At 63.7% G+C, this 55,293-nt stretch carries 57 protein-coding genes and 2 tRNA genes (2 of these 59 only partly in view); 27 read left to right on the forward strand and 32 right to left on the reverse strand.

Features of this window, described 5'->3' with window-relative positions; all coding sequences use genetic code 11:
• The 3 genes from P6U30_RS19635 to P6U30_RS19645 form a co-directional block, all read right to left on the reverse strand.
• Positions 1–1,113 carry the 5' portion of a carboxyl transferase domain-containing protein gene (locus P6U30_RS19635; protein ID WP_407164604.1) on the reverse strand. 492 nt of this gene lie to the left of the window's left edge, so 1,113 of the gene's 1,605 nt are visible here — the first part of the coding sequence; its start codon is at positions 1,111–1,113; the stop codon falls past the left edge of the window.
• Between the two features lie 248 nt (positions 1,114–1,361).
• On the reverse strand, positions 1,362–2,534 hold the full coding sequence (locus P6U30_RS19640; RefSeq protein WP_407164605.1) for an isovaleryl-CoA dehydrogenase: 1,173 nt from the start codon (positions 2,532–2,534) through the stop codon (positions 1,362–1,364).
• Positions 2,535–2,553: 19 nt separating this feature from the next.
• The gene (locus tag P6U30_RS19645) at positions 2,554–2,718 is read right to left on the reverse strand and encodes a hypothetical protein (protein WP_407164606.1); all 165 of its coding nucleotides are present in this window, start codon (positions 2,716–2,718) and stop codon (positions 2,554–2,556) included.
• A gap of 12 nt (positions 2,719–2,730) precedes the next feature.
• On the opposite strand from P6U30_RS19645, the gene P6U30_RS19650 reads away from it, so the two are divergent.
• The gene (locus tag P6U30_RS19650; protein ID WP_407164607.1) at positions 2,731–3,393 is read left to right on the forward strand and encodes a TetR/AcrR family transcriptional regulator; all 663 of its coding nucleotides are present in this window, start codon (positions 2,731–2,733) and stop codon (positions 3,391–3,393) included.
• On the forward strand, positions 3,393–3,887 hold the full coding sequence (locus P6U30_RS19655; RefSeq protein WP_407164608.1) for an Lrp/AsnC family transcriptional regulator: 495 nt from the start codon (positions 3,393–3,395) through the stop codon (positions 3,885–3,887). The genes P6U30_RS19650 and P6U30_RS19655 overlap by 1 nt, the downstream gene beginning before the upstream one ends.
• 6 nt (positions 3,888–3,893) lie before the next feature.
• Here P6U30_RS19655 and P6U30_RS19660 read toward each other — a convergent pair whose 3' ends face one another.
• Positions 3,894–4,199 carry an ETC complex I subunit gene (locus tag P6U30_RS19660; protein ID WP_407146380.1) on the reverse strand — a complete coding sequence of 102 codons (306 nt, stop codon included), beginning with the start codon at positions 4,197–4,199 and terminating at the stop codon, positions 3,894–3,896.
• A 225-nt stretch (positions 4,200–4,424) separates the two neighbouring features.
• On the opposite strand from P6U30_RS19660, the gene P6U30_RS19665 reads away from it, so the two are divergent.
• Positions 4,425–5,591 carry an OpgC domain-containing protein gene (locus tag P6U30_RS19665; protein WP_407164609.1) on the forward strand — a complete coding sequence of 389 codons (1,167 nt, stop codon included), beginning with the start codon at positions 4,425–4,427 and terminating at the stop codon, positions 5,589–5,591.
• An 8-nt stretch (positions 5,592–5,599) separates the two neighbouring features.
• Here the strand turns inward: P6U30_RS19665 and P6U30_RS19670 are convergent, their stop codons facing one another.
• Entirely contained in the window at positions 5,600–6,493 is an 894-nt protein-coding gene (locus P6U30_RS19670) for a VOC family protein (RefSeq protein WP_407164610.1), read from the reverse strand.
• Positions 6,494–7,330: 837 nt separating this feature from the next.
• Here P6U30_RS19670 and P6U30_RS19675 point away from each other — a divergent pair.
• Together P6U30_RS19675 and P6U30_RS19680 are read left to right on the forward strand one after the other, a co-directional pair.
• Positions 7,331–9,583 carry a TOMM precursor leader peptide-binding protein gene (locus P6U30_RS19675; RefSeq protein ID WP_407164611.1) on the forward strand — a complete coding sequence of 751 codons (2,253 nt, stop codon included), beginning with the start codon at positions 7,331–7,333 and terminating at the stop codon, positions 9,581–9,583.
• 12 nt (positions 9,584–9,595) lie between these two features.
• Positions 9,596–11,062, forward strand: coding sequence for a SagB family peptide dehydrogenase (locus P6U30_RS19680; protein ID WP_407164612.1), 1,467 nt, complete (start codon positions 9,596–9,598; stop codon positions 11,060–11,062).
• 38 nt (positions 11,063–11,100) lie between these two features.
• Here P6U30_RS19680 and P6U30_RS19685 read toward each other — a convergent pair whose 3' ends face one another.
• A complete protein-coding gene (locus P6U30_RS19685) occupies positions 11,101–12,924 on the reverse strand; it encodes a carbamoyltransferase (protein WP_407164613.1) in 1,824 nt (607 codons plus the stop codon).
• Between the two features lie 361 nt (positions 12,925–13,285).
• Here P6U30_RS19685 and P6U30_RS19690 point away from each other — a divergent pair, with 361 nt between their 5' ends.
• Positions 13,286–13,555 carry a hypothetical protein gene (locus P6U30_RS19690; RefSeq protein WP_407146386.1) on the forward strand — a complete coding sequence of 90 codons (270 nt, stop codon included), beginning with the start codon at positions 13,286–13,288 and terminating at the stop codon, positions 13,553–13,555.
• 315 nt (positions 13,556–13,870) lie between these two features.
• Here the strand turns inward: P6U30_RS19690 and P6U30_RS19695 are convergent, their stop codons facing one another.
• From P6U30_RS19695 to P6U30_RS19715, 5 genes are all read right to left on the reverse strand, one after another.
• Positions 13,871–14,647: a cyclase family protein gene (locus P6U30_RS19695; RefSeq protein ID WP_407164614.1), complete on the reverse strand. Its 777-nt coding sequence runs from the start codon at positions 14,645–14,647 to the stop codon at positions 13,871–13,873.
• Between the two features lie 185 nt (positions 14,648–14,832).
• A tRNA-Pro gene (locus P6U30_RS19700) sits at positions 14,833–14,909 on the reverse strand.
• Positions 14,910–14,974: 65 nt separating this feature from the next.
• Positions 14,975–15,454 carry a DUF192 domain-containing protein gene (locus P6U30_RS19705; RefSeq protein WP_407164615.1) on the reverse strand — a complete coding sequence of 160 codons (480 nt, stop codon included), beginning with the start codon at positions 15,452–15,454 and terminating at the stop codon, positions 14,975–14,977.
• Positions 15,455–15,581: 127 nt separating this feature from the next.
• Positions 15,582–16,247: a cold-shock protein gene (locus P6U30_RS19710; protein WP_407146389.1), complete on the reverse strand. Its 666-nt coding sequence runs from the start codon at positions 16,245–16,247 to the stop codon at positions 15,582–15,584.
• A 198-nt stretch (positions 16,248–16,445) separates the two neighbouring features.
• A complete protein-coding gene (locus P6U30_RS19715) occupies positions 16,446–17,207 on the reverse strand; it encodes an SIR2 family NAD-dependent protein deacylase (protein ID WP_407164616.1) in 762 nt (253 codons plus the stop codon).
• Between the two features lie 267 nt (positions 17,208–17,474).
• Here P6U30_RS19715 and P6U30_RS19720 point away from each other — a divergent pair, with 267 nt between their 5' ends.
• Entirely contained in the window at positions 17,475–17,636 is a 162-nt protein-coding gene (locus P6U30_RS19720; protein WP_407164617.1) for a hypothetical protein, read from the forward strand.
• A gap of 179 nt (positions 17,637–17,815) precedes the next feature.
• On the opposite strand, the gene P6U30_RS19725 is transcribed toward P6U30_RS19720, so the two are convergent.
• Positions 17,816–18,118 (reverse strand): hypothetical protein, encoded by a 303-nt coding sequence (locus tag P6U30_RS19725; protein WP_407164618.1) that lies wholly within the window; start codon positions 18,116–18,118, stop codon positions 17,816–17,818.
• Between the two features lie 499 nt (positions 18,119–18,617).
• Positions 18,618–18,965 carry a GrlR family regulatory protein gene (locus P6U30_RS19730; RefSeq protein ID WP_407146393.1) on the reverse strand — a complete coding sequence of 116 codons (348 nt, stop codon included), beginning with the start codon at positions 18,963–18,965 and terminating at the stop codon, positions 18,618–18,620.
• Positions 18,966–19,139: 174 nt separating this feature from the next.
• Here P6U30_RS19730 and P6U30_RS19735 point away from each other — a divergent pair, with 174 nt between their 5' ends.
• The 4 genes from P6U30_RS19735 (at position 19,140) to P6U30_RS19750 (ending at position 20,952) form a co-directional block, all read left to right on the forward strand.
• Positions 19,140–19,313 carry a hypothetical protein gene (locus P6U30_RS19735; protein WP_407164619.1) on the forward strand — a complete coding sequence of 58 codons (174 nt, stop codon included), beginning with the start codon at positions 19,140–19,142 and terminating at the stop codon, positions 19,311–19,313.
• A 177-nt stretch (positions 19,314–19,490) separates the two neighbouring features.
• A complete protein-coding gene (locus P6U30_RS19740; protein WP_407146395.1) occupies positions 19,491–19,943 on the forward strand; it encodes a VOC family protein in 453 nt (150 codons plus the stop codon).
• 3 nt (positions 19,944–19,946) lie between these two features.
• Positions 19,947–20,159 (forward strand): hypothetical protein, encoded by a 213-nt coding sequence (locus tag P6U30_RS19745; RefSeq protein ID WP_407164620.1) that lies wholly within the window; start codon positions 19,947–19,949, stop codon positions 20,157–20,159.
• Between the two features lie 148 nt (positions 20,160–20,307).
• Positions 20,308–20,952 (forward strand): glutathione S-transferase family protein, encoded by a 645-nt coding sequence (locus tag P6U30_RS19750; RefSeq protein WP_407164621.1) that lies wholly within the window; start codon positions 20,308–20,310, stop codon positions 20,950–20,952.
• A 14-nt stretch (positions 20,953–20,966) separates the two neighbouring features.
• On the opposite strand, the gene P6U30_RS19755 is transcribed toward P6U30_RS19750, so the two are convergent.
• Both P6U30_RS19755 and P6U30_RS19760 read right to left on the reverse strand, forming a co-directional pair.
• Positions 20,967–21,212: a hypothetical protein gene (locus P6U30_RS19755; protein WP_407164622.1), complete on the reverse strand. Its 246-nt coding sequence runs from the start codon at positions 21,210–21,212 to the stop codon at positions 20,967–20,969.
• A 31-nt stretch (positions 21,213–21,243) separates the two neighbouring features.
• On the reverse strand, positions 21,244–21,498 hold the full coding sequence (locus P6U30_RS19760; protein WP_407164623.1) for a PilZ domain-containing protein: 255 nt from the start codon (positions 21,496–21,498) through the stop codon (positions 21,244–21,246).
• 215 nt (positions 21,499–21,713) lie between these two features.
• Here P6U30_RS19760 and P6U30_RS19765 point away from each other — a divergent pair, with 215 nt between their 5' ends.
• The 7 genes from P6U30_RS19765 to P6U30_RS19795 all read left to right on the forward strand — a co-directional run bounded on the left by P6U30_RS19765 (position 21,714) and on the right by P6U30_RS19795 (position 28,578).
• A complete protein-coding gene (locus P6U30_RS19765) occupies positions 21,714–23,168 on the forward strand; it encodes a sensor histidine kinase (RefSeq protein WP_407164624.1) in 1,455 nt (484 codons plus the stop codon).
• Positions 23,153–24,517, forward strand: coding sequence for a sigma-54-dependent transcriptional regulator (locus P6U30_RS19770; RefSeq protein ID WP_407164625.1), 1,365 nt, complete (start codon positions 23,153–23,155; stop codon positions 24,515–24,517). Before P6U30_RS19765 ends, P6U30_RS19770 begins: the two co-directional genes overlap by 16 nt.
• Positions 24,518–24,541: 24 nt before the next feature.
• Complete coding sequence (locus tag P6U30_RS19775; protein WP_407164626.1) at positions 24,542–24,688, forward strand: hypothetical protein; 147 nt, start codon at positions 24,542–24,544, stop codon at positions 24,686–24,688.
• Positions 24,689–24,731: 43 nt separating this feature from the next.
• Positions 24,732–25,352, forward strand: coding sequence for a hypothetical protein (locus P6U30_RS19780; protein ID WP_407164627.1), 621 nt, complete (start codon positions 24,732–24,734; stop codon positions 25,350–25,352).
• Positions 25,353–25,403: 51 nt separating this feature from the next.
• Positions 25,404–26,690: an MFS transporter gene (locus tag P6U30_RS19785; protein WP_407164628.1), complete on the forward strand. Its 1,287-nt coding sequence runs from the start codon at positions 25,404–25,406 to the stop codon at positions 26,688–26,690.
• A gap of 29 nt (positions 26,691–26,719) precedes the next feature.
• Positions 26,720–27,973: an arsenic transporter gene (locus P6U30_RS19790; RefSeq protein ID WP_407164629.1), complete on the forward strand. Its 1,254-nt coding sequence runs from the start codon at positions 26,720–26,722 to the stop codon at positions 27,971–27,973.
• 278 nt (positions 27,974–28,251) lie between these two features.
• Positions 28,252–28,578 carry a hypothetical protein gene (locus P6U30_RS19795; protein WP_407164630.1) on the forward strand — a complete coding sequence of 109 codons (327 nt, stop codon included), beginning with the start codon at positions 28,252–28,254 and terminating at the stop codon, positions 28,576–28,578.
• Positions 28,579–28,601: 23 nt separating this feature from the next.
• On the opposite strand, the gene P6U30_RS19800 is transcribed toward P6U30_RS19795, so the two are convergent.
• From P6U30_RS19800 to P6U30_RS19810, 3 genes are all read right to left on the reverse strand, one after another.
• Positions 28,602–28,676: transfer RNA gene (locus P6U30_RS19800), tRNA-Glu, on the reverse strand.
• Positions 28,677–28,874: 198 nt separating this feature from the next.
• Positions 28,875–29,021 (reverse strand): hypothetical protein, encoded by a 147-nt coding sequence (locus P6U30_RS19805; RefSeq protein ID WP_407146409.1) that lies wholly within the window; start codon positions 29,019–29,021, stop codon positions 28,875–28,877.
• Between the two features lie 83 nt (positions 29,022–29,104).
• Positions 29,105–29,455, reverse strand: coding sequence for a hypothetical protein (locus P6U30_RS19810; RefSeq protein ID WP_407164631.1), 351 nt, complete (start codon positions 29,453–29,455; stop codon positions 29,105–29,107).
• Positions 29,456–29,583: 128 nt separating this feature from the next.
• Here P6U30_RS19810 and P6U30_RS19815 point away from each other — a divergent pair, with 128 nt between their 5' ends.
• On the forward strand, positions 29,584–30,816 hold the full coding sequence (locus P6U30_RS19815) for a Zn-dependent hydrolase (protein WP_407164632.1): 1,233 nt from the start codon (positions 29,584–29,586) through the stop codon (positions 30,814–30,816).
• 12 nt (positions 30,817–30,828) lie between these two features.
• Here P6U30_RS19815 and P6U30_RS19820 read toward each other — a convergent pair whose 3' ends face one another.
• The gene (locus P6U30_RS19820) at positions 30,829–31,737 is read right to left on the reverse strand and encodes a sulfite exporter TauE/SafE family protein (protein ID WP_407164633.1); all 909 of its coding nucleotides are present in this window, start codon (positions 31,735–31,737) and stop codon (positions 30,829–30,831) included.
• A 646-nt stretch (positions 31,738–32,383) separates the two neighbouring features.
• Here P6U30_RS19820 and P6U30_RS19825 point away from each other — a divergent pair.
• The 3 genes from P6U30_RS19825 (at position 32,384) to P6U30_RS19835 (ending at position 35,341) form a co-directional block, all read left to right on the forward strand.
• Positions 32,384–33,421: a PrsW family glutamic-type intramembrane protease gene (locus P6U30_RS19825; RefSeq protein ID WP_407164634.1), complete on the forward strand. Its 1,038-nt coding sequence runs from the start codon at positions 32,384–32,386 to the stop codon at positions 33,419–33,421.
• Between the two features lie 35 nt (positions 33,422–33,456).
• Complete coding sequence (locus P6U30_RS19830; protein WP_407146414.1) at positions 33,457–34,032, forward strand: HdeD family acid-resistance protein; 576 nt, start codon at positions 33,457–33,459, stop codon at positions 34,030–34,032.
• A 223-nt stretch (positions 34,033–34,255) separates the two neighbouring features.
• Positions 34,256–35,341 carry a 3-deoxy-7-phosphoheptulonate synthase gene (locus P6U30_RS19835; RefSeq protein WP_407164635.1) on the forward strand — a complete coding sequence of 362 codons (1,086 nt, stop codon included), beginning with the start codon at positions 34,256–34,258 and terminating at the stop codon, positions 35,339–35,341.
• A 67-nt stretch (positions 35,342–35,408) separates the two neighbouring features.
• Here P6U30_RS19835 and P6U30_RS19840 read toward each other — a convergent pair whose 3' ends face one another.
• The 3 genes from P6U30_RS19840 to epmA all read right to left on the reverse strand — a co-directional run bounded on the left by P6U30_RS19840 (position 35,409) and on the right by epmA (position 38,010).
• Positions 35,409–35,660, reverse strand: coding sequence for a hypothetical protein (locus tag P6U30_RS19840; protein WP_407164636.1), 252 nt, complete (start codon positions 35,658–35,660; stop codon positions 35,409–35,411).
• A gap of 209 nt (positions 35,661–35,869) precedes the next feature.
• The gene (locus P6U30_RS19845; RefSeq protein WP_407164637.1) at positions 35,870–36,961 is read right to left on the reverse strand and encodes a lysine-2,3-aminomutase-like protein; all 1,092 of its coding nucleotides are present in this window, start codon (positions 36,959–36,961) and stop codon (positions 35,870–35,872) included.
• Positions 36,958–38,010, reverse strand: coding sequence for an EF-P lysine aminoacylase EpmA (gene epmA / locus P6U30_RS19850; RefSeq protein WP_407164638.1), 1,053 nt, complete (start codon positions 38,008–38,010; stop codon positions 36,958–36,960). The genes P6U30_RS19845 and epmA overlap by 4 nt, the downstream gene beginning before the upstream one ends.
• Before the next feature lie 315 nt (positions 38,011–38,325).
• Here epmA and efp point away from each other — a divergent pair, with 315 nt between their 5' ends.
• Both efp and P6U30_RS19860 read left to right on the forward strand, forming a co-directional pair.
• Positions 38,326–38,892 carry an elongation factor P gene (gene efp, locus P6U30_RS19855; RefSeq protein ID WP_407146419.1) on the forward strand — a complete coding sequence of 189 codons (567 nt, stop codon included), beginning with the start codon at positions 38,326–38,328 and terminating at the stop codon, positions 38,890–38,892.
• A 143-nt stretch (positions 38,893–39,035) separates the two neighbouring features.
• On the forward strand, positions 39,036–40,610 hold the full coding sequence (locus tag P6U30_RS19860; RefSeq protein WP_407164639.1) for a M23 family peptidase: 1,575 nt from the start codon (positions 39,036–39,038) through the stop codon (positions 40,608–40,610).
• A gap of 544 nt (positions 40,611–41,154) precedes the next feature.
• On the opposite strand, the gene P6U30_RS19865 is transcribed toward P6U30_RS19860, so the two are convergent.
• The 3 genes from P6U30_RS19865 to P6U30_RS19875 all read right to left on the reverse strand — a co-directional run bounded on the left by P6U30_RS19865 (position 41,155) and on the right by P6U30_RS19875 (position 43,241).
• Positions 41,155–42,054 (reverse strand): dihydrodipicolinate synthase family protein, encoded by a 900-nt coding sequence (locus tag P6U30_RS19865; RefSeq protein WP_407164640.1) that lies wholly within the window; start codon positions 42,052–42,054, stop codon positions 41,155–41,157.
• A 154-nt stretch (positions 42,055–42,208) separates the two neighbouring features.
• Complete coding sequence (locus P6U30_RS19870) at positions 42,209–42,715, reverse strand: cupin domain-containing protein (RefSeq protein WP_407164641.1); 507 nt, start codon at positions 42,713–42,715, stop codon at positions 42,209–42,211.
• Between the two features lie 46 nt (positions 42,716–42,761).
• Positions 42,762–43,241 carry a carboxymuconolactone decarboxylase family protein gene (locus P6U30_RS19875; protein ID WP_407164642.1) on the reverse strand — a complete coding sequence of 160 codons (480 nt, stop codon included), beginning with the start codon at positions 43,239–43,241 and terminating at the stop codon, positions 42,762–42,764.
• A gap of 50 nt (positions 43,242–43,291) precedes the next feature.
• Between P6U30_RS19875 and P6U30_RS19880 the strand changes: the two genes are divergently transcribed.
• Entirely contained in the window at positions 43,292–43,915 is a 624-nt protein-coding gene (locus tag P6U30_RS19880; RefSeq protein ID WP_407164643.1) for a MarR family winged helix-turn-helix transcriptional regulator, read from the forward strand.
• A 56-nt stretch (positions 43,916–43,971) separates the two neighbouring features.
• Positions 43,972–45,207: a lytic murein transglycosylase gene (locus tag P6U30_RS19885; protein ID WP_407164644.1), complete on the forward strand. Its 1,236-nt coding sequence runs from the start codon at positions 43,972–43,974 to the stop codon at positions 45,205–45,207.
• Between the two features lie 322 nt (positions 45,208–45,529).
• Here P6U30_RS19885 and P6U30_RS19890 read toward each other — a convergent pair whose 3' ends face one another.
• The 7 genes from P6U30_RS19890 to P6U30_RS19920 form a co-directional block, all read right to left on the reverse strand.
• Positions 45,530–46,339: a glucose 1-dehydrogenase gene (locus P6U30_RS19890; protein WP_407164645.1), complete on the reverse strand. Its 810-nt coding sequence runs from the start codon at positions 46,337–46,339 to the stop codon at positions 45,530–45,532.
• Between the two features lie 18 nt (positions 46,340–46,357).
• Positions 46,358–48,199 carry a single-stranded-DNA-specific exonuclease RecJ gene (gene recJ / locus P6U30_RS19895; protein ID WP_407164646.1) on the reverse strand — a complete coding sequence of 614 codons (1,842 nt, stop codon included), beginning with the start codon at positions 48,197–48,199 and terminating at the stop codon, positions 46,358–46,360.
• Positions 48,200–48,254: 55 nt separating this feature from the next.
• A complete protein-coding gene (locus P6U30_RS19900; RefSeq protein ID WP_407164647.1) occupies positions 48,255–48,974 on the reverse strand; it encodes a haloacid dehalogenase type II in 720 nt (239 codons plus the stop codon).
• A gap of 141 nt (positions 48,975–49,115) precedes the next feature.
• A complete protein-coding gene (glpX, locus tag P6U30_RS19905) occupies positions 49,116–50,114 on the reverse strand; it encodes a class II fructose-bisphosphatase (RefSeq protein WP_407146429.1) in 999 nt (332 codons plus the stop codon).
• A gap of 75 nt (positions 50,115–50,189) precedes the next feature.
• Positions 50,190–51,509, reverse strand: a complete 1,320-nt coding sequence (locus P6U30_RS19910) for a homoserine dehydrogenase (RefSeq protein WP_407164648.1) — start codon at positions 51,507–51,509, stop codon at positions 50,190–50,192.
• A 22-nt stretch (positions 51,510–51,531) separates the two neighbouring features.
• A complete protein-coding gene (locus tag P6U30_RS19915) occupies positions 51,532–52,752 on the reverse strand; it encodes an LL-diaminopimelate aminotransferase (RefSeq protein WP_407164649.1) in 1,221 nt (406 codons plus the stop codon).
• 214 nt (positions 52,753–52,966) lie between these two features.
• Positions 52,967–53,293, reverse strand: coding sequence for a hypothetical protein (locus P6U30_RS19920; RefSeq protein WP_407164650.1), 327 nt, complete (start codon positions 53,291–53,293; stop codon positions 52,967–52,969).
• 292 nt (positions 53,294–53,585) lie between these two features.
• Here P6U30_RS19920 and P6U30_RS19925 point away from each other — a divergent pair, with 292 nt between their 5' ends.
• A protein-coding gene (locus P6U30_RS19925) for a PHA/PHB synthase family protein (protein ID WP_407164651.1) crosses the window boundary here: on the forward strand, positions 53,586–55,293 show its 5' portion. Its footprint extends 101 nt past the window's final position; only the first 1,708 of its 1,809 coding nucleotides appear in the window; the start codon lies at positions 53,586–53,588; the stop codon falls past the right edge of the window.

Consider the following 55,293-nt stretch of genomic DNA (forward strand, 5'->3'; position numbering starts at 1 on the left):
GAACACCAGCGGAATGCCGCGCTGGCAGCACAGCTCGATGAAGTGCGCACCCTTCAGTGAGCTTTCACTGAACAGGATGCCGTTGTTGGCGATGATGCCGACCGGATAGCCCCAGATATGGGCGAAGCCGCAGATCAGCGTGGTGCCGTAGAGCCGCTTGAACTCGTCGAACTCCGAGCCGTCCACGATCCGCGCGATGATGTCGTGGACATCGAACGGCTTGCGGCCGTCGGCAGACACCACGCCGTAGATTTCCTCGGCCGGAAACAGCGGTTCCTGGGAAGCGCGCATGTTGAGCGGCGCCTTCGTGGGCTGCTTCAGCGTACCCACGATACGCCGGGCGATCCCGATCGCATGGGCATCGTTCTGCGCGTAGTGATCGGTCACGCCGGAGTGCCGCGAATGAACGTCGGCGCCACCGAGTTCCTCGGCCGTGACGACCTCGCCGGTCGCGGCCTTCACCAGCGGCGGACCGCCGAGGAAGATCGTGCCCTGGTTGCGCACGATGATGCTCTCGTCCGACATCGCCGGCACGTAAGCGCCGCCCGCGGTGCAGGAGCCCATCACGATTGCGATCTGCGGAATGCCCGCGGCCGACATCTGGGCCTGATTGTAGAAGATGCGCCCGAAATGCCGCTCGTCGGGGAAAATCTCGTCCTGCAGCGGCAGGAACGCGCCGCCGGAATCGACCATGTAGACGCAGGGCAGATTGTTCTGCCGGGCGATGTCCTGGGCGCGGAGATGCTTCTTCACCGTCATCGGGTAGTAGGTGCCGCCCTTGATGGTGGCGTCGTTGGCGACGATGATGCATTCGCGCCCCGAAATGCGGCCGATGCCGGTGACGATGCTCGCCGAGTGCACATCGCCGCCATAAAGGCCGTTGGCGGCGAGCGGAGATAGCTCCAGGAACGCGGTGCCGGGGTCGATCAGAAGATCGACCCGATCGCGCGCCAGCATCTTGCCGCGCGAGGTGTGGCGCCTGCGCGAGGTCTCGCCCCCGCCGCCGGCGACTTGAGCGAGCTTGTCGCGGAGCTCCGCGACCAGGCCACGCATCACCTCGGCGTTACGGGCAAATTCTTGGGATGTCGGATCGATCGTCGAATGAAGCAGCATAAGCGTTGCACGTCTCGTTGGTGACACCGTCAGGACTTGCGCAAAATAGATCATCGCGCCGGGCGGCTCGATAGGTGGTCCCGCGGAAGCCTCGCGTTACCTCGCCCCGCTTGCGGGAGAGGTCGGATCGCATCGACCGATGCGATCCGGGTGAAGGGGAGCCTCCGCGAACTCATCTGTCACCGCCGACGCGGTTACAGCCCCTCACCTCTCCCTCTCCCCGCGACGAGCGGGAAAGGAAGAGAAAGCTACGCCGTCTTGGTGAACAGCTCGCGGCCGATCAGCATGCGACGGATCTCGCTGGTCCCGGCGCCGATCTCGTAGAGCTTGGCGTCGCGCAACAGGCGGCCCGTCGGATAGTCGTTGATGTAGCCATTGCCGCCCAGGAGCTGGATCGCGTCCAGCGCGCACTGGGTGGCTTTCTCCGCGGCGTAGAGGATCGCGCCGGCGGCATCCTCGCGCGTGGTCTCGCCGCGATCGCAGGCCTTGGCCACCGCATAGACATAGGCGCGGGAGGCATTCATCGTGGTGTACATGTCGGCGACCTTGCCCTGCACCAATTGGAACGCGCCGATCGGTTCACCGAACTGCTTGCGTTCGTGAACATAAGGCAGCACCACATCTATGCAGGCCTGCATGATGCCGATCGGACCCGCCGCCAGCACGGCCCGCTCGTAGTCGAGGCCGGACATCAACACATTGACGCCGCGGCCGACCTCGCTGAGCACGTTCTCCTCCGGCACCTCGCAATCCTCGAACACCAGCTCGCAGGTGTCGGAGCCGCGCATGCCGAGCTTGTCGAGCTTCTGCGCGGTGGAAAAGCCCTTCATGCCCTTCTCGATAATGAAGGCAGTGATGCCGCGCGGCCCGGCATTCGGGTCAGTCTTGGCATAGACCACGAGCGTATCGGCGACCGGGCCGTTGGTGATCCACATCTTGTTGCCGTTCAGCACGAAGCGGTCGGCCTTTTTGTCGGCGCGGGTCTTCATCGAGACCACATCCGAGCCGGCCGAGGGCTCCGACATCGCCAGTGATCCGACGTGCTCGCCCGAGATCAGCTTCGGCAGATATTTGCGCTTCTGCGTCTCGGTGCCGTTGCGGCGGATCTGGTTGACGCAAAGATTGGAATGCGCGCCGTAGGACAAGCCGACCGACGCGGATGCCCGCGAGATCTCCTCCAGCGCGACGCAATGCTCGAGATAGCCAAGGCCCGAGCCGCCGTACTCCTCCTCCACGGTGATGCCGTGCAGGCCGAGCGCGCCGAGCTTGGGCCAGAGGTCGCGCGGAAACTGGTTGGAGCGATCGATCTCAGCCGCCCGCGGCGCGATCTCGTTGGTGGCGAAATCATGCACCGTCTCGCGGATCGCATCCGCGGTCTCGCCAAGGTCGAAATTGAACACTGCCGCCTGGTTCGAGGCCATGATCCCTCCCTTTAGAGATTCATCCTGCAATTAAACGATCATACGTTTTTTTCTTGGCATCGCAAGCTGCTGTGTTATGCTCCGCGAACGACATCCGCAGCCCATTGAATTTGCTCGGATTTCGTGTGATAAACATACGGTCGTTCGCTTGTTTCCAGCCTCTTCGCAGCAAGCCAGCACCCATCCGAGACTCCTGATGGCACGCACGATCGGCTCACACGGCCCCAAGACGCTGGAGGCGATCCGCAAGGCCGGCGTGCGCCTGATCTATGAGCACGGCTATGAGGCGATGAGCCTGCGCCAGCTCGCCGGCGAGGTCGGCATCCAGGCCGGCTCGCTCTATAATCATATCAGCACCAAGCAGGATCTGCTGTTCAACCTGGTGCAGGACCACATCAACGATCTGCTGCGCCAGCTCGATCACGCGCTCGCCGGAAAGGCCGATCCGGTCGAAAAGCTGCGCGCCTTCGTCGCGTTCCACGTTACCTATCACATGACCCGGAAGCGCGAGACCTTCATCGCCAATTCCGAGCTGCGCAGTCTGGAGCCGAAGAACTATGAGGCCATTGTGGCGCTGCGCGGCGCCTACGAGCAGCGCTTGGCTCAGATCCTCACTGACGGGGTGTCCGAGGGCATCTTCGAGGTCGTCGACGTCCAGGTTGCGACCTTTGCGATCCTGGCGCTGCTCACCGGGCCTTGCACCTGGTATCGCCCCGGAGGCCGGCTGACGAAGGAGGCGATTGTCGCGGCCCACGAGAAGCTGGTGCTGACAGGTGTCGGCGCAGCATTGACGAAGGCCGACGAAGCGCGGCAGAGCAGCGCGGCTCTCCGCAGCGCCGTGGCGGGTGAGCGCCGGTGATGGAGCGCCAACCGTTTGACGGCATCGACCTCAGGATCCTATCCGAACTGCAGAATGACGGCCGGATCAGGATCAACGAACTCGCGGCCCGGGTCGGCATCACCGCCCCGCCCTGCCTGCGCCGGGTCAGGGCGCTGCGCAGCAGCGGCGTGATCCGGGCCGTCCGCGCCACTCTCAATGAGCGGATGCTGGGCTATGAGGTGACGACCTTCGTCCTGATCCAGCTCGAGAGCCAGACCCTGTCGGCGATCGAGGCGTTTGAGGGCGCCGTGGCAGCGGTGCCGCGTTTTCTGCAGTGCTGGCGGATTTCGGGCGACGCCGATTTCATGCTCAAATGCGTCGCACCTGATGTCGACGACATGCGCCAGCAGCTCCTGCAGTTCGCCAGCCTGCCGAACGTGCGCAAGATCAGGAGCTTTCCGGTGCTCGGCGTCTCGAAGGACGCGCCGCTGCCGATCCCCGGCAGCCCGGCCGCTCCAGGCTCGGCGACCTAATCGCCCCTAGTGGGTCCAGGGCTCCCAGCGGCGGAACGCAAAATTGTCGGCATAGGCAATCTGGCGAGGCGCCGACGCCTGCGGCTCGATCACCTGGTAGGCGATGCCCTTGCGCTCGCAGTAGGCGATAGCTTCTTCCTTGGTCTCGAACCGGAGCGAGAGCTGCTGCTTCATGTCGGTCGACGAGGTCCAGCCCATCAGCGGCTCCACGGTGCGCGGCTGCTCGGGCTCGTAGTCAAGTTGCCAATCCTTGGTCTTGGCACGTCCCGATTGCATCGCGTTTTTGGCGGGCTTAAAAATGCGTGCGGTCATAGATGGTCGGGCCTCGTGGGATATGCGACATCAAGCGATTGGAGGAAACCGCCGGGATAGTATACTGACACCGTTCAACGATGTGATCGGTGATTCCTCATCCCGGGTGTTACCTTCGCTGGACCGGTATAGTCATTCTACCGCGCTGTGACAATCTGGGCCTCGGAGCTTTCCGCGGCCAGCAGCGCGGCCTTCTCGAAAGCATCACCTCGAAGAAGCGGCCCCATGGAAATCCACGCGACCCTGCCCGAAAAAGGACGTGACCTCCGGCTCGACCTGTTCCGCGGAATCGCGAACTGGGCGATCTACCTCGACCACATCCCGGACAACGTCGTGAACTGGATCACCACGCGGAACTACGGGTTCAGCGACGCCGCCGACCTGTTCGTTTTCATCTCCGGCTATACCGCTTCCTTCGTCTACGCCCGCATGATGCTGGAACGCGGGTTCATCGTCGGCGCCACGCGGCTGACCAAGCGCGTCTGGCAACTCTATGTCGCTCACATCATCCTGTTCGTGATCTACATCGCCTCGATCAGCTACCTCGCGCTGCGCTTCGGCGATTCCGAGATGATCAACGAATTCAACGTCGCCGGTCTCGTCGACAACGCGACCGAGACGCTGCGGCAGGGCCTGTTCCTCAAGTTCAAGCCCGTCAACCTCGACGTCCTGCCGCTTTATATCGTGCTGATGGGACTATTCCCGCCGGTGCTGTGGTTCATGCTGCGGCAGCCGAACTGGACCATGCTGGCCTCGCTGGTGCTGTGGCTGGTGTCGCGGCACATGGGCTGGAACCTGCCGGCCTACCCGGCCGGCACCTGGTACTTCAATCCGTTCTGCTGGCAGGTGCTGTTCGTGTTCGGATCGTGGTGCGCGCTCGGTGGCGCGCGGCGCAACATGCACATCATCAATTCGCGCTACACGCTTTGGTTCTGCGTCGCCTATCTGATCTTTGCGTTGATCATGACCATGGCCGGACGCTTCCCGGAATTCGGCGCGATGTTCCCGGACTGGCTCTATTCGGCCTTCAATCCGAACGACAAGACCAACCTCGCGCCCTACCGCTTCCTGCACTTCGCCGTGATCGTGGTGCTGGTGATCCGCTTCGTGCCGAAGGACTGGGCGGCGCTGGAGTGGAAGGTGTTCGATCCGCTGATCGTGTGCGGCCAGCAATCGCTCGCCGTCTTTTGTGTCGGCGTGTTTCTGTCCTTCGTCGGCCATTTCGAGCTGTCGATGAGCTCGGGCTCGCTGTTCGCCCAGATCTTCGTCAGCATTTCCGGCATCGCGATCATGACGATCGTGGCCTACTACATCTCCTGGTCGAAGCGGCAGGACAAACCGGTCAAACCTCCGGCGCCCGCCAAGCCGCCCGCGCCAGCCAAGGCGGGCTGATTGTTCCCTTACCCGCCCGGCGGCCGTCGCCGCTTGCCGCCCGGCGGGCCGCTTCGCCATCTGCCTTTTGATGAGAACGCGTCCCAGCTTGCCGTCCAGCGATATTCGGCGGCCTGCGCCTCAGCCAAGCTGTCGGGGCTTCGCGATCCCTCCAGGGCAAATGTGGCTCCCTGCGGATCGATACAACGCACGATCCAGCTCCCGTCCGGCAGTTCGAGCGGTCCCTCATAAACGCGCCCGCCGGCAGCCTTGACCCGCGCGATGGCGGCGTCGACGTCGTCGACATTGAAATAGTAAAGCCAGAACGCGATCGGCTCGAGCGGTCGCTTGTTGAAGATTCCGCCGATGGTCGGCCCACCAGCCGAGAACAGCAGATAGGGCTCGGCGGCAGGGACGCCGCTTTCGACTCGCTGCCAACCAAAGACCTCGCTGTAGAAGCCGAATGCCTTACGCCAGTCGGCAGCGAGCAACTCGTGCCAGCCGACACGTCCGGGCGCATCGAGCCCTTCGACCGAGAGGGAAGCGACCGTCGATCCACTGACCAATCCAAACGTCGCGCGTTGCGGATCGGCGACGATCGAGACGCGGCCGATATTGGTGTTGGTCGGCGGCACATAGATCGCCCCGCCGAGATCCTGAATGCGACGGACGGTCAGCTCGATGTCATCAACCTCGACATACCCGACCCAGCGTGGTGTCGCGCCCTGCCGCCTGCCCTCCTCAGGCAGCGCCATCAGCCCGCCCCGAGGAAGCTCGCCAGTTAGAAACAATTTGTAAGGAAGCCCAGGTGTGGACGCGTCTTTCGCCTCCCAGCCGAGGACGCTGGCATAGAAGCGACTGGCCCCAGCGACGTCGGTGGTCAGCAGCTCATACCAAGCGAAGCCTGCATCATCATCCGCCATGCCAACTCCTTGCGTCGCGATCAGGATAATTGCAACGCAGCATGCAACTTCTCGTGTCCTCGATGATTGTGGCTGGGTGATAGCAGCACTTGATGATCTCGTTCATCAAGATGAACCACTTTGCGAAGATGAACGACAAGACGCGACGCGATGAAGCTCGCGAGTGTGTGTGCGCTGCGCGCCTTGCACGGTGCGACACTGGATTGTAAAACTACACCAGGGTCGAATTCGATAACACGTCAAGAATGGAGGATGCGACTATGCCACGCGCGAAGCAAGTCCCCAAGAGTAAGCGTGTGACCAAGACTGCTGTGCCTGCCTTGGGTGCAGCCGGATTGACCTTCTCACTGGTGGGAGGTGCATCCGCATCGGCCGTGCCGGCAGCAGACGCGCCACAAACCCCTAACTACGCGCCACCGCACGCCATCACGCTCGGTGAAGAAGAGATCGCAGACGTCAGCCTCGCGACATTCCACCTGTTCGACAAAGAAGACACCAGCGCCGGCGTTCAGGTCGCGTGGCGCGGATGCGGTGGTTGCCGTGGCTGTCGATGCGGCGGCTGCAGGTGCGGTGGTTGCCGTGGCTGCCGATGCGGCGGTTGCTGGGGATGCGGTGGCGGTTGCTGCCTATCATGGGGCGCGTGCCGCCTTTGCTAGTTTAGACAGCGTTGCGTTGACACATATCGCTCGCCATGGCCGGGTTAGACACACGTCAACCCGGCCAATTCATGTTGTCCCCGCATCGTTGAACCGTGGGGTTCGGGTCATCCCGCTCAACTGTTGAGGTCGGCGGCCTCGCATCCGCAAGATGGCTCGCACGTTGCACAGGAACGCTTCTTTGCCCAGAAAAACCGCTCAGCAGGCGAATAAGGACGTCCTGCAATTCGCACCGAACTTCACAGCCTACGTGCTGCCACCCGACGTCGTCTGCCTCTACTCGGAAGACCGCAAATTCTTTCTTCATGGCGAGCTTTATTGCGCCCTCGTAGCGGCAATCGGCAAGAACGGATGCAGCGTTGCCAAGCTCGCCGACAAGCTTGGGCGGGCATTTCCGCCTGACAAGATCGACGAAGCCATCAAGCGGCTGATTGAGCGCCGCTATGCCATCATCAGGCCGCCGGCCGTCGTCAACGCCGTCGACGGGCTTTGGGCGAGCCTCGGCCTGCCGGGTGCGGTTGCTGGGCAAAACCTTCAGAATTGCCGGGTGCGGATCGAGACGATCGACGTCAAGGGCGCGGCCGAATTGAGCCAGGCGCTGCAGCACCTGGGCGTTCGCATCGTCAAGACATCACCCGACCTGACCGTAACGCTGGTAAACGACTATCTCGATCGGCGCCTTGCTGAGCGCAACCTCGAGCGCGTGTCCGGAAAGTCGGCGTGGTTGCTGGTGCAGCCTTCCGGCGTGTTTCCGCTTGTCGGCCCGATATTCAAGCCGGGCGAGACCGCATGTTGGACCTGCCTGTTCGATCGAATGATCCGTAACCGCGAGATCAAGGGATTCCTCGATCGCGGCGCCGTGCCGCCCGTTGCGGTCTCTCCGCTTGCGCAGCACATGGTCGGGCAGAGCGGCATCCAGTTCGCGGCGATCGAGATCGCCAAGGCGATCGCCAGCGGCTTTCGCACTGACCTGCACAATCACATCATAAGCCTCGACCTGCTGGGCTCGACCATCGCCAGGCACTATGTGGCGGCGCGCCCGCAATGTCCGACGTGCGGCAGCAAGCAACTGCAGAACCCGCGGCGCGCGGCCCGGCCGATCGAACTGGGACCGGGCGCCAGGCTTGTCATGACCAGCGGCGGCTACCGCACGGTGTCGTCGCGGGCCACGGTGGCGCGGTTCAGAAAGCATGTCAGCCCTCTCACCGGCGTGGTGAAACGGCTGGAGCGGATCGACGTCGATCTGCCGATGAATACCAATTTCTACGCCCAGCATAATTTCTCCGCGCCGGCGCAAAGTCTCGACGAGCTTCGGGCGGGCCTAAGCGGCGGCAGCTTCGGCAAGGGCAGCACGGCCGAACAAGGCGAAGCCAGCGCGCTGATGGAAGCGATCGAGCGCTACTCGGGAATCTTTCAAGGCGACGAGATCCGGATCCGGAAGCGCTTCACGGACTTTCCATCGGGCGATGCGATCCGACCCAACGACATTCTGCTCTTCAGCGACGAGCAATACCGCACCCGATTGCGGCCGAACGACCACGATTCTCATCACACCCAACCGGCTCCCGAGCCGTTTGATCCGTCGGCGCGGATCGAGTGGTCGCCGGTCTGGTCGCTGCGCGACAAGCACTTCAGACATGTTCCGACAAGCTTGTTATATTTCTTCTACGACGGTCCAGCACCCTTCGCCGCCGACTCCAACGGCTGCGCGGCCGGCAATACGCGCGAGGAAGCAATCGTGCAGGGCTTCCTCGAATTGATGGAGCGCGATGCCTACGCGATCTGGTGGTACAACCGATCGCAACGGGCGGAGGTCGATCTCAACAAGTTCGACGACTCCTATGTCCACGATCTCAAGACCCAGCTCGAGGACTCCGGTCGCCGGCTCTGGGTGCTCGATATCACGAGCGATCTCGGCGTGCCTGCCTATGTCGCGATCGTGCACTGGATGCAGAACGGACAGGAGAACATCGAGTTCGGATCCGGCGCCCACTTCGATCCGCGCATCGCGTTGCTGCGGTCGTTGACGGAGCTGAATCAGTTCCTGTCGATCGGATTGATGGGCGGCGGCAGCGGCGAGAAGCCGAGCCTCGATGGCATCAATCCGCTGCGGCTCGAACAGTATCCGTTCCTGCTTCCTAGCCCGAACCCGATCGCGCCGCCGGCGGCCGCATCAAACCTGCCGCTCGACAATACGCGGGCGCAGGTAGATGCCTGCGTCAACATCGCCGCGCGCGCGGGTATGGACTTCCTCGTTCTCGACCAGACCCGTCCGGACGTCGAGGTCCCCGTGGTGAGGGTCATCGTTCCCGGCATGCGTCATTTCTATCGCCGCTTCGCGCCGGGACGGCTCTATGATGTGCCCGTCAAGCTCGGCTTACGCCATCGACCAACGCCGGAAAGCGAATTGACGCCATTCCTCCCGCACACCTGAGGTGATACCGGCGTGCCCGCGGCCACAGCAAAGAGATCGCAAGGCACCGCGCCGTCGTTGCTGCTCGTTCGGCTCAATCCACGCGTCGCGTTGGAGGCTCAGGCCGACGGCAGCACGGCCGCAAATGTCGACGGCTATCCGGAGCCGCTCGGCAAGTTCAGCGCCGCGGCAGCGAAGCGCGCAAAGGGATTGCGGGAAGGCTTGCAGCTCTCCTCCCTGTCGCCCGAAGGCGACGAGATCGAGCGCGACGTCGCGCGCCTGGTCCGGCAACTGGCGCGCCGCGGCCTCGTGGAATACTGCCTGCGGAGCACACAAGACACCAAAGACCTGGCGGTGATCGAGCCGCAAACGCCCGACTATTGGCCGCAGGTGCAAAAGCTGAGCGATGCGACGATGATTGCCCTGTCACGCTTCGCCTATTTGCGCCGGCGCGGGACCGAGATGGTGCTGGAATCGCCGCGGGCTGCTGCCGTGTTCAGGATATGCGATCCACGGATCGCGAGCCTGCTCACGATGCTCGTCACACCACAACCGATCGGCCGCATCCGGCGGCGGAACGATTATCCGGGGCCGGCGCTGCTCGCGCTGCTGCTGGATTGCCAGATTCTCTTCACGGTCGAGGCGGCCAAGCGCGACACGCTTCGGCAGGTCGAGGGAGACGACGCCCTGGTCCTCTGGGATTTTCACGACCTTCTGTTCCATGCCCGCAGCACCGAGGGCCGGCAGGCAAATCCACTCGGCGGCCTCTACCCGTACGCCGGTGTGATCTCGCCACTGCCCGCAATCCGGCCTGCCTGGCCTGGCACGACCGTCAGGCTGCCGCCGCCGGACCGGATCGCCTCGCCATTCGAAAGGCTGCTGCACGAAAGGCATTCCACGCGTGATTTCGACGACCGGAAACCGATCGCGCTGAGTGAGCTTTCAATCCTCCTCAACGGTGTCGCACGCGCCCGATCGAAATGGCGCGGCCAGCTTGAAATCACGGACCACGCTCCCGACGTCGAGTATGAATATACGGCGAGGCCATATCCCGCGGCCGGCAGCGCTTACGAGCTTGAGCTCTATCTGACCATTGCCAATTGCGATGGGCTGGCGCGGGGATTCTATCACTATGATGCCGATGCCCACGCGCTGACGGCCATCGACGTTCACCCGCAACAGTTCGAGGCCATGCTGCAAAGCGCGGCATTTGCCATGGACGCGCCGTCTCCACCGCAGATCCTGATCACGATCGCGGCGCGCTTTGGCCGGATCTCCTGGAAGTACAGCGCCATCGCCTATGCGCTGATCCTGAAGGACGTCGGCGTCCTGACGCAAACATTGTACATGATGGTGACCGATCTGGGCCTCGGCGGCTGTGCGATCGGCACCACCAATATCGACTTGTTCGCGAAAATGACCGGCCTCGAGTTTCACGTCGAGGGCCCGGTCGGCCAGTTCGCATTGGGGCGCGGTATCGAGCCGCCCGCTTCCTCATAGTCCCCGTCCCGCACCTCGTGGCGCGCGCGCCGAGCGTCTCAGCCGGCGCGGCCACCCTCTGGCGGAGCCGTCGCCGCGACGATCGTCGTGACGTCGCCGAATGTCTTCATGACCGGCGCAACGATCTTGTGCGTCTTATTCTTCGACACCAGCGTGTCGTGCATCACGAGGTTGTCGATCCCGGTGGTAAGGAAGCAGCTTACGGCGTCCTCAGGCGTCTCGATGATCGGCTCGCCCTTGACATTAAAGGAGGTGTTGATCAGCACCGGCACGCCGGTGAGCGCCTCGAACTCCTTCAAGAGGCGATAAAGCATCGGGTTGGTCGCCTCCCGCACGCTCTGCACGCGCGCTGAGCCGTCGACGTGCACGATCCCCGGAATCCTGTCGCGCCATTCCGGCCGGACCGGCTTGGCGATCAGCATGAAGGGCGAGTCCTCCTCCCCTTCGAAAACCTCCTTCATGCGCTCCGCGAGCACGATCGGCGCGAACGGACGAAACGCCTGCCGGTGCTTGACCCGGCTGTTGAGGATGTCCTTCATCTCGGCCCGGCGCGGATCGGCGATCAGGCTGCGGTTGCCGAGCGCGCGTGGGCCGAATTCCGACCGCCCCTGAAACCAGCCGATCACGCGCTGATCGGCGAGCAGTCTGGCAGTGTCGCGGCAGATGTTGTCGCTGCGCCTGGCGTCGATCTGGATGCGGACCAGAAAATTCCGCAACGCTGCCGCCACCTCGTTGTCGCTATAGGGCCTGCCGACATAGGCGTGATCCATCACGAAGCAACGAGGCTGCTTGAGCACCTCCAGCCAGCCGTAGTAGGCGCAGCCGATCGCGATGCCGTCGTCGCCGGCGGCCGGCTGAATCCAGATATTCTCGAAGCCTGATTCGCGCGCGATGCGTCCGTTGGCCACGCAGTTCAACGCGACGCCGCCGGCGATGCAAAGGTTCTTCGCTCCCGTGGTCTCACGCAGCCAGCGCGCCCGCGCCAGCAGCACGTTTTCCGTATCGTCCTGCACCCGCCAGGCAATATCCTCCCAGTGCCGCATGGCCGGGCTCTTCTCCCAACTGCCACTGTCGAGCACATAAGGCTGCTGGTTCTCGGCGGTCCAGAACGGCACCTTCAACTTGCCGTCGGTCATCTCGAGCAGATGACCCACCTGCTCACGGCGCCCGTAGGGCGCGAGCCCCATCAGCTCGCCGCACTTGTTCCAGTCACCAAACACATAGGTCGAGACACGACTGTACAGCGCGCCAAGGCCCGGCATGTTGTAGAATTCGTCGCTCAGCAGTCCGCGGGCCGGCTCCATGAAGACCTTCTTCAGGCATTCAAGCCAGACGTCGTCGAACCTGTAGTAGCTCTCGGATTCGCGCGCCAGCGGGCTGTCGCCATCGTCGGACGGATAGGGCTCCATCGCATCGGACCTATAGTTGCCGACGCCATCGACGATCATCACCACCCCGTCCCGGAACGGCGATACCGCGAACGCGCTGTAGGCGTGCGCGAGATGATGCGAGATCGACACCACCTTGTCGGACTTGGAGCGAAACAGCGGATGATTCATCGCCTCGTCCCGCTCGGCGATCGGCAGGAATCCCGGCATATCCTGATGGACAAGCCGCTCTTCCAACTCCGGCACCGGCAGGATGTAGCTGTTGCGCACGACGAGATCGACGTCGTCGAGCGTGATGCCCTCGGCCGCGAGGCAATAGTCGATCACCTCCTTGTAGAAGCCGGACGCATGCTTCTCCCGGGTGATCCGTTCCTTGGAGATCGCAAACGCAATCGCGCCGTCGCGCAGCAGACAGGCGCTCACATCATGGTCGTAGCTGTTGAGACCAAGGACGTAGGTGTGTTGTTTGGGCATGGACACTCTTCGGAGGGGCGGCTCGTAATGTTGACAAATCGTGTCGACTTCAAGTTCTCGTGGCAGATTCCTTGATGCTTCAAATTTCGGCTTCCGCGATGCACAAATCAAATCGACCGCAGATCAAGATGAACAGAATGAACGGCAGATGAACGACAAGAGAGCACAGCAACACGATCATCCATCGCAACCGCTCCAGTAACTTGACCCGATCTGATCGTCTCAATAGACTCGTGAAAACTCGCAAGAACCTTAGTGAAGATATTGTCTTAGCGCATCGGAACCGAGTGTCGGTGTCGCGCGTCTAAGCAAGACAGCCAGCATCGCTGCTGCTGTTTGGAAGTGATCTGGAGATTCTGGAATGACGAAACGCTACAATGTCCTGACGCGCTGCCTGGCGGCGATCGCTTTGCTGTTCGTCTATGTCGCGAGTTCGTCCGCCATTCTGTTGGGCGCGACGACGACGCCGGCACAGGCGCAATGGCGCGGACGCGGCTGGGGCTATCGCGGCGGTTGGGGCTACCGCGGCGGCTGGGGATACCGCGGCCGTGGCTACTATCCCCGCGGCTACTACGCGCCCGGCCCCCGTTGCTGGTGGACCCCGCGCGGCGTTCGCGTTTGCCGGTGGTAACAGCGTCCGGCCCCGCGTAACCGAAATCCACAACACGACGTCAGGTACGCCGGTCCCGGCGCACCTGATTTTTTTATGCCAAGGGATTTCCGCTTGCCGGGCAAGAAAGAGCCCCGGATGACGCCGGGGCTCCAGTCCACGGGAGAGAACTGCGGAAGCCATGAGATCGACGGCGAGCCGCCTGCCCGGTCGTCGATCACGCTTACGACCACTGCGTGTATGAGAGCAGATTTGAGAGCCTAAGGCTGTAGCCGCGAGGCAACAATCCACCAGTAATGATCGGCACGCCGATGTTCCCGCAATGCGATGGCGAGGCTAGCCATCGATGATTGCGACCGCCCTCGTCCATCCCGCCGACGCGCGCTCGATCTTCACCGGGAAGCACGACACCATGAAGCCGGTGGACGGAAGCTGCTCGAGATTGTGCAGCTTTTCGATATGGCAGTAGCCGATGTGCCGCCCGGCCTTGTGACCTTCCCAGATCAGGCTGGCGTCCTTCGTCTCGGCGTACTTCTTCGCGGTGTAAACAAACGGCGCATCCCAGCTCCAGCCGTCAATGCCGGTCAGCCGCACACCCCGCTCGAGCAGATACATCGTCGCCTCGTAGCCCATGCCGCAGCCGGAATTGACGTAGTCGGGGCGGCCGTATTTGGCGCCGGCGCTGGTGTTGACGACGACGATCTCCAGCGGTGACAGCGTGTGGCCGATGCGCTTGAGCTCGGCCTCAACATCCTTCGCGGTCGCGACGTAACCATCCGGCAGGTGCCGGAAGTCGAGCTTCACGCCCGGCTGGAAACACCACTCCAGCGGCACCTCGTCGATGGTCCAGGACCGCTCGCCGCGGTTCATGGTCGGATGGAAATGCCAGGGCGCATCGAGGTGCGTGCCATTGTGGGTGGAGAGCGAGACCTGCTCGACGGCCCAGCCCTGCCCATCCGGCAGATCCTCGGCCTTCAATCCCTCGAAGAACTGCAACATGCGGGGCAGGCCTTGCTGGTGGTCGATATACTGGATGGTCGGGTGATTGCCGGGCGGATCGGCCGGAACGTCATTCTGCAGTGGAACGGAGATGTCGATCAGTCTGCGCGCCATGGCGGTCCTCACGGATTGTTCTTGTCGGGGCAGCCTTACCCTGCCAGCCCGCTCGCTCGATCGGCAAGCCACATCCGCTCGACCCGGCGTGCGTGCGACCGCCTGGCCGGCCGCGACCGTCCTTGGTACGGACACGCCTAGCCGCTCAAACAGCGTCCAGATGACCTGAGATGGGATGAGGTGAATGGTCGGGGCAGCTGGATTCGAACCAACGACCTGCAGTACCCAAAACTGCCGCGCTACCAGGCTGCGCTATACCCCGACATTTCCGAGAAGCCTGTCGATACACGCATAAATCGGCGCCAGCAAGGCACCCTGTCGGGTCTTTCAGCGGCCCTTGAACAGGGGATGCGCCACCCGGTCGCCCGGCTGGATGCCGTATTTCTGCGCGGTCCCCGCGATCACCTCCAGGACGCCCTTCGCGAGCCCGCGCGAGGGAATGATCTTCGTCGACATCGGCTCGGTGTTCTCGGCGATGCGCAGGATGCGGCCATCGGCACGAATGAAGATCATGTCGAGGGAGATATAGGTGTTTTTCATCCACATCGACACCTCCTGCTCCGGCGAGAAGTCGAACAGCATGCCTTTGCCGTCGGCGAGCTCCTTGCGGTACATCAGGCCGGTTTCCTTCTCCTGCTCGGTGGTCGCGAGCTCGACCGAGAAGACGTGAACGCCTGATTTGGTGACGATCTCGAGCGGCTCGAAAGTCGCGGCCTGTGCCCGCGGCCCGGCCAGCGCGCCGAACAGGATGACGAGCGCGGCTACCAGCCAGCGACGGAGCCGCTCACCAACACGATCAAACTTCATCGATAAATACTCACGCCGGGGAGATTTTGTCCGGGCGGACCCTAACCCGACGATTGCGGCAAATGCCAGAGCCTCGGGGACCGCCTGACGGCTCACGTTTCCGTCAGGACGCTCTCCTCACCCATGGCTAGTGCGACGACAGTGCCGACGGGCCGCTCTCGGGATGGATCTCGGCAGCCATCATGCCCTTGGAGCCGGGCCCGAACCGCACCAGCACATACTGACCGGGGCGGAGTTCGGTCATGCCGAACCGACGCAGCGTTTCCATGTGGACGAAGATATCCGGCGTGCCTTCCCCGCAGGTCAGGAAGCCGAAGCCGCGCAGCCGGTTGAACCACTTGACCTGCGCGCGCTCGAGCCCGCTGGTCGGCGTCACGGTCACGTGCGTTCGCGGCGGCAACATCTGCGCCGGATGGATCGCCGTCGACTCGTCCATGGAGACGATGCGGAAAGCCTGATACCCCTTCGCGCGCTGCACGCATTCCACCACAAGGCGCGCGCCTTCATAGGCGGTCTGATAGCCGTCGCGCCGCAGCACCGTCACGTGCAGCAGCACGTCGGGCCAGCCATTGTCGGGAACGATGAAGCCGTAACCCTTCGACGCGTCGAACCACTTGATGACGCCGGAAATCTCGACGAGGTTGGCAGCGGCGTCGCCAAGTCCGGAGAACGCGTCGATCGCAGGATCGCGCGGCGCGCCGCTTGCATACTCGCCCGATCCAAATCTGTTCTGCCCGCTTCCGCTCGCCGGCGGTCCGCCGAGCTTCTTGGACTCAAATCCGTCCGACCCCATGACCCCGGACCCCACACTTCAATTGCAATTTGCCGTCGTTACGGCGACGCCTGAACACGCTGCTACCCATCACCAACTCACGAGAACGCTGCGCGAATCTCGAATCAAAAGATAACACTCCCGCCTGCCGCGCATAGCTAAAAAACCGATCTGCCGGGAACTATGAACAGGCTTGCACAGCCGCGAATCAAGCGAGCATCAATTGCCCACGAATGGACCGAGCGTCTCGCCGATGTCGTGGCGGATCACGAGATCGGCAATGTCGTCCTGATCGGTCGGCTCATTATTGATGATCACGAGCCGCGCGCCGCAGTTCTTCGCCATCATCGGAAAGCCCGCGGCCGGCCACACCACAAGTGAAGATCCGATTGCGAGAAACAGATCACAATGCTGAGAGAGTTCCGTCGCGCGCATCATGGCGTCCTCGGGCATTGCCTGCCCGAACGAGATCGTTGCAGTCTTGACCGGATCGCCGCAGTCCGCGCAATCAGGTGCGCTGCCCGTCGCGTCGAATTGCTGCCTCACCCACGGCAGATCGTAGGACTTGCTGCAGCCAATGCAGCGCGCGTAGGTTGTATTGCCGTGCAGCTCGACAACATCGCCCGCCTTGAAGCCGGACGCCTGATGCAGATTGTCGATGTTCTGCGTGATGACGCCAGGAACCTTTCCGGCCCGATAGAGCGATGCAAGCGCGCGGTGGCCTCGGCCTGGACTGGCTGCCGCAAAGGTCGGTTCCATCGCAAAGCGGCGGCGCCACGATTCATCGCGCGCGTCCCGGCTGGCGACGAACTCGTCGAACGGGATCGGCCGGTTGCGGCTCCAGATCCCGCCGGGCGAGCGGAAATCGGGAATGCCGCACTCGGTGGAGATGCCGGCGCCAGTGAACGGAACGATAGTCGATGCCTCGGCTATCATGTTGCCGAGTTCTTCGACGCCGCTCCGCAGGTCTTTTGCAATCACGTGAAATGATCCGGTTGGTCGCTCCGACTATAGCACGGTCCGATCGGTTGCCAGATCGGTACGCAATGAAGACACAGCGCCGCCGGGCAAGTCGCCCTGGCGGACGGATCGCAAGCTTGCGAGTTCTTCGCTGCCCCGGTGCGTCCAGACTTGGCTGACGAGAAGCCCGCCACTGGTTGACCACATTCCCGCAACGCGAGCTCCGCACTCACGCCAAGATCACCCCTGCCTATGCGCCGCGGGGCAGCGCCACCAAGAGGATGGGCAATGACTGACAAGGAAGAGGCGGTCGCGCGTGAACGCGACGAGATCGCCGCACGCGTCGCCAGTTTCCGGGCAACACAACAAAAGTTCGAGCGCGATCGTCAGGAATATTACGCCAACACGCTCGGCAACGCCTGGAGCGGATTTCAACGCAAAACGGTGTGACATCGTACGACGTCGGCAAGGTCCATGACGTGAGCTGGTGCGTTCCCTCACGACAGTGACGCAGCCTGCGTGCGCAGATCACGCCGACAAGAGACTACGCCGCGCGATCGGCATCCCGACCGATCGCCACCGATGCGGAATCGAAAAGCCCGAAGCGATGTGCTTCGGGCTTTTGGCTATCACCAATAATGGTGCCAATAATAGCGCCGGTAGTACGGGCCGCCGTAGTACCCACCATAATAGGCGTAGGGTCCCGGACCATAATAGCGCGGCCCGTAGTAGCGCGGCCCATAGTAGTATCTGGGATAGTAACCCGGCCCGTAGTAGTAGGGGCCGTAGGCGCCCGCGACACCTGCAGCGATCGCGCCGGCGGCCAGGCCGAATGCCAAGCCTGGCCAGATACCGCGCGCCTGCGCTGGCGCGCTGACCATGGTCGCGCCAACCGTCGCGACCGTCGCCAGAACTGCCAATCCCTTTTTCATGCGCAACCTCCTCACATGATCTGACGAATTGACGACTGACGAATAACGCAAATCGCACAGCGGCGGTTTCAGATCGGACCTCGAACGGAACCGCCGAGTTCCATAGCCATGCGATTGCGCAGAGCTACCATCGGTTAGTGTATGAACAAAAAAACAACCTTGGGGTTAAAAGCTAGAGCCAAGAGAGGGTTGGCAGCATGCCAGCGTGGATGGAACTTCTGCTGAACGTATTGGGCTTTGCCGGCTTCATCGGCATTGCGATGTACCACAAGCATCCGAACGGGAAGCTGCCCGACTAGCGACCGAAGGTTGCTATGCTAACCCGGCTTGTGTCGGTCACCTGCGGACTGGCCAGCGTGGCAGGTCGGCCGATGCGAAAATCGTCCACTGCTTGTTCAGCAATTATCCGCAGCAAATCCACAGCGGCGAGAACGGAATTCACCAAGCAAATACAATATCCTTGCTGCGCACATATCCACAGCGTTCGCGTCGTGAGCTCTCATGCGTCCGCCAGCCATTTCAGAGTGGCCCGGAAACTCAGGCTGCGCGTTCCCACCAGCACCGTGCCAAACGCATCCGCGCCATCTTCTCCAAACGTTCCGGAGAAGCCGCTGTGGACCTCCTGCCCGCCCGCCAGGGGGCGAACGAATGGATCTGGTAGCGGCGTGTGCTGGCTGGTGCTGAGATGGCCCTTCCAGGTCCCGTCGCCGACGGTGTAGGCGCCGATCGACCAGAAATAAGGACCGCCGCCGATCAGGACGCCATCGCGCAGGATCAGGATGCCGCTGTCGCGTCCCTTCACGCCGTCGGTCATGTGCATATGAACTGAGTAAAGCCCGTTCTTCATCGCTCGTGTCGTCTGCCTCCGTGCGGCATTATTGCGCGAACCGGGACGATCTGCGAGCGGCGGCATGCCGCGGTTCGTTCACCCGGCAGAGCCGGTGGGAGGCCCGGGTTCCCCGCCAGCATTTATTCACAAATCGTTAAGAGCGCGCTGGCAAGGTCGGGCCGGAGGAAAGTCATGCTCATCTATCCGGTGCCTGCCGAAGTGACACGAGCCAGAGTGCAGCTCGTCGCCGACCAGACCGCGAAGGCCGAGCCCCGCATTGTCAGCGAGGACGTGCTGGACGTGTTCGCCGCCAAGAACAAGGCCGACCGCGACGCCGTGGAGACCATCCTCGACATCAAGGCGTAATCTGCCGCAGCCTCGGCACCTGTCGGCCCGTGTCGAGGCGTGGCGGCCTTTCCAAATCGTGACCGCGCGCATGCCGGACCGGCTGGATAGCGCCCTGCCGCAGCAAGCGTTTTGCTGCTATTGAGGGCGCGAACCATCCAACCAGAACCGTCTCCGGAAATCCAGGGAGCCCCAACCATGCGCTATCTTCACACCATGCTGCGCGTCCGCAACCTCGATACGGCGCTCAAGTTCTATCAGGACGCCTTGGGGCTGACGGAAGTCCGCCGCATCGACAACGACAAGGGGCGTTTCACACTGGTGTTCCTTTGCGCGCCCGAGGACGTGCATTTGCTCAAGGCGCTGCCCCAGACTCGCGGCGCGCCATTGGTCGAACTCACCTACAATTGGGATGAGGAGAAATATGGCGAGGACCGTTATTTCGGTCACCTCGCCTACGAGGTCGACGACATCTATGCGACCTGCGAGAGGCTGATGAAGATGGGCGTCACCATCAACCGTCCGCCGCGCGACGGCAACATGGCGTTCGTGCGCTCGCCCGACCTGCACTCGATCGAGCTCCTGCAAAAGGGCGATCCGAAGCCGCCGGCGGAGCCCTGGACGTCGATGCCGAACACCGGCCACTGGTAAGCCTTGTACAAATTCCACGTGCACGTCCGCCATCCCGCCTACCGCCTGGCGGTGAAGGCGGACGCGTCCTTTCCGTCCGCGACAAGTGAAGGCGAGTGGCTGACGCGCACGCGACGCGCTGACGACGTCAATCCCGAGGTGCGCGAAGCCGTCGATCGCGACGGCTACTCATTATTCAGGATCGGGCTCTCACTTTCCGAGCTTCCACCATCCTGAAAACACACGCGCGACCGCGCCTTGTACATGAGACCCTGCCTCTGCGCAGCGAGGTGTCGATTTATTGCTCCTAATACAATTCATCGAGCGCTTTTCGTAGACGACTGCGCTAAGAACACGGGCCGAGCACAACCGCGGGAGAGAACGCGTGACCGACAGCAAGCCGCAACTGACGATCTGGGGCCGGGCCAATTCGGTCAACGTGCAGAAAGTCCTGTGGTGCCTCGCCGAGCTCGACCTGCTCTATCAGCGCATCGACGCCGGCATGCAGTTCGGCAAGAACGATCAGCCCGAATACCTCGCGATGAACCCGAATGGTCGTATCCCGACGCTGGTCGACGGCGACTATGTGCTGTGGGAATCCAATTCGGTGATGCGCTATCTCTGCATGGCCCACGGTCAGGGCTCGCCAATTTATCCGCACGCGCCAAAGGCGCGCGCCTCAGTCGACCGTTGGCTCGACTGGACGTTGTCGACGGTGCAGCCGGTCGACCGGCCGGTGTTCTGGGCGCTGGTGCGCACGCCGCCGGAAAAGCGCGACATGGTGCAGATCCAAAAAGACGTCGATGCCGAGGGCGTGGTGTGGCAGGTCGTCGAGGCCCAGCTCGCGAGCCGCCGCTTCATCGAGGGCGACCAGTTCACGATCGCCGACATCGCGATCGGCACTTTTGCGCGGCGCTGGCTCGGCGTCGAAGGCGTCGTCAAGCCGAGGCTGCCCAACCTCGAGCGCTGGTTCGGCGAACTCGGGCAACGGCCGGGCTTCCTCCGTTTCGTCGCACCGCCGATGTCTTAGCAGACGAAAGTCACTCAACGCCCGGTCGACATTCCGCCGCCCACGCTGATGCCGCCACCGAGCTTCACGCAGGTGTCGCTGCCTTCCAGCTTGACGAAGCCCGGCCCGAACGATGCGCAGGGATTGCTTCGCGCCGAGCGTTTCGACGGCAGCGTCTTCCAGGCATCAGGCGGCGTTTGAAACTTCTGCCCGCTGCCCTGCTGCGCGAGCGCGGCCGCCGGAAGCAGCACAGCGGTGATGACGAGGCATGTTTTCAGCATTCGGCCTTTTATCGCGTGCAGCCGGTCCAGGCTAGCTGACGAATTTGACGCCGAACGTCTTGCCGTCCTGCCAGACCACTTCGCAGGCCCGCCCGGTGCGGGCGTCGCGCGAGAACGCCAGCCGCAGCCTCGTCGGCAGCGTGTTGCTGTCTTGGACCGTGATCTTTGCACCCGACGACGACATATCCTCGACGAGACAGGGCCGCGCGGCAAACCCACCTTCAAGGGTGACCCAACCGGGCCGGCGCAGCGATTTGCGCGCGTCGCGCTTTTTGGTCCCGAACATTATCGCATCATCCCCGAAGCCCAGCCCTAATCCCGGTTGCTTGACAATCGATTGCGAAATCGCCGCGGATTGCAGCGATCGAAGTACCGGTGGCCCGCGGCAGCGCTCCCGCCGATCAATGGCGGTGACAATCCCATGAATTTGCAGGGATTTTCGATTGCGCCGAATCCGTTCACGTATAAGCTGAAGAGCAATTTCATTTCGCGAGAACCTCGATGCGATCTCTTTGGTCGCGACTGCTGGCGCTCTGGATCATGCTGGTCATATCGGGAGCGGCAACGGCCTACCTCCTGTTCGAGTCCTTCCAGCAGACGGCGAACGCACGCGTTGCGCGCTCAGAGGAGCTGGTGGCGCGAGCCTGCCGGGACATCGCCGACCGTTACCAATTCCTCGTCTCCGGTTGGACCGGCGGGCCGATTGACGACCGGCTGAAGCAGGAACTTACGAGCCTGGTTCAGGTCGCGCTCTCCAGCGCCATCGGCGTCGAGGGAGGCATCTGGCAGGCCGGTTCGGGCTCTCTGGCCTACGCCTTCCCTTCCTATGAGGGTACCGGTCCGAAGACGGATCTTCCCGCCGCAGAGCTGAACACGATCCGTGACGTCAATGCCGAAGCGGTACGTTCCGGCCAGCCGGCGGGCCGGCAGCAGCCGGCGCGCTCGCAAGTCCTGCTCGTGCACGCCTGCCCGCTCCGCGGTCCCCTGCAGGGCGCCACCGCCTGGACGATGACACGCGCCTTCACTGCGGAGGGGCCGGCCTACACGCAATTGCTGAGCGGGCTGCTTGTGCTTGCACTTACCATCTTCGGCTCGGCGATCTGGCTCGCGCGGGTGCTGCTGTCATGGTCGCGGAAGATTGCGGTGCTGGAGAAAGCACTGGGTAAGAGCGAATTCGGGTCGGTCGACCTTCCAAAACTTCCGCGTACCGGCGAGCAGGAGCTCGACCGGCTGGTTGACGCGTTGAACCAGACAGGCGAACGGCTTGCGCTGGAGCGGCATCGCGCAAGTACAGCCGAGCGCCTTGCCGCCGTCGGGCGGCTGTCGGCGGGACTTGCACACGAGATACGCAATCCGATCGCGGCTATGCGGCTCAAGGCGGAAAACGCGCTCGCCGCGAGCGACGAGGCGCGCAAGACCACCGCGCTGCAGGCGATCCTTCAGCAGGTCGCGCGGCTCGATACGTTGCTCCGCAATTTGCTGCAAATGACCCAGGCCGGCGAACTCAAGTCAACGGAGGTCGAGCTTGCGTCATTTCTGGACAGCACGATCGAACCGCACCGGGAATTGGCAGCGGCCAACGGCCTGTCGCTTGAGACGGGAACCACCGCGCCGAACGATCCGTTGCCTCGCTTTGATCCCTCCCAGATGCAGCGCGCTCTCGACAACCTGATCCTCAATGCCATCCAGAACACGCCGGCGGGGGGGCGCGTTGTGGTGGACGCCCTGCGGCAACACGACAACTTGTTGCTTTCGGTAACCGACACCGGCGCAGGGGTGAGCGAGGAGATGCGCGAGCGGCTGTTCGAGCCGTTCGCCACCGCGCGCGCCGAGGGAACGGGACTCGGCCTTGCCATCGTGCGTGAGATCGCGCGTGCTCACCACGGAGAAGCTCGTCTTGCGCACACTGAGCACGGCGCGAGGTTTGAGATCGAGGTGCCATGGCAAACGTCCTGATTGTCGATGATGACCCGGCGCTTCGCGAAGGTCTCGCGGAGGCATTGAGCGACCTCGGCCACACACCGCAAACGGCCTCATCGGGGCGCGAAGGTCTCGCCGCACTATCCGACGAGGTGGACGCAGTGCTGCTCGATCTCAAGATGCCGGGGATGGATGGCATCGAGGTGCTGCGCCGTATGCGATCGCAGGAGAGCCCGCCCGCCGTGGTGGTGCTCACCGCCTTTGCAAGCGCAGAGAATACCATCGAGGCCATGCGGCTCGGCGCCTTCGATCACCTTACGAAACCCATCGGACGCGAGGAACTGAGAACCCTGATGGAGCGCCTGCCGTCGCGGCGGCGGCCGATCAACACTACGGGCAAGGGCAGCCTCGATACCCTGATCGGATCGAGCGAAGGCATGCGGCGTGTGCAGAAAGCGATCGGCCTTGCCGGTGACAGCCAGTCGACGGTTCTCATTCTCGGCGAAACCGGCACGGGCAAAGAGCTGGTGGCGCGCGCGCTGCATGTGCATAGCCAGCGCAAGGACGACCCATTCATCGCGGTCAACTGCGCCGCAATCCCGCCGGACCTGCTCGAGAGCGAACTCTTCGGCCATGTGAAGGGATCGTTCACGGGTGCGACCAGCGACCGCACTGGCGCCTTTCGCGATGCCGACCGCGGCACGCTATTTCTCGACGAGATCGGTGACATGCCGCTTGCGATGCAGGCAAAGATCCTGCGCGTGTTGCAGGAGCGGATGATCACGCCGGTCGGCGGCAAGCCGATCCTCACCACGGCGCGGGTCGTGACCGCAACTCACCGCGACCTGCCAAAGCTCGTGGCGGTCGGCGAATTCCGCGAAGACCTCTACTACCGTCTCAACGTAGTTCCGATCGCGATCCCGCCGCTGCGCGAGCGGCCGTCCGATATCGTGCCGCTCGCCGAGCATTTCCTTTCGTGGGCTGCGTCTGGACCCCACATCAAGCAGCTCGGTCGCGGCGCGATCGACAAGCTCACGCATTACAACTGGCCCGGCAATGTCAGGCAATTGCGCAACGTCATCGAGCGGGCCTGTGTCCTGACCCGAAGCCACACCATTGAGGCCGACGATATCGACACCGCCGCCGGGGAAAATCGTCCAATTCCGAGCGCGCCTCCGGAGCGCGATCTGCCCGCGGCTGTGGCGCAGCTCGAGGAAGCGATGATCCGCAAAGCGCTCGACGCCTGCGGCGGGAACCGCACCGAGGCGGCGCGGCGCCTCAACATCAACCGGCAGCTCCTCTACACCAAGATGCAGCGTTACGGCCTGATCGGCGGTGATTCGTCAGAAATCCCGACACCTCGCGTCGGAAAAGACGACGATTGAACGACGTTTCCTCCCGCCAACTCCTTGACAAACAAGCACTTCGGCTTTGGCACGCTCGTTGCTGAAGCTTTCGCAGCGGCGGTCACGTCGCCGTTCGATCGACGCCGCGTCGTCACCAACGTCGCAACCGGCAGCAGTATCGCCGACAACGCGCTGCCGCCGCGCGGCTGAGGCCGAGAGCGAATGTCACAACCAAGACGAAGAGGAGACTACGATGCACTGGATTGATCCGAACTGTTTGCCCGAAGCAAAAGGCACCGTCGAACGCTTCGTTCTCAACCCGCACGGAGAGGTCGACGGCTTTGTCATGAACGGGGCGATGCAGGCGCCCGTCCTCGTCCACACGCCACCGCACATGGAGCCTGAGCTCGTCCGCCACGTGAGGGCTGGCGAAGCGGTCTCGGTCCGCGGCGTCCGGCCGCGCAAGGCCGATCTCATCGCAGCGGTCGCAATCACCGCGGCGAACGGAGCGGGCATCATCGATCAGGGGCCCCAGCACGAGCGCGAACATCCCAAGCTCGAAAAGAAGAAGATGCCGGCCGAGGGAACGGTGCGACTGTCGCTGTTCGGTCCGAAAGGCGAACTTCGCGGCGCGCTGCTCGCTGACGGCACTGTGATCCGTATCGGGCCCAAGGAGGCCGAACAGGTTGCCGCGCTGCTTGCGCCGAACGCCAAGATCGCCGTGACCGGCGACGGCCTCGACACCGAACATGGCCGCGTCGTGCACGCCAAGGAGATCGGAGCCAGCAGCCATGATCTCCGTCCGATCAAGCAGGCAAAGCCGAAACTCAAGCACGAGGCAGAGGCCAAGCACGATCGCTCCGCGCACGCCTGAAATCGCGTTCAAAAGGAATTGGCGGAATCACGTCAAGGGTCGAGGCCGAACATGTCCAGCGATTCAAGATCGAGGCGACGTGCCAACCTCGCCCTCGATGCCGCCAATTTCTTCCTCGCCGATGTGCGGGACGGGCTCGGGCCCTATCTCGCCGTCTATCTCCTGACCGAGCAGAAATGGGACGGAGCCAGCATCGGCGTCGCCATGTCGATTGCCGGCTTTGCCGGCATTATTGCACAGACACCGGCTGGCGCGCTGGTCGATGCGACCAGGGCAAAGCGGCTGGTCATGGTCTGCGCAGCGCTGGTCGTCACCTGCGCCTCGCTGATTTTGCCTCTCTGCACAGGCTTCTGGCCGGTTGCAGTGTCGCAAAGCATTGGGCACGCGGCGGGCGTGATCTTTCCGCCGACCATCGCCGCTGTTTCGCTCGGCGTTACGGGTCATCGCGCGTTTGCCGCCCGCGTCGGCCGCAACGAGAGCTTCAACCACGCCGGGAACGCCTCCGCTGCAGCAATAGCGGGCGGCGCGGCCTACTTCTTCGGCCCCCAGGCCGTGTTCTATGTGCTTGGCGTCATGACGATCGCGAGCCTCATCAGCGTGCTGGCGATCCCTGAAGATGCGATCGACCATGACCTAGCGCGTGGGCTGCACGAGCATCGGAGAAACCCGGACGGTGTCCGCGAGCAGCCGTCAGGCCTCGGCATTGTCCTGACGTGCCGCCCGCTCCTGCTCTTTTCGGTCTGCGTAACGCTGTTTCATCTCTCGAATGCGGCGATGCTGCCGCTCGTTGGACAAAAGCTTGCGCAGCAGGATAAGAACCTCGGCACCAGCATGATGGCCGCCTGCATCGTTGCGGCCCAAATCGTGATGGTGCCAATGGCGATGCTGGTTGGGGCGCGGGCCGATCGCTGGGGGCACAAACGCTTCTTCCTTGCCGCGCTGCTCATCCTGCCTGTTCGCGGTGCGCTCTATACGCTGTCGGACAACCAGGCCTGGCTCGTCGGCGTGCAGCTTCTCGATGGCGTCGGTGCCGGCATCTTTGGCGCGATCCTACCAGTGATCGTTGCCGACCTCATGCGCAACACCGGGCGCTTCAACGTCGCGCAAGGCGCGGTCATCACGGCGCAAAGCATAGGCGCGGCGCTCTCCACGACGCTCGCGGGCCTCGTCGTCGTGAACGCGGGCTATAGCGCAGCCTTCCTCGCGCTCGGCGCGATCGCGGCTGTTGGTCTTGCCGTTTGCTGGCTTGCGCTCCCGGAGACGCGTGCGCATTCCGGTTCGGAGACGGAACGAATGACTAGGACGAGCCCATCGACCGCCGGTATCGCCGCGGAATGATTTTCGGCTTTCTCTTGGAGACGACGACGATGCCATCGCACGAAGCGCTTCTGACCTGGAGCATCATTGTCCCGGCCACCGCCGGAGTCATCGTCCGGCCGTTTCGCTTGCCCGAAGCCGTCTGGGCAGTCGCGGGCGCCGTCGCGCTGGTGGTCTGCAATTTCCTGTCCGTGAGCGAAGCACTGCATGGTGTCGCCAAGGGTCTCGATGTCTACTTCTTCCTGACCGGTATGATGCTTGCCGCCGAGCTTGCGAGATACGCGGGCCTGTTTGACTACATGGCCGCATTTGCGGTCGAACATGCCCGCGGCTCGCCGCAGCGTTTATTTCTGCTCGTCTATGCCGTCGGCATTCTCGTGACAGTCTTCCTCTCCAATGACGCGACCGCCATCGTGCTGACGCCTGCGGTCTACGCGGCAACCCGCGCCGCCGGCGCAAGTCCCCTGCCCTATCTGCTTGTTTGCGCGTTCATCGCCAATGCCGCGAGTTTCGTGCTCCCGATCTCCAATCCCGCCAATCTCGTGGTGTTCGGCGAGCGCATGCCGCATCTGTTCGAATGGCTGCGCCAGTTCGCGGTGCCTTCGGTCGCCGCGATTGTGGTGACCTATTTCGTGCTTCGCCTGACCCAGCGCCGCGCACTCGCTGAAGAAAGCCTCGCAAGGTTCGTGCCGCATCCCAAGCTCGGCCGCGACGGCCGGCTCGCCGCAATCGGCATCACCACGCTTGGCTTGGTGCTGCTGACCGCGTCGGCACTCGATGTGCAACTGGGATTGCCGACGTTTGTTTGCGCACTTGTCATGGCTACGGCCGTATTTGGGCTCGGCCGCCAGTCGCCGTGGCCGGTGCTTGGAGGCATTTCCTGGAGCGTGTTGCCATTGGTCGCGGGATTGTTCGTGATGGTGGAAGCGCTGGTGAAGACCGGCGCAGTCGGCCAGCTCGCCGCGTTTCTGCAAGCAGGACTCGAGAAATCACCGACACAAGCCGCCTGGGGCGCTGGAATTGTCACGGCGATCGCCGACAACGTCGCCAACAACCTTCCGGTGGGCCTCGTGGCAGGCGCAGTCGCGGCCAACGATCACCTCCCCGCGCGGGTCCTGAGCGCGATCCTGATCGGCGTCGATCTAGGACCGAACCTTTCCGTGACCGGATCGCTTGCAACGATCCTGTGGCTGGTGGCGCTGCGCCGGGAAAACATCGACGTCACCGCCTGGCGTTTCCTGAAAATTGGTGTGCTGGTGACGCCGCCAGCGCTACTGGCGGCGCTCGCTGCAGCGATCTATTGAGCGGGAATCGCGCGCAGACCATCTATTCGCGTGATGTGCCAGCGTTTTTGGCTGCTAGCCGGCGAATGAAATCGCAGGAAATCGCGGATTCGTGTGGAAAAGCGCGACGTGGCGCGCCACTCAGAGTGAACTCCTACATGATTGAATTCGTCTCATGCAAGCGTGCGACGAAGTCGGCCTTGCGATCGATGATATCGTCTCGACCGTCGGCGAAGACCTGTTCATGACCACCGTGTGGACCTGCGCTTTCGAAGACTTCCTGACTCGTGAGTTCGAGGATGGCGAAAAACGCAATCGACGACTATCTGAAGCGGCGCGGCTGGAAGGAATCTGCGTCGGTGCGCACCTACATGGCCGGGCTGCGACATTCGGTGATGAGCCCTTATGAAGTCAGCGACATTGTCCGCGGCACCTCGTTTCTGGCGCGTGACCTCATCCGCGGCGGCGAGCCGGTCCTGATCAGCGAGCGCAGCGCAACCCAAAGCTTGAGGCCCTGGGCCCCCATTGCCGCCCGTGTCGTCCCGGTGGGATCGCGAATGCAGATCGGTGGCGGTGTCCTGGCATTCGATCACGAGACATCGGGCCTGAGCGAACTGAGGGAGTAAAAAAGGCGCACAGCCCAAGGAAGTGGCGCTCCCTAGCGGAATCGAACCGCTCTCTCCACCGTGAAAGGGTGGCGTCCTGACCGATAGACGAAGGGAGCAAAACTCCCGGCGAATCAATACGTTATACGTCAGAAGCGCCGGACCGGTCGCTACCGGTCACCGGCTGCGACGGGCGAACGTATAGTGGCGATTGGCCGGACGGGCAAGCACCTAGAGGATCTTTTCCCGGGAGCCTGACATGGCCGACAGCCTGCGGGCTTCGCGCAGACCGCCCGCCGGGCGCAGGCCGATCCACCTCACCTGCAGGACAATCCGGCCTCGATCGAGGTCCAGAAGCCGCAATGCGGCGGCGCGTGCGCGTGCGCCCGCGTGCCGGCATGAATCAGAACGGCCACGGCAAGCGCGACAACGATTGCGGGAATGATGGCTCTTCCATACGTCATGGGCCTGCGCATCGAACGACATCGTGGCCTAACTAAGGCCTGCAGGGCATGGCCGGCATTGCGGTCAGGCAGCGCATCTCGCGCTATCGCTGATTAGCGATGCTGGCCACGTCCTGACGGTCGCTCGGCTGTGGCGCTGCCGGCTTGATGCAAGTGCTGCAGATCACGAGCTTGCGTGCGAGCCGATCGTCATCATCCGCAGCCGCGGTCTGTTGGTCGTCCCTCGATTGTGCAACGGTGGCCGACGCATTCCGTGCCTGCCGCTGTGGCGGCGGCAGGTTCGGATCCCGTCCGGCACCGTCCCAGGCCAGCGGCCCCGTCCCTGACGGTGCCGTGGTCGTCATGCCGTATTGCGCATATTGCGCGCAGGCACCGAGTGCGATCGGCAGAAGCAACACTGCGGCCTTGCCGACCCAGTTCCGGATTGAAGACATGATCGAACTCTCACGCTATTCGTACTGTGACCTAAAAGCAGAACCGCTAAGAAATCGTTTGCCGTATCGATCGATCGTCACATCAAACGAAGACCGCATTGAGGCGCGCAGGAAAAAGGAGCCCGATCATGGCTGAGATCAACCGTCGCTTCGATGGCGGGCGTGTGCTCGCCGACCTCAACGCGCTTCGGGCGATCGGCGCCTACAAGACCGGCGTGCACAAGCCGACGCTTTCGGAACCGCATGTCCGCTCGCTGCACTGGCTCGCGCAGCGGCTGCCCGAGGCTGGCCTCACCGCAACGATCGACGGCATCGGCAATTTTCTCGGCACGAGCGCGAAGACTGGCTCGAAGCTGCTGGCCGGTTCGCATCTCGAGAGCCAGAACCATGCGGGCTGGCTCGATGGCCCGCTCGGCGTGATCTACGCACTCGAGGCAGCGCGCGTCATCAACGCCGATCCGGGGATAGAGGGCGCCGTCGAGGTCGCGGCCTGGTGCGACGAGGAAGGACATTTCGGGCATTTCCTCGGCAGCCGATCCTATGTCGGCGCTGTGAGCGAAGCCGAGATCGATGCCGCACGCGACCGCAGCACCGATCGCACGATGCGCCAGGCCTTGCATGATGCAGGGCTCTCGGGCCGCCCGCGCTTGCAGGCAGAGCCCCGCCGCCATATCGGCTATCTCGAGGCGCACATCGAGCAAGGCGACAGGCTCGAGAGCGGTGGGCTCAGGATCGGCGTCGTCACCTCCATCGTCGGGATTTGGCAGTACCGGATCACATTCACCGGCGAGCAGAACCATGCCGGCACCACGCGGATGGCGATCCGCAGGGACGCCGGCCTTGCGCTCGCAAGGTTCTGCGTCGCCATCGACGACCGCTTCCCTGGCTTATGCGGACCGCGCACGGTCTGGACCACGGGCCGCATCACGCTGGATCCCGGCGCGCCGAGCATCATTCCGGGGCGCGCCGAGATGCTGTTTCAGATCCGCGACGACGATCCCGCGGTGATCGCGCGCCTGGAAGAGCATCTGCGCCGTATGGCGGCCGACGTCAGCGCGCAAGGCCGTTGCAGCGTCGAGGTTGAGCGCATCAGAACGGGCGCACCGGCGATGATGAACGAGGCGTTTCAGGACGCGATCGAAGCCGCCGCTGCGACCTTCGCCAGCGGCCGGTCGATCCGGATGCCGAGCGGTGCCGGGCACGACGCGCAGATTCTCGCCACGATCATGCCGGCCGCCATACTCTTCGTGCCGTCGATCGGCGGCATCAGCCATCACTGGAGCGAAAATACCGAGGACGCCGACATCATCACGGGCGCCGAAGTGTTCGTCGAAGCCTGCCGGCGCCTGTTAACCGCCTGACAGTCGTGGCTCTCAGCTCCGACCGCCGCCTCGGTGGCCAGATCTCAGCGAAGCCAACGCTTGCGACCACGTTACGGTCCCTCTTCGCACAGTGAAGAAGACGTACAGTAAATAGGCATCGATCAGGATCGTGCCCGCCATGACGCTGTAAGCCCACGGACTTGTCATCAGGTTCAGTTCGATCAAGACACGAGACAGACCGAATCCCACGACCCATCCGTCGAAGCTCATGCATATCCGGCGAAACGTCTCGGCATCCAGCCGTCGAATGAGATAGGCGCCGAGCGGTATGCCGACGAGAACGCAGGGCACGATCACAAACAGGATGCTCCGGCTTTCCTCGATGAACAGGCCGAGCCTGTAATACGCGATCGCAGTCAGACTGGACTCTGCCACCCGGACCAGCGCGAGCCCGGCGCGAAACTCATCTTTGACGAGGCCCTGGTTGTTGAACAGAATTGCCAGCGGCGGTCCCGAGATGGTCGTGACCGAATACAGGATCCCGAGCGTCGTTCCAAAGGGCAAACCGACGAGCCATTTCGACTGGATCGGCTTCCGCCAACCGGCTGCCTGCAGCAGGATGAGGGGCAGGATAATCGAGTAGGTGGCGAATTTGGTCCAGCCGGGTTGCAGCGAAGTCAGAGCAAAGGCGCCGATTGCAATGCCAGGCAGCATGCCGATGAGAATGGGCAGCACGCGCCTCCAGACCGCCGGAACGCCGCTCAGATTGATGCACAGAACGTATAGATTGACGAAGACCTCGACGAGAACGACGGCAGGATTGAGGACGCGATTGGTGTAGAAGACGAGTGCGACCGGCACGGTAAGCGACGAAAATCCGTAACCAAGCGCACCGTTCACGAAGGCCGCAAGCAGAGCGATCACGGCAAGAACGATCACAGCAGCATCAATCGAAGGCATCTTTGGCGTTTACCGTATCGGCGACAGTCGGTGTTTCGGCGGCATTATAGCGCAACGAAAGCGGCGCGGCGCCGAAACTTGGACCCGTGGCGGGTAAGAGGCTCGCCGCGGTTTGTGGAGCGGTGATATCGTCATGGTGTCGGTCTCTCTGCCGAGCAAGTTGGCCTGACGGCCATTGTCGATTGCAAACCATCGTCTGGGTGCGACACGCCGCACTTCGCCTCGCCCACGCGGTTTGCGAAATTCAGCGCGACGAAATCGAATGCGAAACAGTTCGGCCCTAGCGTCTCGTTCCACAGCCACGTGGTGTCATGCTGTGAGCCCCGGCCAACGCGACGAGCGTGCCCTCGGGAAACGGAACAATTTTACCGAGCCTGAACGCATCTTGTCGCCCGTCGGCGCCGCACGATTCATGCGAGCCACATTCTGGACGAGATTGGAAAACCGTATCATGCTGAAAAAGGGCGCGTGGAACCGGGACAGATGGACCCGGCGATCGGCGCCCGTGGCAAACCGGTCTCGCACGGGATCGAGCCCTAGCCGGGTCGGCCGGCCTGATCGGTGCCGCCGATTTGCAATCTGCTGAACTTGCTGCCATTTCTTGGGCACGCACCGCTTTGGTGCCATCAGAGGGGCCATCCGGCTCATGTTGTTGCTTGAGTCGCTTCCGACTGTGATCGGCGCTGCCGCCATCGCACCCGCGTTGCTTGTGCTGTGGCTTGTCATCGCGGCCGACGAACGCCCTGGGCCGCCGGCGCAGGTGTGGCTTGCATTCGTGCTCGGCGCAGCCAGCATCTCACTGCTTGGGCTGGCGCGGGTGCCGTTCAATGCGCTGCTCGCGATCCCCGGCGATCCCTGGATCACGCAGGCGATCCGCTCGCTGTTTGGCGTCGCCGCTCCGGAAGAAATCGTGAAGGTGCTTGTCATCGTCGTCGTCTCGTCGCGGCGCCGCGCCTTCGCCGATCCGATGGACACGGTGGTTTACGGTGCCGCTGCCGGGTTGGGGTTCGCCGCCTACGAAAACCTCGCTTATCTCGTCCTGCACAAGGACATGTGGCGCGCGCTGGCAGCCTTGCGCAGCGTCCTCACCGTGCCGTTCCACGGCTCGCTCGGCATCATCGCCGGGGCCTATCTTGCGATCGCGCGCTCCGGCGGCGCGCTCGGCGCGCACCGCGGCAACCGCGACTGGGCGCGCATCACGAGTTGGGCGCTCGTGCTGGCCGCGCCGATCGCACTGCATGCGGCATTCGACTTTCCGCTGCTGTCGCTGCAACGCATACCCGATCTCACGTCGACCGAGCGGCTGCTGCTGGGTTCGGCAAGCGTGCTGATCGGCTTCTCCTCGATCGGATTTGCGGTCCGGCTGGTGCGGCGCGTTGGCAAGCATCACGCGCCGCGCACCCAGGTTGCGCGCGAACGGCTGAGCCAATTGCGACGGATGTGGGCGCTGCTACTGATCGGCGGCGGCGCCGGCTTTGCCGGCGTTGCCTTTCTGCTCACCTCGCTGCACCACTGGTACGTCAATCCGGAACGCAACGCGTCGTTCATCCTGGTCCCGATCGGCTTCACGTCGATCCTGATCGGCCTTGCGCTCCTGGTCGCGACCGGCGCAGTCTACTTCCTCGGCCGCAGCCGGATGCGGACGGCGGCGGAGGGCTTTTCGTCGGCATCCGGTCCGGGTTAGGATCGCATTGCACGCGCCTAGCGGGAGATCTGCGAATGACCCTTTCCAATGATCTCGACAAGCTGCGATCGGAGATGAGCGCTGCGGTCAAGCAGCACTGGAAGGCGTTCCTGTTCGAGGGCATCCTGCTGGTGATCCTCGGCATCGCCGCAATGATCGTGCCGCCGCTGGCAAGCCTCGCCGTCACCATCTTCCTTGGCTGGATGTTTCTGATCAGCGGCATCGGCGGCCTGATCGCGACCTACTGGGCGCGCCACATGCCCGGCTTCTGGTGGTCGCTGATCTCGGCCGCGCTTGCCGTGCTCGCCGGCCTCGTATTGCTGGCGCGTCCGCTTCAGGGCGTGCTGACGCTGACCATCGTGGTCGGCGCCTATTTCGTCGCCGAGGGCGTCGCCTCCATCATGTATGCGCTGGAACATCGCCGCGAATTGTCCGGACGCTGGTCGTGGTTGCTCGTCGCCGGCCTGATGGACATCGTGATCGCCTTCCTCATCATCGCGGGCCTGCCGGGCTCGGCCCAGTGGGCACTTGGCCTTCTGGTCGGCCTCAATCTGATGTTCGGCGGAGCCACCCTGATCGGCATGGCGCTGGCGGCCCGCAGCTCCTCGTGAACGCCGCTCGGCTTCAAGGGGGTGACAAGCCAAAATCGATAGGCTATAGAGCCGCCCATGATCACCGTCGCCACCAGCTATTTTTGGTACTTTAGCTACGACAGCTTGCTGGCGGCAGGAGGATCGCGCTCAATCTGAAGAATTGCAGCAGACGCCCCGAACAAGCCGCCAGACCTGGCGGCTTTTTTGTGTGCCGGCAGGTCCCAATCCCAAGGAGCCAGCCGTGTTGAGTACGACAGACGATCTTCGCATCAAAGAACTGAAAGAGCTGAGTACGCCCGACGAGGTGATGCGGGAAATCCCGCGCACGCTGACTGCGACCCGGGTCGTGATGAGCGCCCGCAACGCCATCCATGCGATCCTGCATGGGACCGATGACCGGCTGCTGGTCGTCGTCGGCCCCTGCTCGATCCACGATCCCGCGGCGGCCGTCGATTACGCCGAGCGTCTCGCCGGCTTGCGCGAGCAGCTTGCCGACCGCCTCGAGATCGTGATGCGCGTCTATTTCGAGAAGCCGCGCACCACGGTCGGCTGGAAGGGGCTGATCAACGATCCCAACCTCGACGGCAGCTTCGACATCAACAAGGGCCTGCGCCTTGCCCGCAGCGTGCTGTCGGCGGTGAACAATCTCGGCCTGCCGGCCGGCACCGAATTCCTCGATATGACGACGCCGCAATACATCGCCGACCTGGTGTCGTGGGCCGCGATCGGCGCGCGCACCACCGAGAGCCAGATCCATCGCGAGCTGGCGTCCGGATTGTCCTGCCCGGTCGGCTTCAAGAACGGCACGGACGGCAATGTGCGGATTGCGGCGGATGCGGTGAAGTCGGCCTCGCACCCGCATCATTTCATGGCAGTCACCAAGGGCGGCCGTTCGGCGATCGCCGCAACACGCGGCAATGAGGACTGCCACGTCATCCTGCGCGGCGGCCGCGCGCCGAACTACGATGCCGCCAGCGTCGATGCCGCAGCGGTCGAGCTCGGCCGCGCCGGCGTCCCAGCGCGGCTGATGATCGACACCAGCCATGCCAACAGCAGCAAGAAGCCGGGGAACCAGCCGCTGGTCGCCGCCGACATCGCCCGTCAGATTGCGGACGGCGAACAGCGCATCGTCGGCGCGATGATCGAAAGCAACCTGGTTGCCGGGCGGCAGGATGTCGTGCCGGGGACAGCGCTGACTTATGGTCAGAGCATCACCGACGGCTGCATCGATTGGGATACGACGGCCGATGTCCTCAACCGGCTGGCTGATGCCGTCGACGCCGGGCGAAAAGTCCAACGTGGCAGCTTGAAGGAGGCCTCGGCCTGAACCGGCACGATGGATTGAGCGCAAGCGGCGGGGCGCGAGATCGCGCTCCGCCGTCCGCGGCAAAAGGCTAGCAGCCGCGGCAGATACTCTTGATCTTCTTGTCGAGCGCCGCGTCTTCCTTGTTCGTCTGGTTGTTCGGATCGCTCAGGGACTTCTCGCTGGGAACGTCGCCGCGGCGGGGCTGGCGGTGGCCCACCGGCGCCTCCATCAGCGGCTTGTCCTTCTGGACCGTGGATACTCCGCCCTGTTGCGGCTGCGCCAAGGCCTGCGGCGCTCCGGCCGCAACCAACAGAGCCATCGCCAAAACTGTTTTTCTCATTTTGCGTCTCCGCCTCTCAGCCCTTCTTCTCGTCCCCGGTCCGGGACATCGATGATAGCGCAGTTGCGTCGCCCCTGCGCCGCGCAATCCTGCACCTTCCGTATATCGGCCATGGCGCCAAGTAGCCAGATTCCCGCGGCGACCAGCACCGCAAAGACACCGAGCATCACAACATTTTCGGTCCCTGCCCGGCCCCGCTCATCGCTGGCTCACGATTCCGGCGGGTAAAGGTGAACGTCACCACAATAATCGACGATGCGGTACTGGCGTTCCGCGGAACCCTGGCCGTCCCGGGACGGTGACTGCGACAAATAATCCGGCCCGATCGGCGCTTTGCCGTGGCCCCCGGGGATGTCGAGGACATAGTCCGGCTGGCACAGGCCCGAGACCCGGCCGCGCAGGGCCCGCATCAGCTTCTGCCCGGCCTCGATCGTGGTGCGCAGATGCGCGGTGCCCGGCGCGAGATCGCCATGATGCAGATAGTACGGCTTGATCCGGCACTCGACGAAGCCGCGCATCAAAGCTTCGAGCGTCGCAGCATCGTCATTGACCCCGCGCAGCAGCACCGACTGGCTGACCAGGGGAATGCCGGCGTCGGCGAGCTTCGCGCAGGCCGCGCGCGCGGTCTGCGTCAGTTCGCGCGGGTGGTTGGCGTGGATCGCGACCCAGGTCGTTGCGCCATTCGGCCGCAGCGCTGCTATCATCTCCGGGGTGATGCGTCCGGGATCGGCGACGGGTACGCGGGTGTGGATGCGGATGACCTTGACGTGATCGATCCCGGCGAGATCGGCCATGATTTCAGTCAGCCTGCGCGACGACAGCACCAGCGGATCGCCGCCGGTCAGGATGACCTCCCAGACTTCCGGATGCGCGCGGATATAGTCCAGTGCCGCACCATAGGCGTCATCCGACAATGCGGTGGCCTTGCCCGGGCCGACCATTTCGCGGCGGAAGCAGAACCGGCAATAGACCGCGCAGACGTGAACCAGCTTGAGCAGTACCCGGTCGGGGTAGCGGTGGACGATCCCGGCGACCGGCGAATGCGCATCGTCGCCGATCGGATCGGCGTTCTCGCCCGGCTGCTCCACGAGCTCCTCTGCGCTCGGAATGAATTGCCGCGCGATCGGATCGTCGGGATCGGCCGGGTCGATCAGTGCGGCGAGCTCCGGCGTCACCGCGACGGCATAGCGCGCAGCGACTTTTTCCAGCTCAGGCAGCGCCTCCGTGGGCGCGAGCCCGGCGTCGACCAGCTCACGCGGCTGTCGCAGGGTTGCCGCCAATTTGCGATCGATCCTGTTCATGGCTCTCCTGCAGGCGGTGTCCAGACCACCTGGTCAATTCTCGGCGCGCCGCTCGCCAGCATTACGAGGCGATCGAAGCCGAGCGCAACGCCGCTTGCTTCGGGCATTTGGCCGACCGCGGCAATGAAATCCTCGTCCAGCGGATAGCGCTCGCCGTAGCGCCGGGCCTTCTCGTCCATTGCCGCGGTGAAGCGATGGCGCTGCTCGGCGGCATCGGTCAGCTCGCCGAAGCCGTTGGCGAGCTCGACCCCGCAGGCGTAGACCTCGAAACGCTCGGCGACGCGCGGATCGCCGGCCTTGGTGCGCGCCAGCGCCGCCTCCGGCGACGGGTATTCGAACAGCACCGTCAGGCGGCCCTGCCCCAGATGGGGCTCGATATGCTCGACCAGCACCTTGCTGAAGATATCGGACCAGGTGTCGTCGTCCGCAACCCGCACCCGCGGCTGCGCGGCCGCCGCCAGCGCCGCCCGATCGCCCTCGCCGCCTGTGATCGTCGCCAGCAGATCGATGTCGGCAAAGCGATCGAACGCCGCCGCAACCGTCAGCAATTCCGGCTCGGTGAAGGGATCGGCGAGCTTGCCGCGGAACGAGAACCGGCCGATCCCGGTCGCCTGGGCGGCATGCGCGATCACCACGATCGTATCGGCCATGATGGCGTCATAGCCGGCATTGGCGCGATACCATTCCAGCATGGTGAATTCGGGCAGGTGCAGATCGCCCCGCTCGCGATCGCGGAACACCCGCGCGAACTCGTAAATCTTCGGCTCGCCCGCCGTGAGCAGCTTCTTGCAGGCGAATTCCGGCGACGTGCGCAGATAGCGCGTCGCATGGGAGCCGTCGGCCCGTGCCAGATCGGTGCGGGGCGCATGGAGATGGGTCTCGTTACCAGGGGAGATCTGCAGGATCGCGGTCTCGACCTCGGCAAATCCCTGTTCCTCGAACCAGGCCCTGAGCGCCTTCGTCACTGCGCTGCGCGCCAGCAGGAACGGCTTGCGGTCGGCATAGCGCGATGGCGTCCACCAGGCAGAAGGCTTATCCGGTCCAGTCATTTGCCCCCGCCTGACCCGACCAAGCGGCCCGAGCAACTGCCATTGTTTGTTTAAGAGACAAGTGCAAGCCCTTGATATTGAACCGACTGCCAACCGACACAATCTTTGTGGCACAGAAGCGCAACGACATTTGTCCCTTGTCTTGTCGAAAGACGCTCGCCTTGTCCATGTGGCGGTCCGCAATCTGCCGAAATTGCCTGCAAAAGGCTGGCATCTCAGGGACAAATCAGTATGTTGCAGCCCGAAATCGCCGCCATGGCCGGGAGGGCGCCGATCCAGTTTGCGCCCCCGGCTGCCAAATTCAGGAAAACACCTTTGAAAGTCATCGCCAGTTCCATCCGCAAGGGCAACGTCATCGAGCAGGACGGCAAGCTCTATGTGGTCTTGTCCGCCGAAAACATTCACCCCGGCAAGGGCACCCCGGTCAGCCAGATCGAAATGCGCCGCATCGGCGACGGAGTGAAGGTCTCGGAGCGCTACAAGACCACCGACCAGGTGGAAAAGGCCACCGTCGAAGACCACAACTTCAACTATCTCTATGAGGACGCCGACGGCTTCCATTTCATGAACGCCGAGAATTACGACCAGGTCCAGGTCTCGAAGGAGATCGTCGGCTCGTCCGCGCCGTATCTGCAGGAGAACATGACCGTGAAGCTCTCGCTGCATGAGGGCAATCCGGTCGCGATCCAACTCCCCCAGCGCGTGACGCTGGAAGTCGTCGAGACGGAGCCGGTGACCAAGGGCCAGACCGCCTCGTCGTCCTACAAGCCCGCGGTGCTGTCCAACGGCATCCGCACCGGCGTGCCCCCTCACGTCAGCACCGGCACTCGAATCGTGGTCATGACCGAGGACGGGTCCTACGTCGAACGCGCCAAAGATTAGCGGCCAGCGCATTCCCAAGCGAGTAACAGCCAGGCGCGCGAAGAAAACGTTTCAAAACGAGAATCCAGAGTTTCGGTTCCGATTCAATCGGAACCGAAACTGCTTTAGTCTCACCGGTAGTCGCGCATAAGCCGGGGGTCGCATTGAGCAGCAAGGTCGTCAGCTTCGCCGGTTGCTTGCTGGCAGTTTTGCTCTTCTCCCTGACCGGCGCGTCTGCCGACGAGTTCAGGACGCCGTCCATCTCGGCCATGCGGGTCGAATGGCGTTCTGCGCTCAACCAGTTGCGGCAGGAGATCAACACCCGGCCCGCCACCGCCTCCGGCTTCAGTTTCGCGAGCCAGCGCCGGGTCCCGGCCTACGATCCGCGCTCGACGCCGGCATGGGTGCAGTTGAACGCCGCGACATCGCCGATCTTCCCCGGTATCGCACGCAGCCCGATCCCGGTGCTGCTGCCGTTCGACACGGCAAGCTACCTCGAGGCGCGGCAAGGCGGTACGCAGGATGACCCGCCCGTTTCGCGCTATCAGGCCGACTTCCGTGCGGTGGATCTCTTCCATGCCGGCGCATCCGGCTACGATGCCGTGTTCTCGCTTGTATCAGGCGCGGGCGACGGCATGCCGCAACGGACCTTTGCGAAGCCGGTCGAGGTTCAGATCTCCGGCTCGATCCTGGTCTACGACCTCGTGGACCGGCTGGCCGGCAAGGGCGAGCCGGTCAAGGCGCTCGCCACGCAATTCCCTGACCTCCGCCGCTTCATCCGCGAAGGCTACGTGCGCTACGCCTTCACCCGGTTCGGAATTCCATACGTCGTGTCGATCCAGTGCCTCGACAGCGCGCCGCGCCCGAAGCGGCTGGCCTGCCGCGAGGCCTATCCCGTGGCCGAGCGCTTCCTGAAGGCCTTGCGCATCGCCGGCGGCCAGCCGTCGCAGCCGCGCAGCGACATCGCGAGCGACGTCGCCGAACGACCAGCGGCGGCGTCTTCCGATTTCACCTATCACCCGAGCGGCGATATTTTCATCAACAGTGGCCGGCACAATCAGGGTGGCCGCCCGGACTTCACCGTCTATTCCCAGATCCGCTTTCCGCTCGAGAAGGCGCCTGCCTTCGCCCATTCGCAATCTTATCCCAAACATGGGCGTGTCGATGAATATCCCTGGCAGGACAATTTCTGCGAGGCGCGCAGCTTCGAGGTCGGACAATGCAGTGGCGGCCATGGCCACCAGGGCCAGGACATGCGGCCGGGTGCATGCCCGGCCGGCAGCGCTGACGAATGCAACCCCAAGCGCCAGGCGGTCGTTGCGGTGCGCGACAGCATCGTGATCCGCTCACCGCTGCAGCAATCGGCGACGCTTCAGGTCAACACCCGTACCGAACATATCCGCTTCCGATACATGCACATGAATCCATCGGCGATGGATGCCGACGGCCTGCTCAATGGCCGCCGCGTCGCGGAGGGCGAGAAGATCGGCGTGGTCTCGAACTATCTCGATCACCCTAACGGCACGTCGCGGCATCTGCATTTCGATGTCCAGGTGTTCACGCGCGACGGCTGGATCTGGGTCAATCCCTACACCACGCTGGTGTCGGCTTATGAGCGGCTGATCCGCGGCCGCGGGCGCGAGATCGGGCCGGAGCTTGGACCAGCGGCCGCCGTGGCCCGTGCCACGCCCGACGACGTCACACGTCACATCGACACGCAGGAGGGCGGCGGCAACTAGGCTGTGCGAGAGCGAATTAGCTTGCCTTGCTGAGAGTCCTTTTGCACTCTCAGGCAAGGAGGCCGATGCATGAAGATCATGACCATTGCGTGCGCTCTCGGAGCGACCCTGGCGCTGTGCAGCCTCGGGACGTCTGGTGCTGAAGCCCGGACGCGGAAAGCACAAGTCGTTCATGAACCAACGAGGGTTATCATCCCGACGCCGGTGATAAGGCCAACTCCGTGGGATTATTATATTGTTCCACGATATCGCTATCGCCCTGAAGACGACCGGGTCGATCCATACGGCCCGCCGCTGGTATCATCATGGGTCCGCTATGAGGGGTGGCGGTGGCCATACTGGTGGTGAACAGCAATCACGCAAAACAGATCGCATTCCGGGGAAGTGGTGATCGTCCCCATGACGGGCGCGGAGTGAAGCGTAACGGCGGGACGAACCGCGCGTCGTGATGCCGCGTTGTGGCTCCGGACCGCTATCGGTCGGCGGATTCGACGGGTTGTCGGCCGGTTGATGTCAGCTTAGTCCTGAAAGCGACGAAGCCGATTCACCCGAAATCGATCTGCATTCCGGCCAATGTCTCCGCGACTTTCTTCTGCCCGCCCGCAGGCAGCGGCAGGATCGGACGCGGCGGCTCCGCCGTACAGATCCCCCTGAGATTGGCGATTGCATAGACCACGCGCAGGCTCGAGAACGTCTTGAACAGGTCCCAGATCGGTTGGAGACATTCGTTGAGCCGTCGCGCCTCTGTGGCATTGCCACTCGTTGCGGCGCGGACGATGTCGACGCAGATCGTCGGGAAAATTCCCGCAAGAACGCTGTACCAGGTCTCGCCGCCCGCCAGCAGCGCCTCGGTGCAATTCCAGTCGGCGGCGTACCCCAGCGAAAAGCCACTCGGGACGACGGCTCGCAACTCCGCGATATGGCCCGATACCGCGGATGGGTCCGGCGCCGGACTCTTCAGCGCCACGATTCCATCCAAACGGCTCAAACGACCGATCAAGGCTGGCGCGAAGCGGAAATGCGTGGTGCCGGGATTGTCGTAAATGCAAATCGGCAGCCGGCTCTCGCGCGCCACCGTCTGGAAGTGCTCGAAAACCTCGTCATCCGTCAGCGGGGTATAGGAAACCGGCGCCAGAAGCCCTGCTGTCGCGCCGGCATCGCGTGCATCCTGGGCCAATCTCACGGTCTCGTCGGTGCGGAGCGCGCCGATCCCGGCCAAGATCGGCGTCCTCCCTTCCGCCAGGCGGACCGCCGCCTGGACGGCACGCCGCCGCTCGTCGCGACCGAGATACGGGTATGAGCCTGTGCTGCCGAGCAGCCCGACCGAATCCACCTTCGCGGCAATCAGAGGGTCCAGCAACGCTCTGAGAGCACCGACGTCGACCCGCCCATCCCGATCCGATGGCGTGATTGGAAACGCGGAAAGTCCCTTCAGATTGATCATCGGTTGCTTCCTCTTCAGCAGCAGCGAAACACATATCCGGATTGACTGGATCAGAGATGATCCAGTTGCGACTGATCTCGGCTCCGAGATGGACCAGCGACCTCCGTCCCGCTCGCGCTAATAGCCGCCGGCATGGAGCCCGCCGCGCCCGCGGCTATTCGAGCATCGTGGTCAGTTGCGCGTCCTCGTCGGCCACGAATACCGCGATCAATTCCGCCGGCTCCGTGGTGCTCGCATTGGCCGAGACGACGTGGGTGGAGCCCGGCGGCTCGAAGAAGGACTGCCCCACCTTGAACGTCTCAACCGGCCCGCCGCCGAGTTGGGAGCGGATTTCGCCCTTGGTGATATAGGCCGTCACCGAGCCGGCGTGGCGATGTGGCGGGGTAAATCCGCCGGGACCATAGAACACGCGCACCACCGTGACGCGCTTGCCCGGCACATTCGGCAGCGCATGCGAGCTGATGACCTCGACCTTGTCGAGCGGGGACGCCGCGTTCGCGGTCGAGCACAGCGGCACGATGGCCGAAGAGATCGCATCCATCGGGCTCGGCAAGGCCTTGCCGACCACAAACGCGCAGGCCAATCCCGCGACGATTGCAAGCGAAACCGGCCGCGGCGGCCGGACCAATGGAAGAGACAGTGGCGCAGCCATCGATGTCATCGGTTCTTCTCCTTGTTCCGTTGTCGTTCAATCTGTTTCATCGACCTTACGATGCCGCCGCGGTCGCCGCCTGTTTCCGCGCCGGCGGCGTCCAGCGATAGGCTGCGCCGAACCGGTTCCAGACATTGATCGATGCGATCGCGGAGGTGAGATAGGTCAGCTCCTGTTCGGAGAACTCCGCGGTGGCCTGCGCATAGACCTCGTCACTGACGCCGTTCGGCAGCATCGTCAACGCCTCGGTCCAGGCCAGCGCAGCGCGCTCGCGCGCCGAGAATTGCGGCGCCTCGCGCCAGACCACGACGAGGTTCAGCTTGTCGGCGGGAATACCGAGGCTCTCGCTCTGCAAGATATGATACTGCACGCAAAAGGCGCAGCCGTTGATCTGCGAGGCGCGAATCTTGACGAGTTCGATGAGCTGCTTGTCGAGCCCGGCCTTTGCCGCAAAGTGGCCGAGCGAACGCACGACGGCGAACACGTCGGGCGCGAGCTTCTCGAAGTCGGTATATTCCTTGCGAGCATGTGACATGGACTTTGCCTCGTGTTATCAGAGTCCTGATATCTTATAAGAGCACTGATATGATGGGCAAGACATCGACGTCGGCGAAGGCGCGCTTGGACGGCATGGCCGAGATGCGAAAACGCGGAAAAACCGGCGTCGCCGCAAAGCGGCCAGCGAGAGGCCGCAGCGGAAGCAAGCCGGTGGGTGCGCGGAAGGCGCCGGCGGCAGCTCCGACCTCCGCCCTCGCCGTCCCCCCACCACCCGGCCAAGGCAAGCGCGGCGAGCAGGGCTATCTCGGCTACCTGCTGCGTCAGGCCCAGGCCGCGTCACGGCTGTCGATGGAGCGCGCGCTCGCCAACCTCGGCGTCACTTCACCGCAGTTCGTCGTCCTCACCATGCTGAAAGCCTATCCGGGTCTCTCCGGCGCCGACCTCGCGCGGGTTGCGATCCTGACGCCGCAGACCGTCAACGTGATTATCCGCAACCTCGAGCGCGACGGCGCGATCCGCAAATCGCCGCACCCCGTCCACGGCCGGGCGCTGCAATGGACACTGACCAGCCGGGGAACCACGCTGCTCGCGCAATGCCGCCGCCACGCCCAGGCGCTGGAGCGGCGGCTGTCCGCTGGTCTTTCCGCCCGGGAGGAACAGGTGGTTCGGCGCTGGTTGTCAAAAATCGCCACAGATTTGCAGGATAGCTAGCCACCGCGGCGGAGCCGCGCTTTGGTCCATTCCGACCCCGCCGCTACACTGGCCGTATGAAACAGCATGATTCTCCGAACTCCCCCGCCCGCCGCGCTGTTCTGAAGCTCGGCATTGCCGCAGGCGTCGTGCTCGCCAACCCGCTGCGCGCCTTGGCGGCCGCTCCTGCGGGCTTCGACCAATGGCGCGATACGTTTCGCAATCGTGCGCTGGCGAAGGGCATCTCGGACGCGACCTGGAATCGCTGCATGGCGCGGGTCGAGCCCGACATGAGCGTCTTCAGGCAGATGCGCAATCAGCCCGAATTCCACGAGCAGACCTGGCAGTACATCAACCGTCGCGTCTCCGATTGGCGCGTCATCCACGGCCGCGATGCGCTGCGGAAGAATGAGGCGCTGTTCGCCCGGATCGAACGTGACTTCGGCGTCGAGCGCGGCACGCTGCTTGCGCTGTGGGGCGTCGAGTCCGCCTATGGCGATCCGCTGGTGCAACAGAACCACATGACGCCGGTGTTTCCCTCGCTCGCCGCGCTCGCCTGGAACGAGCCGCGCCGCAAGGCCTACTGGGAGACCGAGCTGATCAACGCGATGAAGATCGTGCAGCGTGGCTGGAGCACGCCGGAAGAAATGCGCGGCTCCTGGGCCGGCGCGATGGGCCATTCGCAATGGATGCCGGAAGTCTGGCTCAATGTCGGTTTCGACTATGACGGCGACGGCAAGGTTTCCCCGTTCGGCCGACCCGACGACGCGCTGGGCTCGACCGCGAAATATCTGGTCAATCGCGGCAAGTGGCACCGCGGTGAGCACTGGGGCTACGAGGTCCGCGCCTCCGGCGGCGGCGCGAGCGGCAGCCGCAGCTATGCGGCCTGGGCAAGCGCTGGAGTGACGCGCGCCGACGGCAAGCCGTTCCCGCAGCCGAATGCCTCGGCGCAGCTCTGGATCCCGGTGCAGGGCGGCCCGGCCTTCCTGCTCGGGCCGAACTTCTATTCGGTCAGGAGCTACAATCCCTCGATGAACTATGCGCTCGCAATCTGCCATCTCGGCGATCGCTGCCTCGGCGGGCCGCCCTTCATCCAGCCGTTCCCGGGATCGGAGCGCGCGCTGACGCTGGCCGAAGTGCAGGAGATGCAGACGCGCCTGACCAAGGCCGGCTTCGACACCGGCGGCACCGACGGCCGCGTCGGCAACGACACCATGAAGGCGATCAAGGACTACCAGATCAGGACCGGCCTGCAACCCGCCGACGGCTATGGCGGACTGAAGGTGCTGGCGCGGCTCCGCCAAGGTGGCTAGCGCCACTGCGATCATGTCGCGAGAACGCGAACCTATGACTCACCAGCGGTGCAATACACTCGCCGTCGTCCCGGCGAAGGCCGGGACCCATAACCCCAAATGCATGTTGTCACGCACCGCTGGAACGACGAGTCTCGTTCACAACACAAGCCGCGGCGTATGGGTCCCGGCCTCCCTGCGCAATTGCGCACTAGGCCGGGACGACGCGGCGGAGCGAGCCGCGGCCTCTCACGCACCGGCGTCTCTGGAATACTGGATCACCCGCATGCGCGGGTGATGACAGCGAGGCCAAAACGATCGCCTCATTCGAAATCACGGAGACTTACGCCTGCCGCACCACCCCGCCTGCGTTCATGCCGCCGTCGATCACGAGCTCGGTGCCCGTCACATAGCGCGACGCATCGGAGGCCAAGTATAGCACCCCCTGCGCGATCTCGATCGCCTGACCGGCGCGGCCGAGCGGCGTCGCAAATCTGGCGCGCTCCTCCGGATCGATCGGCGCATTCTGGCCGGCACCGGCGGCGCCTGCCGGGATCTTGCCCCAGATCGGCGTGTCGATGATGCCGGGATGCACCGAGTTGACGCGGATGCCATCGCCGACTTGCGCGCACTCCATCGCGATCGCCTTGGCAAACAGCCGCACGCCGCCCTTGGTCGCACAGTAGCCGGCGAGGTTCGCCGAGCCGCGGAGGCCGGCGAGCGACGACATCATGATGATCGAGCCGCCGCCATGCTTGCGCATCAACGGCAAGGAATGCTTCACCGACAGGAAGACGCCGTCGAGATTGATCGCGGTCTGCCTGCGCCAGTCCGCAAGCGACATCTCGACGATCGAAGGCACGCCGATGCCGATTCCGGCATTGGACACCATGGTGTCGAGCCGGCCATGGCGCTTGCCGACCTCGGCCACGACCTCGATCCAGCGCTCCTCGCTGGTCACGTCCTGCGCCAGGAAGCTCACGTCGCGATCGGCCTTCTTTAGGCGCGCGGCCAGCTCAGGGCCGTTCAACTCGTCGATATCGGTGGCGATCACTGTCGCCCCCTCCCGCGCCAGCAATTCCACGATCGCCGCGCCAATGCCCGATGCGCCGCCGGTCACCAGCGCGACCTTGCCCTGAACCTGTCCTGCCATGTCCACTCCCAACGTTTCTTATCTGATCACCGCCGGGCCCTGATCCGGCACCGCGACGTCGAGCACACGGAATTGCACACGTTCGGTGCCTTGCCAACGGTCGACTGCAAGAGAGCCTGCCACGTGCAGTTGCTGGCCGCGATTTTGCGTCAAGGCGCTGCCGAGCTTCTGTCCGACCGAGCGGAAGGCAATACCGTTGACGATCGAGCCATCGCCCGATTTGAAGCGCAGCCGCAAATGCGCCTCGCCGACCTCGTCGGCGTAGACCAGTTGATGCGACGGCAGCGCGATCACCGGCTCTGGATTGGCACTGCCGAACGGACCGGCGCGGTTGAGTGTTGCGGCAAATTCAGGTGTCACCGCGCGCGCCGTCACCGCGCCGTCGATGAACAGCTCATTCTCATGGCGCGAGTTGGCGACGTCGGCGGCAAGCGCGTTCTCGAGGTAGGCGCGGAATTCGGCAAGCTTCTCCTTGCGCAGAGTGACGCCGGCGGCCATCGCGTGACCGCCACCTTTCATCAGGAGACCATCGTGCACCGCCTGGCGCACCGCCTTGCCAAGATCGACGCCGCCGATCGAGCGGCCCGATCCCGTGCCAATGCCACCCGGCTCGAGCGCAATCGCAAATGCGGGACGGGCGAATTTCTCCTTCAGCCGCGCGGCCACCAGCCCGACCACGCCGGGATGCCAGCCTTCCGCCGCGGTGACGATCACCGCGCCCTTGTCCTCGAGCCCGAGCGAGGCCAGCGCCTCGGCTTCGGCCTGCGCCTCGGCCGCCTGCTCGATCACGCGGCGCTCGGTGTTGAGACGATCGAGCTCGGCGGCGATCCGCGCTGCTTCCGACACGTCGCCCTCCAGCAGCAGGCGCACGCCGAGATCGGCGCGCCCGATGCGGCCGCCGGCATTGATGCGCGGGCCCAGCATGAAGCCGAGATGCCAGGCTTCCGGCGGGCCGTTCAGCCGCGACACATCCATCAGCGCGGTGTGCCCGACATGATCGCGACGGCGCATCGCGATCAGGCCCTTGGCCACGAAGGCGCGGTTGAGTCCGATCAGCGGCGCGACGTCGGCGACTGTGCCGAGCGCAACGTGATGCAGCATGCCGAGCAGATCGGGCTCCGGCATCTCGCCGGTCCAGAATCCGCGCTGCCGCAGTTCGCGGTTCACGGCCACCAGCGTCACCAGCACGAGGCCGACGGCCGCGAGATGACCGAGCCCCGACAGGTCGTCGAGCCGGTTCGGATTCACCAGCGCGTCGACCTCGGGCAACAGGTCGCCGGACTGGTGATGGTCGATCACGACGACCGACATTCCGAGCTTCTTTGCTTCCGCCAGCGGCTCGATGCTGGTGGTGCCGCAGTCGACGGTGACGAGCAGCGTGGCGCCCTTCGCCGCCAGCGCCCGGACCGCCTCGGTGTTCGGTCCATAGCCTTCGAACAGGCGGTCGGGAATGTGGATCAGCGGATCCAATCCGCAATGGCGCAGGTGCCAGGCGAGCAGCGCCGCCGAGGTCGCGCCGTCGACGTCATAGTCGCCGAAGATCGCGACCTTCTCGCCGCGCTGCGCAGCGTCCGCGATGCGCTTGGCCGCCGTCTCCATGTCGGTCACGGTATGGGGATCGGGCATCAGCTTGCGGATGGTCGGATCGAGGAAATCGGCGACCGCGTCGATCCCGACGTCGCGTCCCGCCAGTACGCGCGCCAGCATTTCCGGCAGATTGTGGCGCTGGACGATTGCGAGCGCGCGCGCCGCCCCCCGCGCATCCAGCCGATCGCGCCAGAATTTCCCGGTCAGCGATCGCGTCACGCCGAGGAACGCCGACGGCGCCTCGACGGGCAGAGCAGATGCATGCAGCGTCATGAATCCTTCCCAATTAAGAAGGAATCGTAGCGCTTCAATGAATCGCAGACCAGTTCTAGCAGCCCATTCGGCTGGCGATTTCCCCGAAATCCTTGGCGACGATGTCCCAGTCGCCGGTGGCCTCGAAATCGACCTTCTGCAGCGGGCCGTATTCGGTCGGACGCGCGACGAAGGCGGTCTTCAAGCCATGCTTCTGCGCGTGCTTGAGATCGTAATTGTGCGCGGCAACCATCATCACCTGCTCCGGCGGCAGGCAGAGCAGCTTCGCCGCACCGAGATAGGTCTCCGGATCGGGCTTGTAGTGTTCGAACAGCTCGGCCGACATCACGAGGTCCCATGGCAGACCGGCGAACTTCGCCATGTTGGTGAGCAGCGCAACATTACCATTCGAGAGCGGCGAGATGATGTATTTCGTCTTTAGCCGCGTCAGCCCTGCGACGCTGTCCGCCCACGGGTGCAGGCGATGCCAGCCCATCGTCAGATGGTGCAGATCGGCCTCCGTCAGCCCCTTGATCTCGAGCTGCGCGACCAGCTTCTCCAGCGAGCGGCGATGCAGCAGATCGAGGATGACGTAGCCGTTCTGCGGATTCTTGCGCACCTCATCCATCGAGGCGGTGTAGACCGCGCGCCAGCCATCGACCAGCGCGGTCCAGTCGGCCTTGATGCCGCGCGTCTCCGACCATCTGGTGAAGTCGTTGATCAGGCTGGTGCGCCAATCGACCACCGTGCCGAACACGTCGAACACCAGCGCTTTCACTGCGGAAAGATCGGACATGCTCGGCTCCCTTTTTCTTGTTGTTTGACCCGTCGTTCCGGGATCGTGCGCAGCATCCTACCCGGAACGGCGAAATTCCCCATGCGCAATAGCGCATCTGCGGTCTGGTCCTTCGGACCATCCCGGAATGACGGTGTCTGCTCAGTCCAGATGGAACTTGTCGAGCTGGCGATGCTCCGCCTTGATGTAGCGCACGGTGCCGGTGACGGAGCGCATCACCACCGTCTCGGTCTCGATCACGTCCTTCTTGAACTTCACGCCCGTCAGCAGCGAGCCGGTGGTGACGCCGGTCGCGGCGAACAGGCAGTCGCCCTTGGCCATGTCCTCGATGCCGTAGATCATCTTCGGGTCGGTGACGCCCATCTTGTGCGCGCGCTCGCGCTTCTCCTCGCTGTCGAGGATCAGGCGGCACTGCATCTGGCCGCCGATGCAGCGCAGCGCGACCGCAGCCAGCACGCCCTCGGGCGCGCCGCCGGTGCCGATATACATATCGACGCCGGTCTCGTCGGGCTTGGCGCAGTGAATGACGCCGGCGACGTCACCATCGGTGATGAGCTGCACGGCAGCGCCCGTCGAGCGCACGCTGTTGATGATGTCGGCGTGGCGCGGACGGTCGAGCACCAGCACGGTGATCGCGGTCGGATCAACGCCCTTGGCCTTGGCGAGCCGGCGCACGTTGTCGGCCGGCGGCGCGTCGAGCTCGATCACGTTCTTGGCGTAGCCCGGGCCGATGGCGATCTTCTGCATGTAGACGTCGGGCGCGTGCAGCAGCGTGCCGCCATCGGCCATCGCCATGGTCGCGATCGAGCCGGGCATGTTCTTGGCGCACAGCGTGGTGCCTTCGAGCGGGTCGACCGCGATGTCGACCTTGGGTCCGGCATTGAGCCCGACCTTCTCGCCGATGAACAGCATCGGCGCCTCGTCGCGCTCGCCTTCGCCGATCACGATGGTGCCTTCGATCGGCAGCTTGTTGAGCTCGCGGCGCATCGCGTCGACCGCGGCCTTGTCCGCGGCCTTCTCCTGGCCGTGGCCGCGCAGCCGCGCGGCCGACACCGCCGCGCGCTCCGTCACCCGCACGATTTCGAGCGTCAGGATGCGCTCGAGCAGCAACTGCGGCGGAACGGAAATATGGGTCGACATCGGCGTACTCCTCAAAGCCTCGCGGGCCACACTGCCCGCATCAATCGTCATGCGCCCGTCCGTGCAGGTGGCGCGCTAGTTCTTCTCGATCCGGATCACCTGCGGCCGGCCGCTGATGACCTTATCGCGCTGCACTGCGGCCAAAGCGCGATGCACCGCGTCCTCACTGGTGGCATAGGTAATCAGAATGACCGGAACTGGTGAAGGTTTTTTGGCCGCACCATTCACATCGACGCCATCCGGATGCCGTTGCACGATCGACTCCAGTGATATCTTTTGTTCCGCGAGCCGGGTGGCGATTGTTGCGGCAGTGCCTGCAAGATCGCGCGCCATCAGGCGGATGTAATAGCCACCCTCGTGGCGTTCCATCGGCGCCTTGGTGGTGCCGCGCAACCGCTCGACCGGACGGCCGAACGGCTTGGCCCTGATTCCGCGCGCGACGTCCACGATGTCGGCGACCACCGCAGAGGCCGTCGCCGCGCCGCCCGCCCCGGGGCCGACCAGCGTGATCGGCGGAATCCCTTCGCCGTCGATGGTCACCGCATTGGTGACGCCCATCACCTGGGCGATCGACGACGATTTCGGCACCATGGTCGGATGCACGCGCTGCTCGATGCCCTTGGCAGTACGCACGGCAACCCCGAGCAGCTTGACGCGATAGCCGAGCTCTTCGGCGGCGCGCAGGTCTTCAGGCGTAATCGAGGAGATGCCTTCGACATAGACGGCGCTTTGCGCGACCTTGGTTCCGAAGGCGAGGCTCGCCAGGATCGCCAGCTTCTGCGCGGTGTCGTGGCCGTCGACGTCGAAGGACGGGTTGGCTTCGGCATAGCCGAGCCGCTGGGCATCCTGCAGGCACTCGGCGAACGACAGTCCCTCCTGCTCCATCCGCGTCAGGATGTAATTGCAGGTGCCGTTGAGGATGCCATAGACGCGGCTGACGCCGGTGCCGGCAAGTCCCTCGCGCAGCGTCTTGACGATCGGGATCGCGGCGCCAACCGCCGCTTCGAAATTCAGCGCGCCGCCATGCTTCTCGGCGGCCGCGGCCAGCCGCAAGCCATGCTTGGCAATCAGCGCCTTGTTGGCGGTCACGACCGACTTGCCGGCCTTCAGTGCCGTCTCGATCGCGCCGAATGCGGGATCGCCGGCGCCGCCCATCAATTCGACAAAGCAATCGACGTTGGGATCCTCGGCCAGCGCCTGCGGGCTCTTGGCCCATTCAACGCCGCGCAGGTCGAGGCTGCGCTTCTTGGCCTTCGACCGCGCCGTGACGGCGACGACGCGTACGCCGCGGCCGCTGCGTTCGGACAGCACGCGTCCCTGCGCTTCGATCAGGCGGACCACATCGGCACCGACGGTGCCGAGTCCCGCTATGCCCACTTTGAGGGGTGCGACCATGTGAGTAAGGAACCTGGAAGGATTAGCGTCGATTGGCGAGAGGAACCACGTTGTGCAACGTTTCGATGCCGCTTTCAAGGAAGCGGCGCACGCCGCGCGCGGCCTGCCGGATCCGCTGCTCGTTCTCGACCATCGCAATGCGGACATAGCCTTCGCCATGCTCGCCGAAGGCAACGCCGGGCGATACCACGACGCCGGACTTCTCCACCATCAGGGTCGCGAACTGCATGCTTCCGACCGCCTCGAACGCCTTCGGCAGCGGCGCCCAGGCGAACATCGAGGCTTGCGGCGGCGGAATGTCCCACCCGGCGCGACCAAATGACTCCACCAGCGCGTCGCGGCGCTTGCGATAGGTGTCACGCATCTCGCGGATGCAATCCTCGGGCCCGTTGAGCGCCGCCGTCGCCGCCACCTGGATCGGCGTGAAAGCACCATAGTCGAGATAAGACTTCACGCGCGCGAGCGCCGCGATGATGCGCTCGTTGCCGACCGCAAAGCCCATGCGCCAGCCGGCCATCGAGAACGTCTTCGACATCGAGGTGAATTCGACGGTCACGTCGATTGCGCCGGGCACCTGCAGCACCGACGGCGGTGGATTGTTCTCGTCGAAATAAACTTCCGCGTAAGCGAGATCCGACAGAATGAAGATGTCGTGCTTCTTCGCGAAGGCGACGAGGTCCCGGTAGAAGTCGAGGTCAGCGACATAGGCGGTGGGATTCGACGGGTAGCAAACGATCAGCGCGATCGGCTTCGGGATCGAATGGATGATCGCCCGCTCGACGGCTTCGAAGAACTGCGGCGTCGGTTCGGACGGCACCGAGCGGATCACGCCGCCGGCCATCAGGAAGCCGAAGGCATGGATCGGGTAGCTCGGATTGGGACACAGCACGACATCGCCCGGCGCGGTGATCGCCTGCGCCACGTTGGCGAAGCCCTCCTTCGAGCCCAACGTCGCGACCACCTGCGTATCCGGATTGAGCTTCACGCCGAAGCGCCGCGCGTAATAGGCGGCCTGGGCCTTGCGCAGACCGTTGATGCCACGCGAGGCCGAATAGCGGTCGGTCCGCGGCTTGCCGAGGGTTTCCTTGAGCTTTTCGATCACATGCGGCGGGGTCGGCAGGTCCGGGTTCCCCATACCCATATCGATGATATCGGCCCCGGCATTGCGCGCGGCCGCCTTGGCCTGGTTGACCTTTTCAAAGACGTAAGGCGGCAGACGTCGAATGCGATAAAATTCTTCCATGGGACCCTTGCTCCGACAACCGGCACACCAGAATCGAAGTCCCTTGGCCAGCTCTCGAAGCCGGACTCGGCTTCATCCAGAAATCGCACTGAATCAATAACTTAGGGCGAATTCAGGCGCACAAGGCTGGAACAGGCGGCCGGATATGCGGTTGAATTGACGTTCTTTTAGCACGGACACCCGGTCGCGCCAGCGCAGATCGAGCTTTCACACACTACCGTCCGGTCGCGGCGTTCGCCGCCGCCACGTCGCTCGCGGCCGCCGCATTCTGGGCCGCAGCGGTCGCCTGGCGTTCCCGCGCAGCCTTCAGCTCTGCCTCGAGCTTGGCCTGGTCGGTCGGCTTCATGGTCGCCTCGTTGCGATCAGGCGGCAGATCATGAACAGGAAGGTAACCGCCGGCGTCCTTTGGCCGCTCCGGCGCATCGGCCGGCACTCCGATGCCGGGCAAATCCGCAACCGTGCTCGAACAAGCGCCCAGCGCCGCCGTCGATGCGAGCAGCACTGCGGCCGCGAGCCCCCTCACCATCCGATCGAACGGCATTTGCCGAAAAGTCCCCAACAAGCTGGCGCGCAGGCCGCACGTCGCCGACACGGGTCGCACTGGTACGAGCCTTGCAGCGTCCCCGCTGCGTTAATCTTGGCTTTAGCCGTTCAAACGATTGTCGCTTGAAACGATTAAGGCCTGAACAAGATAAGCGTTGCCGTGAGGCTTCAATATGTCGGAACCAAGTTTTTTTGTCGCGGTGCAACAGCGCGAAACACAGGATTTTGCCTGATCGGCGTTGCCGCACCGCGCGATGACGCCCACGAAACGAAGCGATAATGTGCTTGAGATGAGCAACGTTAGTACCGAAACCCAGGCCGCCCCCAAGTTCAACGCCGAAGCCTTCGCCATGAATATCGCGCGGGCGATGGAGAGCAGCGGTCAGGCGCTCGCCGCCTATCTCAAGCCACGGCAGACCGGCGAAGTTCGTGATCAGACCCCCAATGAACTCGGCGAGGTTATCAAGACCTTTAGCGTGATTGCCGAATATTGGCTGTCTGACAAGGAACGCGCCTCCGATCTGCAGCTCAGGCTGGGGAAGGACTATCTCGATCTGTGGGGCGCGGCGGTGCGTCGCATGGCCGGCGAATCGGACGCCAAGCCGGCGATCGAGCCACCCCCTCGGGACAAGCGTTTCCAGGATCCGGAATGGAAGTCGAACCAGTTCTTCGACTTCATTCTTCAGCTTTACCTGCTGACGTCGAAATGGGCTCAAGAACTCGTCCGAAGCGCCGAGGGAATCGATCCACACACCCGCAAGAAGGCCGAATTCTACGTCCAGCAGATCACCAACGCGCTCGCACCGTCGAATTTCGTCCTGACCAATCCTGAGGTGCTCCGCGCCACCGTCGAATCCAACGGCGACAACCTGGTCCGCGGAATGAAGATGCTGGCGGAGGATATCGAGGCCGGCCACGGCACGCTTCGGATTCGCCAGTCCGACCCGACCAATCTCGAAGTCGGCGTCAACATGGCGACGACGCCGGGCAAGGTGATCTACCAGAACGAGCTGATGCAACTCATCCAGTATTCGCCGACAACGGAGAACGTGCTGCGCACGCCGCTGCTGATCGTGCCACCCTGGATCAACAAGTTCTACATCCTCGATCTGCGTCCCGAAAAATCCTACATCAAGTGGTGCGTCGATCAGGGCATCACGGTGTTCGTGATCTCCTGGGTCAATCCGGACAAGGAGCTCGGCAAGAAGACCTGGGCCGATTACATGACCGAAGGCCCGCTCACGGCAATGGACGTGATCGAGAAGGTCACCGGCGAGATGAAGGTACACGCCGCCGGCTATTGCGTTGGCGGCACCCTGCTCGCCTCAACGTTGGCCTATCTCGCCGAGAAGCGCCGCCAGCGGGTGACCTCTGCGACATTCTTTGCGGCGCAGGTCGACTTCACCCACGCCGGCGATCTGCTGGTGTTCGTCGACGAGGGCCAGATCTCGGCGCTGGAGCGCGACATGCAGCAATCCGGCGTGCTCGAAGGCAGCAAGATGGCGATGGCCTTCAACATGCTGCGGTCGAACGACCTGATCTGGTCCTATGTGGTGAACAACTATCTCAAGGGGCAGCCGCCCTCCTCGTTCGACCTTCTGCACTGGAATTCGGACGCGACCCGGATGCCGGCGTCGAACCATTCTTATTACCTGCGCAACTGCTACCTCGAGAACCGGCTGTCGACCGGCACGATGGTGCTCGACAACACGCTGCTGGATTTGTCGAAGGTGAAGGTTCCGGTCTACAACCTGGCCACGCGCGAGGATCACATCGCGCCGGCGGAATCGGTGCTGTACGGCTCGCAGTTCTTCGGCGGCCCGGTGAAGTATGTCCTTTCCGGCTCGGGCCATATCGCCGGCGTGGTCAATCCGCCGACGGCGAACAAGTACCAGTACTGGACCAACGACAACATCAAGGACATCAAGCTGGCCGACTGGCTGAAGAATGCCCAGGAGCACAAGGGCTCGTGGTGGCCCGACTGGCACCAATGGCTGG

This window comes from Bradyrhizobium sp. ORS 111 (genome assembly GCF_045571485.1).
In the GTDB taxonomy this organism is placed as follows: domain Bacteria; phylum Pseudomonadota; class Alphaproteobacteria; order Rhizobiales; family Xanthobacteraceae; genus Bradyrhizobium.

Excerpts from the sequence above, each read along its gene's own strand:
- P6U30_RS19685 (WP_407164613.1), bottom strand. The coding sequence starts at position 12,924 with ATGCCCAAACAACACACCTACGTCCTTGGTCTCAACAGCTACGACCAT.
- P6U30_RS19825 (WP_407164634.1), top strand. The coding sequence starts at position 32,384 with ATGTTGTTGCTTGAGTCGCTTCCGACTGTGATCGGCGCTGCCGCCATC.
- P6U30_RS19690 (WP_407146386.1), top strand. The coding sequence starts at position 13,286 with ATGACGAAACGCTACAATGTCCTGACGCGCTGCCTGGCGGCGATCGCT.
- P6U30_RS19705 (WP_407164615.1), bottom strand. The coding sequence starts at position 15,454 with ATGAAGTTTGATCGTGTTGGTGAGCGGCTCCGTCGCTGGCTGGTAGCC.
- P6U30_RS19780 (WP_407164627.1), top strand. The coding sequence starts at position 24,732 with ATGCACTGGATTGATCCGAACTGTTTGCCCGAAGCAAAAGGCACCGTC.
- recJ (WP_407164646.1), bottom strand. The coding sequence starts at position 48,199 with ATGACGCTGCATGCATCTGCTCTGCCCGTCGAGGCGCCGTCGGCGTTC.
- P6U30_RS19645 (WP_407164606.1), bottom strand. The coding sequence starts at position 2,718 with ATGGGTGCTGGCTTGCTGCGAAGAGGCTGGAAACAAGCGAACGACCGT.
- P6U30_RS19735 (WP_407164619.1), top strand. The coding sequence starts at position 19,140 with ATGCTCATCTATCCGGTGCCTGCCGAAGTGACACGAGCCAGAGTGCAG.
- P6U30_RS19920 (WP_407164650.1), bottom strand. The coding sequence starts at position 53,293 with ATGCCGTTCGATCGGATGGTGAGGGGGCTCGCGGCCGCAGTGCTGCTC.
- P6U30_RS19875 (WP_407164642.1), bottom strand. The coding sequence starts at position 43,241 with ATGTCACATGCTCGCAAGGAATATACCGACTTCGAGAAGCTCGCGCCC.
- glpX (WP_407146429.1), bottom strand. The coding sequence starts at position 50,114 with ATGTCGACCCATATTTCCGTTCCGCCGCAGTTGCTGCTCGAGCGCATC.
- P6U30_RS19805 (WP_407146409.1), bottom strand. The coding sequence starts at position 29,021 with ATGACGTATGGAAGAGCCATCATTCCCGCAATCGTTGTCGCGCTTGCC.
- P6U30_RS19755 (WP_407164622.1), bottom strand. The coding sequence starts at position 21,212 with ATGCTGAAAACATGCCTCGTCATCACCGCTGTGCTGCTTCCGGCGGCC.
- P6U30_RS19665 (WP_407164609.1), top strand. The coding sequence starts at position 4,425 with ATGGAAATCCACGCGACCCTGCCCGAAAAAGGACGTGACCTCCGGCTC.
- P6U30_RS19890 (WP_407164645.1), bottom strand. The coding sequence starts at position 46,339 with ATGGCAGGACAGGTTCAGGGCAAGGTCGCGCTGGTGACCGGCGGCGCA.
- P6U30_RS19655 (WP_407164608.1), top strand. The coding sequence starts at position 3,393 with ATGGAGCGCCAACCGTTTGACGGCATCGACCTCAGGATCCTATCCGAA.
- P6U30_RS19770 (WP_407164625.1), top strand. The coding sequence starts at position 23,153 with ATGGCAAACGTCCTGATTGTCGATGATGACCCGGCGCTTCGCGAAGGT.
- P6U30_RS19790 (WP_407164629.1), top strand. The coding sequence starts at position 26,720 with ATGCCATCGCACGAAGCGCTTCTGACCTGGAGCATCATTGTCCCGGCC.
- P6U30_RS19815 (WP_407164632.1), top strand. The coding sequence starts at position 29,584 with ATGGCTGAGATCAACCGTCGCTTCGATGGCGGGCGTGTGCTCGCCGAC.
- P6U30_RS19740 (WP_407146395.1), top strand. The coding sequence starts at position 19,491 with ATGCGCTATCTTCACACCATGCTGCGCGTCCGCAACCTCGATACGGCG.
- P6U30_RS19865 (WP_407164640.1), bottom strand. The coding sequence starts at position 42,054 with ATGATCAATCTGAAGGGACTTTCCGCGTTTCCAATCACGCCATCGGAT.
- P6U30_RS19840 (WP_407164636.1), bottom strand. The coding sequence starts at position 35,660 with ATGAGAAAAACAGTTTTGGCGATGGCTCTGTTGGTTGCGGCCGGAGCG.
- P6U30_RS19810 (WP_407164631.1), bottom strand. The coding sequence starts at position 29,455 with ATGTCTTCAATCCGGAACTGGGTCGGCAAGGCCGCAGTGTTGCTTCTG.
- P6U30_RS19915 (WP_407164649.1), bottom strand. The coding sequence starts at position 52,752 with ATGGAAGAATTTTATCGCATTCGACGTCTGCCGCCTTACGTCTTTGAA.
- P6U30_RS19830 (WP_407146414.1), top strand. The coding sequence starts at position 33,457 with ATGACCCTTTCCAATGATCTCGACAAGCTGCGATCGGAGATGAGCGCT.
- P6U30_RS19845 (WP_407164637.1), bottom strand. The coding sequence starts at position 36,961 with ATGAACAGGATCGATCGCAAATTGGCGGCAACCCTGCGACAGCCGCGT.
- P6U30_RS19710 (WP_407146389.1), bottom strand. The coding sequence starts at position 16,247 with ATGGGGTCGGACGGATTTGAGTCCAAGAAGCTCGGCGGACCGCCGGCG.
- P6U30_RS19650 (WP_407164607.1), top strand. The coding sequence starts at position 2,731 with ATGGCACGCACGATCGGCTCACACGGCCCCAAGACGCTGGAGGCGATC.
- P6U30_RS19795 (WP_407164630.1), top strand. The coding sequence starts at position 28,252 with ATGGCGAAAAACGCAATCGACGACTATCTGAAGCGGCGCGGCTGGAAG.
- P6U30_RS19765 (WP_407164624.1), top strand. The coding sequence starts at position 21,714 with ATGCGATCTCTTTGGTCGCGACTGCTGGCGCTCTGGATCATGCTGGTC.
- P6U30_RS19695 (WP_407164614.1), bottom strand. The coding sequence starts at position 14,647 with ATGGCGCGCAGACTGATCGACATCTCCGTTCCACTGCAGAATGACGTT.
- P6U30_RS19820 (WP_407164633.1), bottom strand. The coding sequence starts at position 31,737 with ATGCCTTCGATTGATGCTGCTGTGATCGTTCTTGCCGTGATCGCTCTG.
- P6U30_RS19720 (WP_407164617.1), top strand. The coding sequence starts at position 17,475 with ATGACTGACAAGGAAGAGGCGGTCGCGCGTGAACGCGACGAGATCGCC.
- P6U30_RS19910 (WP_407164648.1), bottom strand. The coding sequence starts at position 51,509 with ATGGTCGCACCCCTCAAAGTGGGCATAGCGGGACTCGGCACCGTCGGT.
- P6U30_RS19760 (WP_407164623.1), bottom strand. The coding sequence starts at position 21,498 with ATGTTCGGGACCAAAAAGCGCGACGCGCGCAAATCGCTGCGCCGGCCC.
- P6U30_RS19870 (WP_407164641.1), bottom strand. The coding sequence starts at position 42,715 with ATGACATCGATGGCTGCGCCACTGTCTCTTCCATTGGTCCGGCCGCCG.
- P6U30_RS19640 (WP_407164605.1), bottom strand. The coding sequence starts at position 2,534 with ATGGCCTCGAACCAGGCGGCAGTGTTCAATTTCGACCTTGGCGAGACC.
- P6U30_RS19730 (WP_407146393.1), bottom strand. The coding sequence starts at position 18,965 with ATGAAGAACGGGCTTTACTCAGTTCATATGCACATGACCGACGGCGTG.
- P6U30_RS19900 (WP_407164647.1), bottom strand. The coding sequence starts at position 48,974 with ATGTCCGATCTTTCCGCAGTGAAAGCGCTGGTGTTCGACGTGTTCGGC.
- P6U30_RS19885 (WP_407164644.1), top strand. The coding sequence starts at position 43,972 with ATGAAACAGCATGATTCTCCGAACTCCCCCGCCCGCCGCGCTGTTCTG.
- P6U30_RS19785 (WP_407164628.1), top strand. The coding sequence starts at position 25,404 with ATGTCCAGCGATTCAAGATCGAGGCGACGTGCCAACCTCGCCCTCGAT.
- P6U30_RS19660 (WP_407146380.1), bottom strand. The coding sequence starts at position 4,199 with ATGACCGCACGCATTTTTAAGCCCGCCAAAAACGCGATGCAATCGGGA.
- P6U30_RS19670 (WP_407164610.1), bottom strand. The coding sequence starts at position 6,493 with ATGGCGGATGATGATGCAGGCTTCGCTTGGTATGAGCTGCTGACCACC.
- P6U30_RS19880 (WP_407164643.1), top strand. The coding sequence starts at position 43,292 with ATGATGGGCAAGACATCGACGTCGGCGAAGGCGCGCTTGGACGGCATG.
- epmA (WP_407164638.1), bottom strand. The coding sequence starts at position 38,010 with ATGACTGGACCGGATAAGCCTTCTGCCTGGTGGACGCCATCGCGCTAT.
- P6U30_RS19725 (WP_407164618.1), bottom strand. The coding sequence starts at position 18,118 with ATGAAAAAGGGATTGGCAGTTCTGGCGACGGTCGCGACGGTTGGCGCG.